Source organism: Arthrobacter sp. FW306-1B-G06A (genome assembly GCF_058781765.1).
Genome location: NZ_JBYSXB010000014.1, coordinates 1 through 57,535, shown reverse-complemented (window position 1 = coordinate 57,535; position 57,535 = coordinate 1). Strand labels below are relative to the sequence as shown.

Here is a 57,535-nt window from a genome sequence, read left to right as displayed (position 1 = left end):
TGCCCATGGTGTCCAACTCACTGAGCGCGGGCAACGCGGCTTCGGTTTGCAGGCCCGCGAGCTCCGAACGGAGTTCCTCGAGCCCGTCGCCGTCGGGGGAGTCCGGGGTACCGGGGGAAGAAGCGTCAGGCTGTTCCGTCACGGTGAATGTACCTTTCCTGGAGGAGCCCGCGGCGGTTCGCTGCGAGGGCGGCCCCGTCCATGCCATCGCCGAGAGCCGCAACCACCTCAATCCCAGCCGAAGCGAGGGCGTTGTGCAAGAGCCCGCCGAAGAACTCCGATTTCACGACGCCGCCAAGGAGCGCCACCTGCTTCGTGTCGCCCGCGGCAAGGGCCACGGTGTTCACGAGAAGCCTGCAGGCTTCGTCCACAATGCCGCGTGCGACGGCGTCCCCCGCCTCCGCTTCTTTCAGCACCGCGGGCGTGAAACGCGCCATCGTCCGTGCCGGGTTGTCGGATTCGGCGAGCCACGCCGGAAGTTGCGCGGGCGAGCCTACAAGCGCGGCAGCCGAGCCGAGCAACGACGTGGCAGGGCCGCCGTCGTGAGCTTGTAGTGCGGCCTGAAGGCCCTGCTGGCCGATCCAGCGGCCGCTTCCGCGATCGCCCAAGAGCGGTCCCCAACCGTCGGCACGGTGGAGGGTTCCGGCGTCGTCGAAGCGGAAGGCAACAGCCCCGGTGCCAACAATCAGCACCGTTCCGGGTGCGCCGTGCAGGGCGCCGAGCTGGGCCGCGGTGGCGTCCGAGAGAACCGCGGCCGGGACCTTGAAGCGCTCGGAAAGGAGGACGGCGAGTTCGTGGGAGTTCGCCGCTGAGGCCTCGACCCCGGCCACAGCGGCGCCGATTCCAAGCAACGAACCTTCCGGGAATGCTGCCGGAAGCCCCCGCGGCAGCATGGCCGCGGTGTCCACTAGCAGCTCGAAAGCGAGCCGGGCGCCGTTGTCTATGCCGAGGCCGGGGAAGCCCTGCTGGTCCGCCGAGCCCACCACCTCATCGCCTTGCCTGAGTTCAACCCGGCATCGGCTCTTGCCGACGTCGGCAACCAAAATCACATCCTCGGAATCCATGGCCCAACCATATGTTGCGGACGCGGCCACGTCTCGAAAAACGAAGAGGAGCCACAACACGATAAACTCGTCCATATCCCCAGCAACCGCGGAATCCCGCGATATAAGACGGAGACTTTTGTGAGCTTGACGCAGCTTGACCGTGTTCCCATCCGCCGTGCACTGATCTCGGTTTACGACAAGACGGGGCTGGAGGAGCTCGCGAAGGGCCTGCATGCAGCAGGAGTCGCCATCGTCTCCACCGGTTCCACCGCGAAGAAGATCGCCGCAGCCGGTATTCCGGTCAAGGAAGTCGAAGAAGTCACCGGTTCCCCGGAGATGCTCGACGGCCGGGTCAAGACCCTGCACCCGCGCGTGCACGGTGGTATCCTGGCCGACCGCCGCGTTCCTGCCCACATGGAAACGCTGGCCAAGATGGAGATCGAGCCTTTCGACCTCGTTGTGGTCAACCTCTACCCCTTCGTGGAGACCGTCCGCTCCGGCGCTGCGCAGGACGACGTCGTCGAGCAGATCGACATCGGAGGCCCCGCCATGGTGCGTTCGGCCGCCAAGAACCATGCCGCCGTCGCGATCGTTGTTGACCCGAACTTCTACGGCGCCGTCGTGGAAGCCGCCGCCGCGGGTGGCTTCGACCTGAAGACGCGCCGCCGCCTCGCCGCGAAGGCATTCGCCCACACCGCAACGTACGACACCGCCGTTGCCACCTGGACCGCCAGCCAGTTCCTCGACGAAGACGGTGACGGCGTCATCGATTGGCCCGCCTACGCCGGCCTCGCCCTTGAGCGCTCCGAGGTGCTGCGCTACGGCGAAAACCCGCACCAGCAGGCCGCGCTGTACGTGGACAAGGCGGCCCCCGCCGGCATCGCCCAGGCAGACCAGTTGCACGGCAAGGCCATGAGCTACAACAACTTCGTCGACGCCGACGCCGCCCTCCGCGCCGCGTTCGACTTCTCCGAGCCGGCCGTCGCCATCATCAAGCACGCCAACCCGTGCGGTGTGGCCGTGGGTTCGGACGATGCCGCCGACCCCATCGCCGACGCCCACGCCAAGGCCCACGCTTGCGATCCGGTATCCGCTTTCGGAGGCGTCATCGCGGCCAACAGCATTGTCACGGCCGGTATGGCCAAGACCGTGGCCGGGATCTTCACCGAGGTTGTCATCGCCCCGGGCTTCGAGCCGGAAGCCGTTGACATCCTGTCCAAGAAGAAGAACATCCGCCTTCTGGCGCTGCCGGACGGTTACGGCCGCTACCCGACGGAACTCCGCCAGGTCTCGGGCGGCGTCCTCGTCCAGCAGGCCGACAAGGTGGACGCCGACGGCGACAACCCCGCCAACTGGACCCTCGCCGCAGGCGTTGCCGCCGACGACGCCACGCTGGCCGACCTCGCGTTCGCGTGGACTGCTTGCCGCGCCGCCAAATCCAACGCGATCCTCCTCGCCAACAACGGGGCGGCAGTCGGCATCGGCATGGGCCAAGTCAACCGCCTCGACTCGTGCAAACTGGCCGTTGAGCGCGCCAACACCCTGGGCGTCCAGGTGGAGTCCGACGTCGACGGTGCCGGCGGTGCCTCCAACGCCGTCGCGACTGGCGCACCCGAGCGCGCCCGCGGTGCCGTGGCCGCTTCCGACGCGTTCTTCCCGTTCGCCGATGGCCTCCAGATCCTGATCGACGCTGGTGTCCGCGCCGTCGTCCAGCCTGGCGGTTCGGTGCGCGACGAGGAAGTCATTGCTGCGGCCAACGCCGCCGGCATCACGATGTACTTCACCGGCGCAAGGCACTTCTTCCACTAGGTCCTTTCCCTAGGTCCGGGCGCTCGCACCGGGTCCACTCGCGGCACCAAAAAATGGACATGTCCTCCCGGGAGGACATGTCCATTTTTGGTGGTCGGCGCTGGGCATATTCGCAATGTGTCCAACCCTGGGAGCGAACAGGGGGCATGTCCCTGCTGCGCCGGGGAGGTTACGGGGCTGTGGACGCTGTCTGGTACGTGCCTTGGATGACCGTGCCCCAGTACGGGCCGTACATCGTGGTGGAGTTGCTTCCGTAGCCGTAGCTGTTCACCGAGTTCTGGTATCCGCTGGCGCTGCTTCCAAGGAACCACGGGCCACCGGAGGAGCCACCCGTCATGTTGCAGGGGATCCCCTGGGTTTTGAACTGGGGGTTGTTGGGATCGTTTGTGGCAGTGCCTGAGCAGCTCTTGAGCGATTCCCCGGTGAAGGGCGATGCCGCGGGGTAGCCGAACGACTTGTACGCCAGTCCTCGGGCAGCGTTGAACTGGACGCCTGAGGCGCCCACCACGGCTGAGAGCTTTTGGCCATTGAGGGTGTTCATGACGGCAAATCCGGTGTCGTACTGGATGTTTCCACTTGAGGACCACTGGCTGGTTGTGTAGAGCGCCTTGGCCGTCCACTTTCCGTAGGGCGCGGCGCCGTCCTGGTAGGCGGGAACGAACGTGAAGTTGCCCGCGAACGCCCCGGGGCCTTCGTTGAGGCAGTGGCCGGCGGTGGACACGGTGCTCTGGTTGGCGGAGGTGACGGAGTTGCCGGAGCAGACATAGTTCACCCCGCCGAGTGTGAAGAACACTTTTCCGATGTGTGAAACGGGAGACTCACCTGCGTTGGCTTTACGATCCACGGCGGGGGACGGCGCTGCAGTGCTGGTGGCATTCTGGCCTTCGATTGTCAGTGCGCGGCCAAGCCCGGGAAAAACCCGATCGGGAGAAGTTGGTATGTCCGAAAGGCCAACCGCGGCCTGTGTCCGGGTCAGCGCCTTGGTGACCAGAAGGTCACCGGAGACGGCGTTCTTCATCCGTTCAGGAGTCCAATAGTCAGCGGTGTTCGCGTCCGACGCCGAATTGCTGCTCACGGTCGACGCATCGGTGCCATCGCTTATGGACGGGGCCGCGGTGGCCCCGCTGCCGGCGCCCAGCGCGAGTAAGGCGGCGGCAGTGAGGCCGAGCAGGCTTGTGGCCAAGGTCTTGGTTCTCGTCACAGTTGTCCTAGATATCGAGCGGACGGCGGCCGGTTTGTGGAGGCCGCCGACTGACGGAACCGAAACTACCGAAGCCGTGACAAGCATGTAAAGAAATTGTTCAAGTTTTGTGAGATTTGACTTTCGTTTGACAAGATGCGAATTCTGCCTAGTTTCCAACTGGCCGAAAGACCTAGGATGTGGACGCCGTATCGTAGGCATCCCGGATGACGGAGCCCCAATAAGGCCCGTAGATCACAGCCGGGCCACCAGGGTAGCCGTAGCTCGTAATGGAGTTTTGGTAGGAATCCCGGCCCGAGTCGACCATCCAGGGTCCGCCCGATGACCCACCGGTCATATCGCAGGGAATGCCCTGCGCCTTGAACTGTGGATTGATGGGGTCCTTGGTGGCGTCACCCGAACAGCTCTTCAGCGATTGTCCGTCGAACGGCGGGGCGGCAGGGTAGCCAAAGGCTTGGTAGCTCAGTCCCCGGTCCTGGTTGAATTCCACGCCGGACGCGCCAACGACGTCGGCCAAGTGCTTGCCTTTCACTGTGGCAGTAACTGCGAAACCGGTGTCATAGCGGATGTCGCCGGCGGTGCGCCACTGGGGCGTGGTGTAGAGGGCCTTGGCGGGCCAGATGCCGTAAGGAGCATTGCCGTTGAGATAGGCCGGAACGAACACGAAGTTCTGGACAAAGGCTCCGGGACCCTCGTTGACGCAGTGGCCCGCGGTCGCCACTGTGCTGTCGTTGTCCGACACGACGACGTTGCCGGAGCAGACGTAAGCGAAGGCGCCCATGGTGAAGAAGACCTTGCCGACGTGGTCAATAGGGTCTTCGTCTTGGTGCAGGCTCGAGCTGCTGCCCTTGGCGCTGGCGATTTTCACTGGCGGGCCGGTTTCGACCGTGCCGCTGGCGGTGGCGCCACCTCGTGCGAGGGCTTTGCGGGCGAGGACATCGCCCGGGATGGCTGCTCGCATCCGTTCGGGAGTCCAGTACCCCGTGGGGTCGGTGTTTGTTGTCGCCAGGCTGACGAGCTGCTGCGTCCCAGGCGCTGCGAAGCTCGAAACCGCAGTAGGCGTTGCGGCTGCCGCCCCTCCAGCGGCACAGAGGGTCAAAACGGCGGAGGTAATGAGGCTCAGGAGACCAGTGATGGGGAGTGATTTCTTTGTCATGATTGTCCTGCCAATCGTTTGGCGGCCACGTGTTGTCGGCCACAGTTTGACCCAATGAACCTACTCCGATTTGGCGCGGAGGTACATAAGGTTCGGCGCGGTATGACGTTGCACAGCTCGCTTGAGGCCGTCCCGGTACGCGCCAATCCGGCCCCCTCAGGTAAGTTAGAGATGTTGAAATCTGCAGACTTTCAGGGAGATGCCCCGCCAATGGCAAAGATTATCTATACCCACACTGACGAAGCGCCGATGCTGGCGACGTACTCGTTCCTGCCGATTGTGGAAGCTTTCGCCTCAACGGCCGGCGTGGAGGTCGAGACCCGCGACATTTCGCTGGCCGGACGAATCATCGCCGTCTTCGGTGACTACCTGACTGAAGAGCAGCGGATCAGTGACGCACTGGCTGAACTGGGCGAACTGGCAAAGAAGCCCGAAGCGAACATCATCAAGCTTCCCAACATCAGCGCGTCCGTCCCTCAGCTGAAGGCAGCCATTGCCGAACTGCAGGGTCAGGGCTACGCGCTTCCGGACTACCCGGACAACCCCTCCTCCGACGAAGAGACGGACATCCGCTCGCGTTACGACAAGATCAAGGGCTCGGCCGTGAACCCGGTCCTGCGTGAAGGCAACTCGGACCGCCGCGCGCCCCTGTCGGTGAAGAACTACGCCCGCCAGAATCCGCACTCCATGGGTGCCTGGAGCGCCGACTCCAAGACCAACGTTGCGCACATGACGGAGAACGACTTCCGCTCCAACGAGAAGTCCGTGGTCATCCCGGCCGACGACACCATCAAGATCCAGATCGTCCGCGAAGACGGCACCGTCAAGGTCCTCAGGCCGGCCTTCCCCGTCCTCGCCGGTGAAGTAGTGGACGGCACCGTGCTGCGCGCCGCTGCCCTGGACGAGTTCCTGGCTGCCCAGGTGGTCCGCGCCAAGGAAGAAGGCGTGCTGTTCTCGGCACACCTGAAGGCCACCATGATGAAGATCTCCGATCCGATCATCTTCGGCCACGTTGTCAAGGCGTATTTCTCTGAGCTTTTCGACACCTACGGCAAGCAGATCGCTGCTGCCGGCCTGAGCGCCAACAACGGCCTCGCCTCCATCCTGAACGGCCTCGATGAACTCCCGGAAGACGTCCGCGAAGGCATCAAGGCGGCCATCAAGAAGGGCCTGGAAGACGGACCGGCGCTGGCCATGGTCGATTCGGACAAGGGCATCACCAACCTCCACGTTCCCAGTGACATCATTGTTGACGCTTCGATGCCGGCGATGATCCGCAGCTCCGGCCACATGTGGGGACCGGACGGCAAGGAAGCCGACACTCTCGCGGTCATCCCGGACAGCTGCTATGCAGATGTCTACCAGGTGGTCATCGATGACTGCCGTGCCCACGGCGCCTTCGATCCCACCACCATGGGTACGGTTCCGAACGTCGGCCTGATGGCACAAGCGGCTGAGGAATACGGCAGCCACAACAAGACCTTCGAAGTTGAGTACGCCGGAACCATGCAGGTTGTGGATTCTTCCGGAACCGTGTTGATCGAACACCAGGTCTCCCCGGGCGACATCTGGCGCGCCTGCCAGACCAAGGACGTGCCGATCCGCGACTGGGTCAAGCTGGCCGTCACCCGTGCCCGCGCCTCCAAGATGCCGGCTGTCTTCTGGCTCGACGAAACCCGCGCCCACGACGCCCAGCTGATCGCCAAGGTCAAGGAATACCTGAAGGACCACGACACCGAAGGCCTGCAGATCGAGATCATGTCCCCGGAGAAGGCCACCGCGTTCACGCTGGAGCGGATCCGCAAGGGCGAAGACACCATCTCGGTGACCGGCAACGTGTTGCGTGACTACCTCACCGACCTGTTCCCGATCCTCGAGCTTGGCACCAGCGCCAAGATGCTCTCCGTGGTCCCGCTGATCAACGGCGGCGGCCTTTTCGAGACCGGTGCCGGCGGCTCGGCTCCGAAGCACGTCCAGCAGCTCCTGCAGGAAAACCACCTGCGCTGGGACAGCCTGGGCGAATTCCTTGCCCTGGCCGTCAGTTTCGAGCACCTCGCCACCACCACCGGCAACGCCCGGGCACAGGTCCTCGCGGACACGCTCGACCGCGCCACCGGCACGTTCCTGCTCGACAACAAGTCCCCGAAGCGCAGGGTGGGCGAACTCGACAACCGAGGCAGCCACTACTACCTCGCGAAGTACTGGGCACAGGAACTGGCCCAGCAGAGCGACGATACGGAGCTCGCCGCCGCGTTCTCCGCCGTCGCCGAGGCCCTGACGGCCAACGAGGACACCATCATTGCCGAGATGCTCGGAGTCCAGGGTTCGCCTGCCGACATCGGCGGCTACTACCGCCCCGACGCCGCCAAGGCGGAGGCCGTGATGCGACCTTCAGCAAAGCTCAACGAGGTTGTCGCCACCCTGAACTAGGCGCCCCGCCCACCCAACTAACTCGCAGTTGTTGTCGTTTTGAGCGCTCAGAACGACAACAACTGCGAGCTAGTTGCATTTAAGCGCGGCGGAAGCGGCGCGGCGCGTCAATCCCGTCGACAAGATCGGCAAGTACGCGGCCAATAGCCGGGGTGAACTTGAATCCGTGGCCTGAGAACCCCGCGCCGACCACCAGCGGTCCAAAACGGTCGAGCAGGAAATCTTCGTTGGCCGTGCTCGTGTAAGTGCAGCTGATGGGAACCGCCGATTCGGCGTCGACCCCGGGCAGCCATTCACGAGCGTAGCGGCGGAGGGCCTCCAGCTGAACCGGCTCGGGTTCGAATGTGCGGGCATCCGGATCGGTGACAGGCCCTACGCCATGCCACCCCGCCTTGACCCCCTCGCCTGGAGTGAGCATCCCATAGACGGGGCTGTACCAATAGTCGTCACGGGGATCTCCCGGGTCCGGCGCGTGGTTGAAGCTCGGCCAGGACTGGGAATCATCGATGGGCGTGAAATGGGCAGGTTGCTCTTGGGTGACCACCAGACGGGGGAGTGGGACTTGCGTCCCGACAAGCTTGCCGGTCCAGGCGCCCGCCGCGATGACAATCCGGCGCGCCGTGATTTCCAGCGAATCGGTCACGACGACGGCGCGATCCTCGCCGAGCACGCGGATCTCGCGAACAGGGGTCGAATACTCGAAGCGGGCACCGTGTGCCTCGGCCGATGTGCGCAGCGCCTTGAGGGCCTCGGCCGCCCGGACCCGGCCCGATTCCGGCACGAAGAGGACATCGCTTCGGAACACCATGCCCCGCCAACGCTCTGACGCCTCCTTGGCGGAGATGAACTGGCTTGCGATGCCCCGCTCAGCGTGCGCGGTCCGAACTTCCCGGAGCCGGGCAACATTTCCGTGGTTGGCCAGACCCACAAGATCCAACAACTGCGTTTCGGTTTCCTCCGCGAGCCTGTCCCAGAGGTTCCTCGCTTCGCTGACCAAGGCGAGGTAGTCACCCTCTGCGTAGGCCGTGTTGAAGTTGCGCGTCGCACCATGGGAAGCCCCTACATGGTGCCCCTCCTCAAACTGCTCAAGGAGAACCACCGATCGCCCCTTGAGTGCGAGCTGCCAGGCCGCAGCTGATCCCATCGCGCCTCCGCCGACTACGACGACGTCAACATCCATCCCGGCTTCATCCATCCTGTCCTGCGGCCCTCCCACCGAGGTCCGCTGCGGTTTCCATTCTGCCGTGGACGGAGCGGCTGTTTTGAGCTGTGCCCTCCGCATGGAAGATTGGATCGGGTGAAATTCCTCCTTCCTTCGCAGACCTCGTCTTCGCGCGGCATCGCGTTTCTAAGGATCGTGTTCGGCGGCCTTTTGCTGGTGCACGGAGTCCAGAAGCTGCTCGCGGGGCAGCCTGCGTTTGAGGCAACCATCGCCGCGATGGGTGTTCAAAAAGCGGAGCTGATGTCCTGGCTGGTCATCTGGGGTGAAACCGGGCTGGGCGCACTTTTGGTGCTCGGCGCCCTGACGCGGGTGGCTGGCTTCCTGGCGGCCCTCATGTACGCAGGGATCTGGTTTGTCACCGAATCGGGCAAACCGTTGTTGAGCGATAGCCCCGGAATCAACGCCGAACTGCTCATCCTGTATATCGCGTTGGCGTTGGCGTTCGCCTTCATCGGTTCCGGGGCGGTTTCGCTGGACCGGAGACTGTTTGCCGGGAAGCCAGCCCGGAAATCGCGGCGCTAGGTTTCCTAGCGCCGACCCGCCTGGAGACCCGCGCGGGCCATGGCGTCCGCGTAGGAGCGGCCCATTTCGATCAGCCATTCGGTCTGGCGTTCCTTGGAACCGGCGAAGGCGCGCCCGTGCAGCGAACGGGCCTTGTAGACCTTCAGGCCGCGGCGCCAGATCAGCTGGTTGTCAGTCTTGAGGAGCATCTGCGCCAGGCGGTTGGCTTCCGTTCCGTGCGCGACGATCGCCGATGCGCGCGGGACGAGTTTGAGGAACGCGATGAGCGGCTTGAGCCCGGCACTGACCTGCTCGGGGGTCAGTTTTCCGTTCGCCTCGCCCGGAGTAAACCACGGGTGGGTGTTCCACGGCATCATCCATTCCGGGCGCAGGCCGAGCTGGAACTGCAGACCCAATAGCCGGGTGGCGGCGGCGTCGTCTCCGGCCCACACAACGCCCCGCGGGGAGGCCTCGCTGGTGTTGGAGAACAGGCTGACAATCCGGCAATCCTCCACCGAGTGCATCGGATCTACGTAGGGGACTTCGAAGCCAGGGCGGAGCTTGCGGAGGAACTCCACATGCTGGTTGACCGGGGCGATGTGCGGGGCGAAGAAAGGGCTGTCCGGAACCGCGGGAGTCACCGATTCTTCCGCGGGAGCCGCTTCGGAGCTTGCGGGTTCGACGACGGCGGGTTCGACGACGGCGGCGACCGGTTCGACGACGGTGGCGACCGGTTCGGCGGCGGGTTCGACGACGGGAGCGGCCGCAGGGACCACCCTGCGGGTAATGACCGGGCTGGCCTTGGGCACCGAATTTGTGGGCGCCTTCTTCGGCGTGGCCGTCTTTGCGGCAGCAGCCTTCGGAGCGTCCTTCTTGGCCGGAACCTTCTTTTCGGCCTTGGCCGGGGCGTCCAGGTCATCATCCTCGTCGTCAAACAGACCATCGAAGAGCTTGTCGAGTTCGTCGTAGCCGGTGCCGTAGTCGTCGTCGAGCTCGGGGCCGCGCCCGAAACCTTCCTCGTACCGCGAGTCCAGTTCGGTGCGGTAATCCTCGTCGTGGACCTCGAAATAGTCCGGTTCGGCCAATGCGGTCATGAGAGCAGGGGTCTCCTGGGGTCGGGCAGGGGCCAGTATCGGGCGCGAAGGGGCGCGTCCGTTTCCGGGCCAGTTGATGGGGGCTCTCCGGGGGACCGGTTGAGCCTTTAGATCTTAGCAAGCCATAGATGGTCTGGAGTCCTTCAGCCGTTCATCTGACTCGGTATGTCGCGCGGCTCCGGGGATCAAGGAACCGCGATGCGTCGAACATCACCCTTGGGCGCCGCCGAGGGCGGGCGGAGACACGAGAGGGCGGTGGAATGGACGAAAGAGTCCATTCCACCGCCCTTGTTCGGCGTCAGTCGTCCGGCGTCAGCCCTCAGATGTGGATGACGAATTGTGCAAGTGCCGCGGCCGCTATGAAACTTGCGGAGAACGTGATGGTCGCCACAATGACCGTGCGCCAGTTGAGTGTCTTCAGCGCGTTGATGTCGCGTCCAACGTTCATGCCGAGCAGGGCGATCGAGCCAAGGCCCACGTAGAGCGGGTCAAGGTTGTGGGTGAAGGAGACGATCAAGCCGCTGAAAGGCAGAATCGGAGCTGTTGCCAACGTGGCGAGCGCAAGGACCCATACGCTCGACGGCACGGCGGGAACGTACTTGGCCAGTACGAATGCCAGCGCGGTAAGGAGGCCAAGGATCACCACGCCAATGACGTCGTTGATACTGGTGGACTTGGTGCCCAAGGCGTTGAGGACCACGCCCGCGGCGATGCTTGCACCGAAAGCGATAATCCACGTTGAGGGCTTCGTGCGCACTTCGGGGTCCTGGAGCACGGCTGAAACGTCCACTTTGGATCGGTCCTGTGGCCGGCGCAGCTTCGCGGCAACGGGGTTCCCGTTGCGGTCAAGGCGCTTGCCTTCGTCATCGCGGCGGAAGAGGCGCGACCAGAACTTGTAGAGCCGCAAAGACATCGGCAACGAAAGGAAGGCTCCGGCGTAGAAGCCCACAAGGTTCGTCACCAGGTTCGACAGGGCTGCAAGCGCCATGATCTCCGGTGCTTGCCCGGGATACAGGATGGACAGGGCCGCGACGCCGCCAAGCATCATGGATCCCGAGCCGAGGCCCAGGCCCAACGCGAGTGCAAGCGGGTCGAAGATGCCCATTCCGCCGAGCAAGCCGGCCAAGAGGGAGATGAAGACGGCGCCGAATACACTGCCCAGCAGCCACACGGAGAACACGCCGCGGTAGACCGGGGACTTCACACCGAAACGCTGCAGTGCGTAGGCCAAATAGGATTCCCGGTCAATTGCCCAGGTGGCCCCGATGGCCGTGCGGCCCATGCCCAGCGCGACGCCGACCGGCAGGGCAATGATGACGGTTCCGAAGATGTGGCCGACTTCCTGGAGCAGGATGGCCGGACCGAGGGAAGTCAGTTTGGCGAAGGAGGGTCCCACCTGGGTGCCGAGGGCTCCGAGGAACATGACGATGCTGACGTTGAGCAATACCGAGGCCACGGCACGGCTCTGGCCGGACATGGGGCGCACCTTCTGGACGCCGATGACGGCGCCCATCAGCACGGCCCACAAGACGGGCATGAGTACGATAGCGGCGTTGCCGAGGGGAATCTTGTGTGTTCCGGCCAGGATGGCGACGGCGCAGACGGCTGTGGACAGCAGGATCATCGATCCCCATTGCCGTGCGGTCGGGGTGAAGAGGCGGGCCCGTCCGTGATCGACGTTGACTACGGGCGTATCCACCTCCGGAGTGGTTGTGGATTGGTTCTTCATTGTTGTGCACCCTTCGTGTGCTGCAGTGGCGAGGGACGGATACATCCATGCCATTTGGTATACCAAAGATGGTAAGGTGGATCACATCGCAATGCAAGACATGTCACAAAAGCTGCTCGGATTCCCCAAACCTAGGGCATTCGCGCGATCGTCCGATGCCGGACTCGGTCTGCAGCTTTTTGACCTTGGGATACCAAATTTGGAGGGTTTATGATCACTCAGCTTTCTGCCCGGTACGTCCTTGGCTATGACGGGACCGGGCACGTCATGCACACGGATGGGCACGTGGTGATGAGGGATGACGAGATCATCTACGTGGGTACCGACTACGCCGGTCCCGTTGACGAACGCCGGGACTTTGGACAGAGCCTCATCTCCCCTGGCCTCATCGATCTCGACGCCTTGACGGACATTGATCACATGATCTTCGACTCCTGGCCCACCGAGGAAATCGCTCCGGGCTTGCAATGGTCCGAAGACTACTTCCATAACCGCCGCCGCGATGTCTTCACCGCGGCGCAGCGCCAGAGCGTACGCAAGTTTGCGCTGGCGCAGCTGGCCTTGCACGGCGTGACCACCTACATGCCGATTGCCTCGGAGATCCACAGCTCCTGGGCGGAAACCTTCGAGGAACTCAAAGGGATGGCGCAGTCCAGCATCGAGCTCGGCCTGCGCGGCTTCCTGGGCTCCGCGTACCGTTCGGGGATCAACGTCACTGACCACGACGGCCAGCGCGTGATCCTTTTCGACGAGGAGGAGGGACGCACAGGGTTCGCCGACGCCGCACGGTTCCTCGACTACGCCGACGAGCTAGGACACCCGTTGCTTACCGGTGTCCTGCTGCCATGCCGGATCGAGACACTCTCGGACGAACTGATGCGCCGGACTGCCGAACTGGCCACCGAACGCAACGCGCTGGTCCGCCTCCATTGCCTCCAGGGGACCAATGAAGACGGTTTCCTCGTCAAGCTCACGGGGCGTACAGTCCTTGAGCAGCTTGCGGATTCAGGCCTGCTGGACACGCGGCTCCTCATCCCGCACGGGGTTGTCATCGACGGCACCGACCCGTCCTCCAGCGCAGAAGGCGGGCCGTTGGATGTGCTGGCCCGGCATGACGTCAGCATCATTCACTGCCCCCTGACGTCGTTCCACTACTCAGGCATGCTCAAATCCTTTGACGCCTTCGCAGCCGCCGGGGTCAACATGTGCCTGGGAACGGATTCATTCCCACCGGACCTGATCAAGGGCATCGACGTCGGCACGCACCTGGCCCGCATCGCAGAGGGCCGCCGGGACGCTGGTACGGTCTCGGCGTTCTTCGACGCTGCCACCCTGGGTGGTGCCAGGGCACTGGGTCGCGACGACCTGGGGCGCCTGTGTCCGGGCGCCCAAGCCGACATTATGGTCGCCTCACTGGAGGACTTCCGTGACGGAGTCGTGGAAGATCCATTGCGCACGCTCATCCTCAACGGTTCGGCACGCAATGTCACCGACACGTACGTTGCGGGCCGCCCCGTGGTTGTTGACGGCTCGCTCCCAGGCATCGACCTGGATGGACTGCGCGCTGAGGGTCAGCAGCTCTTTGGACAGATGGTGGACGCCTACGGCGAACGCGACTACCTGCGGCGCGATGCCTCCGAGCTGTTTCCACCGGTCTATGCCCCGGCAGCAGCTCTGACACATGACGCGACGGCGTACGCACCTTAAGGGTTAAGGGTCAGAAGTCCCTATGTTCACGCGTGAGCTCCTCCGCGGGGCTGTTTGCCCTGCGGAGGAGCTGCAAGCGGGCTACATCCGATGCGGTGGAGAAGCCCGAGCCGGTGACTATGCGGGAATTGTTGCCCGGATCTTCCGGCTGCCCACCATCACGATGAGGCCAAGCAACAGCAGCGCTGCCGCGAACAACAACCACAGGCCATTGAAGCCGGTGCTTGCGAGAACAGCCGTTCCGGTCCCAACAGCACCCGCTGCAGTTACAGAGGCCGCATTGGCTTGTGCTGCAGTTCCGGATGCAAGGGCCGCCGGTGTCTCAACCGAAGGAGCGGCTGCAGCCGGATCGACGAAGCCCTGAGATCCGACCGGCCCGTTCACGACGGGCAGGTTCACGACCGGCAGGGTGACGGCGGGCAGGGTGACAACGGGTTGGCTGATAGAGGGCAATCCCAAACCCACCGATGCGGTGCCGACAGTGTTCGGCAGACCCAAGGGTGCCGTCAGTCCTGCACTCAAGAGCGATCCGACGCCTCCATTGGTGCCCGTCGACGCGGTGCCGAGTAGGCTCGCCGAGGTGTCACCCAAGGAGGCCAGTCCGTTCACCGACCCAGCGACGCCAGTGCCTCCGCTGGTGCCTGTCGGTGTCGTGCTGAGGACGTTGACCGAGGTGTCGCCGACGGTGGCCAGTCCGTTCACCGGGGCCGTGACGCCGGTTCCGCCGGTGCCTCCGGTGGTGCCGGTCGGCGTCGTGCTGAGGACGTTGACCGAGGTGTCGCCCACGGTGACTGGAGCGGTGACAGGCGCGCTGACGCCGGTGCCTCCGCTGGTGCCCGTCGGTGTCGTGCTGAGGACGTTGACCGAGGTGTCACCGACGGCGGCCAGTCCGTTCACCGGTGCCGTGACGCCGGTGCCTCCGCTGGTGCCTGTCGGTGTCGTGCTGAGGACGTTGACCGAGGTGTCACCCACGGTGACTGGAGCGGTGACCGGTGCGCTGACGGGAGCCGTCGCCTGGGTGCCAGAGGCTGTTCCAGGGGCGGAGTTGCTCAGAACTGCCAGTGAGGTGGCTCCGATATTAACAGGGACCGATATCGGAGCCACCACCTGGGTTCCGGACGGGACGGCTGCTCCCCCGGAATTGGTCGCCGGGGCCGGAACCGGGGCGAGTGCAGGGGCGGTGGTCGCGGCGCCCGAAAGGATTGAGAGCGACGTCGACCCGACGTTCACCGGAATGGACACCGGTGCAACGACTTGGGTGCCTGAGGCATTGCCCAGCGCACTTGTAGTGGTGTCTGCCGCGTTCGCGGCAGTTGCGCCGAGGGCTATCAACCCACCGGCAAAGAGGGTGCCAAGCAGCCCCTTGCGAATCATGCTGTGCATTATGTTGTTCTCCTGAACGAGTAGTTCCGAAAGGCGCATTGGAGCGCCTGGATTGGCCATTTGCCGCGGTCCGGAATTGGCTTCCGGGAAAGCGGCGGGGCGCGGAACTAGTCAGGGGATGAACCCGGGTCAAACGACACCGGAGCCGGAACTCTGCCGGCCGCAGCTGTTGACACGATGGTCCCAGCCAAGGGGTAAAACAGCTTGGTGCCTTGGAGCCAAGCGGCAGAAGCACCCGAGGGATTGCTGGAAAGGACCGCAGAGCCGCTTACGGTGTCGCTGCCGCCTGGCGCACCGGGCGGGAATGTCCCGTCGGAGGGCGCTGAAGGTTCGTTTGAACCGCTAGCCCGGACAGTCGACTTCGAAGGCGTTGCCATCAGGCCCGGAAGGCCACTGGAGCCAGCGAGGCTGAGCAACGGGGTCGCGACGTCCTGAGCCGACGTCAAGGGGACACTGCCAGCGGGCCCTGCAACAGCGGATCCCGCTTCAAGGGCTTCGCCGATTCCGGCGGCATCGGGGATGTGGATTGAAGGGACGGTTACGTCCGGGACAGTGACCGGAAGGCTGCCAACCAAGGAACCAACGCCTGACCCGACCCCGTCAACCGCGCGCGCTGCCGGCGATACGAGGCTTGCAGTCGCGGCACTAACTGCGCCATCAGGGAGGACTGTGCTCACCATGGGCGTGTTGGCCAGAAGTTGATCGACGCTCGCAGTCAGCTGCGGAAGCTCGTTGACCACCACAGGGGGCACCTGTACCGCGGGTAGCCGGACCTCGGGGACTGGAACGGATGCCACGGCCGGGGCCGGCACGGACGCGACACTTGCCGCAACCGCGTTGCTGACAGTTCCGGAAAGCCCCTTTGGCGTATTGTGCACCACGTTGGACACCGTAGAGCTCGCGCCGCCCAGAAGGGTGTGGTTGTTGGTGTTTCCGGAATCAGCGCTGGCTGCCGTGGAAGAGAGGGCGATCCAAACAACGGCCCCCGCGCCGGCAAGCATGACGGAGCGGAGAACATGAAGAACGCGCGACTTACTTTGCTCAGCTTCCATCTCGACACCCCCCAGCGTCAGCTTGGATCGACGATCGCTCCCATCCTAGGCCTCACTAGTTAACTAGTCCAGACGTTGGAGGGCGGATTCGCCCATTCAGTTCAGCGGACGTCGTTGGCGTATCGGACTCCGAGCTGGGATCGCACCCCGTCGAAGAGGCGCATTGTGTTCAGCGAATCGTCCAAGGGCATCACGGGACTTTCGGTCAGTCCTTGCTGGACACAGCGGGTAACCTCACGCAGTTCGTAGGTGTAGCCGATCCCGACCGCGTCAAAACGTTCGGTCCGGGGTTCATCCCAGCCCGTTCGAATCAGCAGCTCGCGCGGATTGTTAATGGACCCCTGCGTCTGGAGGAAGCCCTTGGAGCCTGCAACGGATGCCGAGCGCGGCCCATGGGCCAGCAACGAGGATGTCAGCTGGGCGATAGCACCGCCGTCGTAACCCAGCGTGAGCGCATTCTGGGAGTCGACGCCGTCGTCCGTCAAAGTGCCGATTGCGCTGACAGACTGCGGGAAACCGAGGGTGCCCAAGGGCCACAGCAGGGCGTACACCGTGAGGTCCAAAAGGGCTCCGCCGCCGTCCGCCGGGGCCCAAATGCGGGCGGTGGGATCGTAAGGGGCAGGGAATCCAAGGTCGGCGCTGACCCACTTGATGTCGCCCAGCTCGCCCGACGCGGCAATGGCGAATGCCCTCTGCATGCTGGGCAGGAATCGACTCCACACGGCTTCCATGAGGAACAGTTTCCGTTCCCGGGCCAGAGCGACGAGCTCCGCCGCTTCACGGCCGTTGATGGTCAAAGATTTCTCGCACAGGACGTGTTTCCCGGCGTTGAGGGCATCCCTGACGATCTCGAAGTGCTGGGCATGCGGGGTGGCCACGTAGACGACATCGACGGCGTCATCGGCTAGCAGCCGCTGGTAGCCGGGTACACCGCCGTCGTCGCCATAGGACTTCGTGACCCCCTGCGCGGCGGCAAAGGCATCCGCGGATTCCTGGCGCCGTGAACTCACTGCATGGAGGTTTGCGTCCTCGAGCTGGGCGAGGTCGCCGCTCACGGTCTTGGCGATTCCTCCCGTGGCGATGATGCCCCAGTTCAAGGCCTTGCCAGTGGCCGCGCGGGGATCCTGGTTCGGCTGGCTGAACAACCACGGTTTGGCGATATGCAGACTCATGCGGCCAATCCTCTCATTGCACAAGCCGCGTTTACAGGACGCATTCGGGCCAACGGGCCGGGAACCTTGCGATTCCCGGCCCTCCGTCTGTAGCACTGAAGAGGCGATCAGGCCCCGGCGGCGACCCGCGGACGAACGGCTTCCTCGCTCAGTTTGCCCTGCTGCAACCTGAAGCGGCGCTCGGTCTTCTGAGCCAGGCTCCGGTCGTGCGTCACCACCAGAATGGTGGTGTTATGGTCCCGGCTCAAGGAACTGAGCAGTTCGATGATGTGCTCACCGGTCTGCTCATCCAGGTTGCCGGTGGGCTCGTCGGCCAGGATGAGCTTGGGCTCGTTGGCCAGCGCCCGGGCAATGGCAACGCGCTGCTGCTCGCCGCCCGAGAGCTTGTTGATGCGGCGGGACTGTTTCTCCGGATCCAGCTGCACCTGCTCCAGGAGGGACCTGGCCCGCTCCAAGCGGGCAGCCTTCCGCATTCCGGCGAACTCCATGGGCAGCATCACGTTATCCACTGCCGAAAGGTTGGGGATGAGGTTGAACTGCTGGAAAACGAACCCGATGTCCCGGCGCCGGTATTCGGTGAGTTTGCCGGCGGGGAGCCCGGCCAGGCTGACTCCGTCCACGACGACGTCCCCGCTGGTGGGCTTGTCGAGGGCACCGAGCAGGGAGAGCAGGGTGCTCTTGCCGCTTCCGCTCTTTCCCACGATCGAGGCGAGGGTGCCCTTTTCGAGCTCGAAGCTCACGCCGTTGACGGGCTTGATGGTGCGGTCGCCGGACTTGAACTGGCGGACCAGGTCTTTGACTTCAATCATGGCTATTCTCCTCGGAGGACTTCGATGGGGCGGATGCGGGCGGTGAGCAGCGCTGGTACCAAGGCGCCCACGACGGCGACGCCGAAGACCGCGGCAACGCCTGCAGCAATGACGCCGGGGGAGGCGCTCGCCGTGACCGAGGTCAGCAACTGGGAGGCTCCGCCGAAGGGGTTTCCACCTGGACCACCAAACCCTCCGCCGCCGGGACCGCGCTGGCTCGTGGCCGTCGTCGAGCTGTTGGAACTGATCAGCGCCGACGCGATGCCGCCGCTGGCGAAGGAGGCGATGGCAGCGCCAACGACGCTGCCAAGCGCCACGAGGACGAGGGCTTCGAGCACGAACTGCAAGCCGATGGTCCGGTTGCGGGCGCCGATGGCCTTGAGGACTCCGATCTCACGGCGGCGCTCGCGGACCAACATGACCATGATGAGCAGGATGATCAAGCCGGCGGTGCCGAGTGCCGCGAAGAAGGCCACGAGTGAAATGTTCTTGACGCTGTCCAGCGAACTGACCGCGGTTTCGAGGTTCCGCTGGCCCTGTGTGACGTCGGCCTTGCCGGAGCCGAGGGCGGCTTGAAGCGCCGTCTTGGCGGCGTCCACATTCGCCATGCTGTTGACGGTGACCACCATGCTGGAGAGCTCGCCCGGAGTCGCCGCGAGGGCCTGGGCCTCGGCGAGTGTCGTGTACACGGCGTTGTTGCCGAAAGTGGTGCCGGCGTCGAAGATGCCTGCCACCGTGAACGTCTTGCCGGCGATGGTGAACGTCGAGCCGGCCTTGAGGTTGTTCTTCGTCGCGAGAGTCGTTCCGACGAGGGCCTTGGTGCTGGCGACGGTGTAGTCGCCCAGGCCTGTGCCGCTCGTGATGTTCAGGGCCTTGCCGGCGGTGTCCACCTCGGCCCCGATACCCGTAGCAGTGATGGGCAGCGAGAACGTGGGCGCCGTTCCGGTGCTACCCGAGCCCGTGCTGCCGCTTGTGTTGTTGCGGTTGCCGAGCGTGCCGGCGTCGATGGCTGCCTGAAGGTTCGTGGTGACGCTCGTGCCGCCGCCGGGACCGCCACCGGGTCCGGCTTGCTGCCCGGTGGTGCCGGTGGTCGAGGTGGAGGCCGTCGTCGCGGTCTCCAGCCGCAGCGCCTTGGTGCCCACCACGGAAACGACGTTCGGTACCGCTGCCGCCGTCGCGGTCTGGGCCGCGGTGAGCGGCTCGCCGCCGCCGTCGAATCCCTGCGCGCCGGCCGGATTCACGGTCAGGACCGTGCCCACGGAGGCGTTCAGCTCCTGGACCTTGCCGCCAACGGCTTGGTTGGCCACGAGCATGGCAAGCGCCAGCCCGATCGCGACGGCCAGGACTGCCACTACAGCCGCGGTTCTTATCTTGTTGCGGAAGGCATTGCCTACACTCCGGGCGAGGACGCTCACGATTCTCCTTCTGGACCTGGCCCGCCCCAGCGGCGCGCCTGCTCACCTAACAGTGCTCACGGCGGCTGTGCGGCTGTGCTGCTGAAGCTATGCGGGGCCTGTGAAGAGTTGCGCGACGGCGGATGGAGCCGGACACACCGACGGCGGCCACCCCCTGGAGTGGGGATGGCCGCCGTCGGTGGTGCCTAGAGGAGTGCTACTACTTGGTGATCGGGCCGAGGACCGGATCGTCCACGTAGGCCGTCTTCACGTTGGCGAGGGTCACGATGACCGGAGGCAGCAGGTACGCCGGCACGGTCTTGACGCCGTTGTTGTAGGACTTGGTGTCGTTGATTTCCGGGGTCTTGCCGGACTGGATGTCGTTGACCATGGTGATGGAGTGCTCAACGAGCTTGCGGGTGTCCTTGTTGATGGTGGAGTACTGCTCGCCCGCAAGGATGGACTTGACCGACTCAACCTCGGAGTCCTGGCCGGTCACGACCGGAAGCGGCTTGCCTGCCGCCTTGACCGAGGTCAGGATGGCGCGGGCCAGGGTGTCGTTCGGGGACAGCACGCCGTCCAGCGAAGCGCTCGTGTAGGTACCTGCGAGCAGGGTGTCCATGCGCTTCTGGGCGTTCTCTGCCTTCCAACCCTGGGTGACGGCCTGCTCGAAGGACTTCTGGCCGGAAACCACCTTGAGGGTTCCGTCATCGATCTTCGGCTGCAGGATGCTCATGGCGCCGTCGAAGAAGACCTTCGCGTTGGCGTCATCGGGGGAACCTGCAAACAGCTCGATGTTGTACGGGCCGCTCGGCTTCTTGGCCTTGAGTCCGTCCAGCAGGGCCTGGCCCTGCAGCACACCGACCTTGAAGTTGTCGTAGGCCACGTAGTAGTCCACGTTGGAGGTGTTCAGGAGCAGGCGGTCGTAGGCAATGACCGTAGCGCCGGCGTCCTTGGCCTGCTTGAGCTGCGTGCCCAGCTGGGCGCCGTCGATGGCACCGACGATGATGAGCTTGTCGCCCTTGGTGATCATCGCGCTGATCTGGTTCTGCTGCTCCGAAACGCCACCGTTTGCGAACTGCACATCCGGCTTGAAGCCTGCGCTTGTGAGCCCGTCGTTGAAGAGCTTCTCTGCCAGGACCCAGTTCTCACTGGTCTTCTGCGGGAGCGCGACGCCGATCGAGGAACCCTTGGGGAATGCCTCGCTGCCGCTTGACGAGCCACCGGAGCTGCCGCTGTCCGTACGGCCGCAGGCCGTCAGCGCCAGTGCCGCGATCGCAGCTACTGCTGCTGCCTTTCCTGCTTTACCAAACATTCGCATATCTTGGTTCGCTTTCTTTGTTGTGGATGGAACAAGCCGTCTTGAAGCCGATCAGGCTTCCTTGGAGATGACTTCCTTGGTTGAGGTCGTCTCGTCCGGGGCACTTTCGCTGCTCCGGCCGAAGTTCTTCATCATCAATCCGATGATCGATTTCTTGCCCTGCGTCTTGTTGTAGACGTCGAAGGCAACTGCCGCCAGCAGCACGAGGCCCTTGATGATCTGGGTGAGGTCCGCGCCGACGCCGAGCAGTTGGAGGCCGTTGTTGAGGACAGCCATGACCAGGCCACCAACGATGGAGCCGATCACCGTGCCCACGCCGCCGGTGACCGCTGCGCCACCGATGAATACGGCCGCGATCGCATCCAGTTCCCAGCCGACGCCGTCGAACGGACCCGAAGCCGTGGAGCGGCCCACGAAGATCATGCCGGCGAGGCCGGCAAGGATGGACATGTTCATCATGACCATGAAATTGACCTTCTTGGACTGGACTCCGGAGAGTTCGGCCGCGTGGCGGTTGCCGCCGACTGCGTAGATGTGGCGGCCAATGACCGTCTTGGCGGAAATGAAACCGTAGATCAGGACCAGCACGGCCAGAATAAGGCCCGGGATGGGGAATGAGGTGCCGGGGCGGCCAGTCGCGAACAGGTACGTGGCGTAGAGGATGGCTGCATTGACGAGCACGAGCTTGGTGACCATCACCCAGCCTTCTTGCACTTCGGCGCCCAGTGCCTGGGCGGTGCGGCGGGAACGGATCGCACTGACAATCACGAATGCGACGGCGATAAGGCCCAGCAGGATTGTCAGGTTGTTATACCCCGTCTTCGGCCCTATCTCGGGCAGGTACCCGGAGCCCAGGTACTGGAAGTCTTCGGGGACCGGAACGGTGTTGGACTTGCCCACGAACTGGTTGAAACCGCGGAACAGCAGCATGCCGGCAAGGGTCACGATGAAGGCCGGGATACCGACGTATGCCGTCCAGAATCCTTGCCAGGCTCCGATCAGGGCGCCGAGCAGGAGCCCGAACAGGACGGCTACGTACCAGGGCAGGTGCCAGTCCCTGATGGCCAGGGCCACCGAGATGCCGACGAAGGCCGCTACCGAACCTACGGAGAGGTCGATGTGGCCGGCGATGATGACCAGGACCATGCCGATGGCCAGGATCAGGATGTAGGAGTTGCCGTTGAAGAGGTTGATGACGTTGCCCGGGGTGAGCGTGCGGCCCGAGGTGAAGATCTGGAAGAAGATGACGAGTGCAACCAGGGCGAAGATCATGCCGAATTGGCGGGTGTTGCCACCGAATAGCTTCTTGAGCGCGTTCATTGTTTTGGGTCCTTGTGTCCGTGTGGTTCTGGAGGTGACCGGGGTCAGGCAGCTTTGCGGCTGGATGTCATGAGCTTCATGAGGCTTTCCTGGCTGGCTTCGTCCTTGTTGAGTACGCCAGTGATGGAGCCCTCGAAGATGGTGTAGATACGGTCGGAGAGGCCCAGCAGCTCGGGAAGTTCGGAGGAGATCACAATCACGCCCTTCCCTTGGTTTGCCAGCTGCTGGATGATTCCGTAGATCTCGTACTTGGCCCCGACGTCGATTCCGCGGGTGGGTTCATCCAGGATGAGAAGGTCCGGATCAGTGAACATCCATTTGGCGAGAACAACCTTTTGTTGGTTTCCGCCGGAAAGCTTCGATACGCCTTCCTCCACCGACGGCGTTTTGGTGCGCAGCGACTTCCGGTATTGCTCGGCCACCATGAATTCCTTGTTGGTGTCCACAACGATTCCCCGGCTGATCTTCTTCAAGTTGGCAGACACCGTGGTGGTCTTGATGTCGTCCAGGAGGTTCAGTCCCAGGCTCTTGCGGTCCTCCGTGACGTAGCCGAGACCGGCGTCGATCGCTTGGCGGACGCTGCGCATGGTGATCGGTTTGCCGTCCTTGTACACCTGCCCCGAGATGAACCGGCCGTAGGAGTGGCCGAAGACGGAGCGGGCAAGCTCAGTGCGCCCGGCGCCCATCAGGCCGGCAAAGCCGACGATTTCACCCCGGCGCACATGGAAGCTGGAGTTCTTGCAGACCAGGCGGTCCTGGATCTGGGGATGCCCAACGTTCCAGTCTTTGACCTCGAAGAACACCTCGCCGATCTTCGGCGTGTGGTCCGGGAAGCGGGACTCGAGCGTCCGCCCGACCATGCCCTTGATGATCCGGTCCTCGTCGACGCCGTCTTCCACGACGTTGAGCGTCTCGATGGACTTGCCATCGCGGATGATGGTGATCTCGTCCGCGATCTGCTCGATCTCGTTGAGCTTGTGGGAAATGATGATGGACGTGATGCCCCGGCCCTTGAGGCCAAGGATCAGGTCCAGCAAGTGCTGGGAGTCCGATTCGTTCAGGGCCGCAGTGGGCTCGTCGAGAATGAGCAGCTTGACGGACTTGTTCAGCGCCTTGGCGATTTCCACCAGTTGCTGCTTGCCGACGCCGATTTCCTTGATGGGGGTATCCGGGTCTTCGCGCAAGCCGACCCGTGCGAGGAGTTCGATTGACCGCTTGCGGGCCTCGGCCCAGTCGATGATGCCTCGACGGACGGGTTCGTTGCCGAGGAAGATGTTTTCCATGATGGACAGCTCGGGGATCAGTGCCAGTTCCTGGTGGATGATCACGATTCCCGCATGTTCGCTGGCCCGGATGTCCTTGAACTGCTGGACTTCCGCCTGGTACACGATGTCGCCGTCGTAGCTGCCGTAGGGGTAAACCCCGGAGAGCACCTTCATCAACGTGGACTTTCCTGCACCGTTTTCGCCGCAGATCGCATGGATTTCGCCCACCTTGACCCGGAGGCTCACGTCCGAGAGCGCCTTCACGCCGGGGAATTCCTTGGTGATGGACCGCATCTCGAGGAGAACCGGATCCTGGTGCGTTATGGGGGTCGACATACCCTCGCGCCTCCAATGTTTGACGTCGTTGTCGGCTCGGGGATGGCGAGCCTATCTGATGAGAAAGTAAACTGGATCACACCGCTTGTCGTCAAGACTTTAACGCAAGACGGCGATAACAGCGTGGTAACGAAATGTTTAGGACTGCTTAATTCCGGCGTGCTGGAACACCAAAGCGGCCGCCCCCAGGGCCTCCGCCCGGGCGCCGAGCGAAGACATCGCGAGGTGCGTTGTCTCGCCGATTACGGGCACTGCATGGCGGACGAGGCCCCGTCGGATCGGGTCCAGGAGGATGTCGCCGAGGCCGGCCAGAGGGCCGCCCACCACGATGACTTCCGGGTTTATGAGATTCGCCACATTGCCCAGCGCGCGCCCCACCGCGAGTCCGGCGTCGTCCACTACGCGAAGGGTCGCCGGATCCCTCGCCAGGGCGTTGCGGACAATGTCCTCGGGTTCGAGATGGAGCCCTGAGCCCTTCCCGAGCAGCTCGATCATGGTGGTGGTGGAAGCCATAGTTTCCAGGCAGCCCCGGTTGCCGCAGCGGCAGATCGCGCCGTATTCGTGGATGGTCGCATGGCCGATTTCTCCTGTGATTCCCACTGCCCCGTAGTAGGGCGCACCGTTGATGATGAGGCCCGCTCCGATGCCGGAACCGATCTTGAGGAACATGAGGTTGCTGATCCCGCTATGGGGCCCCCAGGTGACCTCGGAGAGGGCGCCCAGATTGGCGTCGTTGTCAACGTATACGGGAAGATCTAGGGCTTCCTCCAGCCGTTCGAGAATCTGGATCCCCACCCATTCGGGCAGGATGGCGCCCTGCGCCACGGTGCCGGAACGGCGGTCGATGGGGCCCGCTATGCCGGCCCCCGCGCCAACCACCGCGCTTCGGTCCACGCCGCTCTCGAGCAGGAGCTTGTTGAGGAGTGCGACGGCGGCGCTGATGCCCTGTTCGGCGTGGTGGCCAAGGGGGAGCGTGACCGTTTCCTCGACGATGATGTGATAGCCCAGCGAGGCCAGGACCACCCGCAGGTGGCGCCGGCCAAAATCGATCCCGACGGCCACCGCGCCGTTGCTGTTGAGCCTGACGTTCAGTGCCCGTCGTCCGGAGCTTGTGATCGGTTCGGTGGAGACGAGCCCCGCGTCCTGCATGATCTTGACGATGTTGGACACCGTTGCCGTGGAAAGGCCGGTCTGCCGGGCGAGTTCGGCCTGGGTGGAGGGGCCGCTCAGCAGGCATTCGATGAGCCGCTGCTGGTTCAGGTGGCGCAGCGCTGATTGCGAGCCGGGGTTCTTGCGGTGGCTCTTCGTCGAGCTGGATGTTGCGGGCATGACATGAAGCGTGCCTCAAATCACAGTTGCAGTCAAGAAGTTAACGCAATGGAGTGAACTTGCATCGTCATCATGAACTATGACCCGGTTTTGTACGAACCATCCCCGGCGGGTTGCCCGCAGGTCCTTTTGTCCCGGGTGGCGAGCCTTCTGCTGGCTAGGCTGGAAGGACGAGTGATCCCGGGCGTGTCTCCCATGAACGCCTGACGGGGATGCAAGGTGCTATTGAGGTGGTAATGATGCTGCTGTCCGTTCTGCAGGCCAACGCTGTTGTCCTGGACATCGACGCCAATCTGAAGACGGTCGATGCGGCGGCACAACGCGCTGCCGCGGCCGGGGCCGCCTTGTTGCTGACCCCCGAGCTCTTCCCGGTGGGGTACGCGCCGCTAAGGCTCCACGCGGAGCTTGATTTCACAACGCTTCCAAGCATCCGGGAACGACTTGCGGACATCGCCCGCACGCACGGAATCGGACTGGTCTACAGCCTTCCCGCACCAGCTGCTGATGGCGGCTGGCATATCTCCGCCACTCTTCTGGACGAGCACGGAACCGTGCTCCTGGACTATGGCAAAGTGCACCTCTTCGGCGCGGAGGAGCGAAAGGCGTTCTCCGCCGCCCAGGCGGCTCCCGGCGTCGTGGACTTCAAGGGCATCAAGACGTCGCTGCTGATTTGCTACGACGTCGAGTTCCCCGAAACGGTCCGCGCCTCGGCCACGCGAGGCGCCGAACTCCTGCTGGTTCCCACCGCCTTGTCCGCTGGCTTCGAAACGGTACCGCAGGTCCTGATCCGGGCCCGGGCACTGGAGAGCCAGCTCAACGTTGCCTACGCGAACCACAGCGGCCACGAGGACGGCTGCGACTTCCTCGGCGGGAGCGTGGTCGCCGGTCCGGACGGTTCATTGCTCGCTGCCGCCGGGGATGGTGCCGAATTGCTCTTCGCCGAGATCTCCACGGAAAGCGTCAGGGCGGCACGGGAACAGGTGCCCTACCTGCGCGAACGCCGCCCGGAGCTGTACCGGGAGTGGGAAGGTTCTGCTCCGAAAGGTTGAGGCCGCGAATGCATGGGGTGGATGAGTAGCTCAGCGGTTGACTACGGGCGCGCGTAAGCCAACCGGCCGAGCCCAAGCACGGATTCCGAGAATGAGGCTGCGTCCGTCGCCAAAGAATGGCAGAAAAAAGACTGCATGCAACAGGAACCAGTACTGCAGGAATGAACCGGGTGCCAGTAGTGCAACCAGCGCCCCCACCAAGCATGATCCACCCGGACCGAGTATCGCCACGAATGCGATCTGCCACCCGTAGAGATGCCCGACGGGAATGACGGAGAAGCGAAGGATGCCGGAAGAAACTACGACGTCGGAAATCCCGTGAAACAGCCTCATGCCCGCAACGTGAGACCACTCATGCACCAGAAATCCGCACAGCAGGCACAGCACATGCACAAGAAGCCACAGGCCAGCCCGGAAAAGTATCGGGTCAGTGGTCATGGCGGCCAGGAAGGTGCACGCCGTGAAGCCGAGAGCCGCTGCGGCAAAAGGCAAGCTACATGACCATATGAGTTGCTTGGCTATCAGCCCGGCAGTGACATCCCGGAGGGCGAACTTTCGAACAGTCAATCCTGGTTCGCTTGTAGGAGTCGCTTCTTGTGGAGCTTTAGCCGTTCCAGGACTGATGCAACGGCAACATAAAAGACCAGCGATGCCGCGAAGACAAAAGCGATGGGCGCGCCGTTCGACACCCCGATTTCCAACGCGGTCGCCCCGTCGGGCTTTGCATGGGGCTCGAAGAAGAGCGCGCCGAACAGGCCAGATTTCCTGACTCCTATTTCTGACGCCGAGAACATCGTGGTGATGAAACTTGCGACAACGACGATCATGGTGACAACAAAAGAGACTGTCATCCCGACGATGGATCTAAGCAACCACTTCATGGCGTGCAATCCTTTCCATTCTTCGCATACCCAGGATGCTGTAAAAGACGACGAGCATGTTAAGCGCGGTGAAAATTCCCGCACTGATCATTGGATCAAAGTTAAAGACGTTCAAGCCGAGCGCCACAATCATGACGACTATCACCGTGAGCAGGACCCCCATGATGACAGTGAATGGGTTTCCCTTCTCAGGAGGGAAAGCGATGCCAACTAGGGTTGATATGAGAATGTTGCTCAAACACAATCCAAGCACCGGCAGGCACGCTTCGAAGGTAATTCCTTGCGACAAGGAAATCGTGATGACTGGAATGCCCACAACCATCAAGAGGACGCCTTGCGAGCCGACGAGGCGTAAGTAGTTCGCAACGGTGCGGCCCGGATAAGTGACCATGCGCCGCAGGGGCTCCGAGTTTGAAAATGCATAGACTCCCTGAAATGTTATGAGAGCGAGGACGTAGGGTGGGAACACCAAATGCTCGAGCCAGGCGAAGACTGAATAAATGATGATAAAAGAGATAGCCACCATCGTTTCGAAACTTCGAAACAAGACCAGAATGTAAACGCCGAACGTGCGATCTGCCAAGCGTGAAGGCAGAAAGACGAAGAAGCGACGCATCGGGACGTAGTTCCTGGGTGCGGTGGCGACGATTGCCGGAATTACTGCCGCCGATGTCGCAAGGAGGATTAAAATGGATAACCAGAGCCCAACGGCTTCCTGCAGTTTCGCGTAGAGCAATGCAGGTGCAAAGTAGTCGCGCCCCAATACGTAGCTTTCGGCGATCTGGCTGCTCTGCTCGTTGGTTTGAGGAAACGCCACCGCCAGCCCGAAAGCCAGCACCATCGGGACTATCAGACCGCGAAGTCGGGCGATACGGAGGGCCTGCAGAGCACGCTCAAGCAGGTAGTAGCCGAGGCTCAGAAGCAAGTAGGTTGAAATAGCGGGGAACCAGATGGATGCCAGAACCCTCGGAATGTAATCAGGACCCTCGATCAACACGGTTGAAATGGAGAAAGCACCGAAAACGAACACGGTCATAAGGAGAACGAGGGATGACTCAAAGAGCGCAAACGCCATCGTCCTTTCCTTATTGGTCACGGGCAGATTGAAGGAGAGCTTCAGAAGCTCATCTGCCTTCATGAACAGCACCCGGATCAGTGTGTATGCAATAAGTACCCAAAATCCGACCGATGCGTTGGCCACTTGAAGAACCGGCTCAAGCAGGCCGGTTCCACCGAGATACTGACGGATGACCACATAGCTCAACACGTTGAATCCCGCGAACGCGAGAACGAGCAGGAATATGGTAGAAAGCCGAGCAGCCGGGCTGGCCAACAGGCCTCGTCCCAAGACGCGCCTCACGATGAAGAGCCAGAACAATCGAGACAGGAGAACTACGCTTTTGAAGCGCATTTAAGATGGCTCCATTGCCTGGATGAATTCGTTGGCAAGGTCAGCTATCGTTCCGTGATCTTCGATAATTTTCCGGACGGGGGCCTGAACCACTAGGGCCCCTTGGATGAGAAGCGCAAGCTCGTCAGCGACGTGCTCCAACATGGTGAAGTCATGACTGCACAGCAGAACCGATCGGCCTTCTGTGGCAAGTTGTCGGATATCTCGCTCGAAGAGGTTGATGGCGTCGATGTCGACGCCATTGAGGGTCTCATCGATGACGGTAAACCTTCGCCGGAGCATGAACGCCGCGATAAGTTGCAGCTTCTTCCTCATGCCGTGTGAGTAGTCCTCGATCAAGTCGCGGTGCCTGTCGCGCATGGAGTACCTGGCGAATTGCGTCCTCAGTGCCGCGTGATCCATGGATTCTCCATAGAGCCCGTGCATGAAACGCACGTATTCCTCCCCCGTGAGGAACTCAGGGAGGTAATCATTGCTCGACAAGTAGATCGAAGACATCTTGGCGCTGCGGCTCTGACTGCTGTCAGGTCCGATGCGGACGCGGCCGCTTTGAAGTTGGAGCAGATCCAGGATGACCTTTATCAGGGTGGACTTCCCAGATCCGTTGGGACCGATGAGGCCCATGATCTGGTCCTCGGCGATCGTGAACGAGACATCATGAAGCACTTGGGTTCTGGAGTTATAGGCGTAGTTGACGTTGGCAACACTGAGAGTCATGAGGCGTGATTCCGATGCTCTGGTCGTGGTGGCACGTTGTCAGTGCCACCACGACGGCTGGCTTGCTGGGAGTTACTTGCATTCAACCCACACAGAGACGCCCCATTGGCTCCAACTCCAATTGCCAGTAAAGCGGCCTCGTCCTTGCGTCAAACACCAGACGGCCATCGCTGCGAGCATTGCAAAAGCAAGCACCATCAGGACGGCGAGAACCACCAGAAACCAACCATCGTAGCGAACAATCATTTCGTCAATCTTGGTTCGTGCCGTTGCCATGGTGCTGCTTGCATTCAAGGCGGTCGTAGTGAGCATTTCGTTCCTCCACTTCGATTTGAGCTACCGGCGGATCCCGTGTAGCCGGCACTCGAATGCTAGGCCGCGAAAACCGCGTCTCAGTGGTCAAACGGCGAAATTAAGTGGTGAAACCCGGCAAAATACGTGCAAAATCGACGTTTCTCCGTGTGCCGGCGGCTCCGTCTACGTGTTTTAAGCAGCACGCACGTAGACAGGGCGACAGCCAAGAAGGGCTCGGGACTAAGCGTCCCCTCCGCCCACCAACCCGTCCGCGTACTGGAGCGCGATCCAAAGTTCCGCGCGCACTTGGGCCTGATTCAGATCCGTATCGAGCAGTTCGGCGAGCAGCCCGATCTGGCGGCGCACGCTGTTGCGGTGCAACCCCAGCAGCTTGGCAGAGGCGTCCCAGCTGCCGTTTTCGCTTAGCCAGCCCCGGAGCACTGCCAAGAGGGGATCGCGCTTGTCGGCTTCCAAGGCAAGCACCGGTTCAAGAAGCCTCGCGGCCAGCATCGACCCGGCCTCGCGGCCGAGGAGCCCGGTGACCGACCACGTCACCTCGTCGACGCGGGCGCTCCGTCCGCTGGACTGGACCCGTGAACGTAGCGAGGTCACCCGCTGGTGCGCTGCGGCGAGGCCTGTCAGTTCGGTCGGGTCTCCGATGACGAGCCGCCAGCCGAGCTTTTCTACGTCCGCCAGGAGCGCGTCGTCCACCTTCAAACGGGTGATCGCTGCGAATCCGTAATCGGTGATTTCCACCAGTTTGGTGTCGAAGAGGCGCCGCCATTGCAATAGCTCTCGCACCGGGCTGTCGCCGGCGGGCCATTCGGGAGAGTCAACCTTGATGCCTTGGACTACGCGCAGGGGAGCGGATCGCGTGGAGGACAGGCTCTGCGCGAGGAGGTCCTTGAGCCCGTTGACGTGCCGGGTCCCGCCGCTGGCGAGGCTTTCGGGGTGCAGCAGCAACGCCGTCGCCAATTGGCTCGGGGCGAGCGAGCCGCTGGTCCGTTGGCGGACCAGCAACTCCAGCAACCCCACCACCGACTGCACCACGCTGTTCTGGGCGGGAGTCAGCGCAGCGTCCGAGCCCAGGATCAGGGCGCCGAGGTTGGCGTCCTTGGTGCTCCGCAGCGGGTGGCCAAAGACCCTCTCCGATCCCGGCTGCTCAAAGCCGTCCATCTCGACTCGCGGCCCGCTGCCCGAAAGGAGCCGTTCCAGCATGGGCTCCAGCAGTGAATGCTCGACGCCGGTGCTGCCGCCGGCAGCGTGGGCGCGCGCACGTACCCGCCCGTCCGCTCCGACCAGAAGTGCCCAGACGGGCACCTTCTGGACCAAAGCGGCGAGCAGCTCGTGTTCAGGCCGAGGGGAGAGGACCGCCCGCATGAGTTGCCGGTTGGTGTCCGCGAGCTGGCGGAAGACCTTCGCATTGTCCGATTCCAGGAGCTGGGAGAACTCTAAGCCGATCGCTGCGAACGGGATGGACTCGGGAATCTCGATCAAGGTGAGCTTGTGCCGGCGGCACGCTTTCAGCAGCTCGGACGGGACGGCGTCGAAATACGGCCTGATCCCGAAGCCCAGCGCCGCCACTTTGGCCCCCACCAGCCGCTTCACGTAAGCATCGACGTTCTCGCTGGACCCGCCTTCTCCCAGGAAAGGGAGCCCCGCGGTCAGCAGGAACTCCCCTTCCGGCAGGTAGGGCGTGGGGTCGTCCAGTTCGCTGGGTTCAACCCAGCGCAGCAGTTCCCCGCCGCTGCCCCCGTCGTGGAGTATCTCCAACTCGGGCGGCAGCTGCTTCAGAAACTGCTCAAGCGTGACGAAACTTAGGCGGCTGGGGGTCGGCTCAGGCGACATCGCTCGCTGCCTCCTGGTAATCGGGGCACTCGTAGGCACCGGACTCATATACACGGGGGAGTCGCGGTGCGATCCGGTTGATGATCTCGTCACCATGGCTTCCGATGGCGGCACCCCAGTCATCGGCGCTCGCAGCCCCTCCAGCGGGATCGCCGAACAAGACCGCTATGTCTCCGACCTCGATTCCGGACGCGTCCGGGCCGAGGTCCACCATGAACTGGTCCATGCACACCTTGCCGATCACCGGGACCCTCCGGCCGGCGATATGGACCAGGCTCCGGCCGCTGATGCCCTTGGGGATACCATCGGCGTAGCCGAGGGGGATGAGTCCGAGGTAGCGCGGCTCATGCGTGATGGCCTGGTGTTCGTAGCTGACGCCAGTCCCCGCCGGGACTTTCTTGACCATGACGAGCGGCGCGGTGACGCTCAAAGCGGGGCGGAGTCCGAAGTCGGCGGGATCCAGATGGTCCGCTGGGGCCAAGCCGTAAATCGCCAGTCCGGCGCGGACCATGTCGAAGTGGAATTCGGGCCGGTCCAGGATGTTGGCCGAGCTCGACACGTGCCGCAGCTGCGGGTCCAGTCCGGCAGCGCGGGCTTCGCCAACTGCGTCTTCGAACTCCGCGACGGCCGCGGCGTTGCCGGGGTGGGCGGGAACGTCGGCCCAGGCCAAGTGGGTCCAGATGCCGCGGACAAGCACCGTGCCGTCCTGCTCCGCCTTGCGTGCCCGGGCCACGAGTTCGGGCCAGTCTTCCTTCCGCGCGCCGCCGCGGCTGAGGCCGCTGTCCAGCTCCAGGTGCACGACGGCGGGGCGGCCCAATTGCTCCGCGATCCCGGCCAGCACCTCAAGTTGACCGACGCTCCCAAGCGAAACGTCGACGTCGTACTCGAGTGCCTCGCGGATGGTCGCGCTGGTCTGGGATGCCAGATATAGCCACGACAGGACCGGCACGGTGATGCCCGCCTGGCGAAGTGCAATGGCTTCGCTCAACTGGGCCGTTCCGAGCCAATCAGCCCCTGCCGCCACCGCCGTGCGGGCCACATCGACGAGGCCGTGACCGTAGCCGTTCCCCTTGACGACGGCCATGAAATGCGGCGCGGCGGTGCGCCTTTTGAGGGCCTTGATGTTGTCTGAAATCGCAGACAGATCAACGCTGACATGCCCGGAAAGCGCCGCTCCGGGCGTCGTTTCTGATTGTGCAATACGTCTCATGGTTGATTACTATAGGTCATTTTGCACCGCCGTGAGAGCTGGCTCACAGGCTTACGGTTGTCAGGGGAAACCGCCAACTACTCTGAAGGGACGTCAACGGTGACTGTGCCTACCTCCACCCAGACCAAGCCAACGCACGCCACGAATGCGGATGCAGGCAATGCCGCCCGCCGCCCGGGGCTCGGTTCGCAGCTCCTGCGCCGCAAGCCGATCGGGCAAATGGTCAGCGAAGCCGGAAGCAGCGAAAGCGGTACGCCGCTGGTCCGCAGTTTCGGCGTCCTCCAGCTGACGATGATCAGCGTCGGCGCGACCCTGGGTACCGGCATCCTGGTGATCCTGGGTGAATCCGTGCCGCTGGCCGGACCCGCGGTCTGGATTTCCTTCGTGGTCGCTGGGCTGGCCGCCCTGTTCTCGGCCGTGTCCTACGCCGAAATGGCAGGCCTCGTGCCCGTCGCCGGGTCCAGCTATTCCTACTCCTATGCCACGATGGGCGAGGGCATGGCCTGGATCTGTGGTTGGTGCCTCGTCCTCGAATACGCGGTCTCCGTGGCTGCCGTGGCCGTCGGCGCAGGGCAATACGTGAACGAAACACTTTCCGCGTTCGGGCAGTTCCTGCCGGACGCGATGTCCCAGCCACCGGGCAGCGGCGGCGTGGTCAACGTGCCGGCCATGCTGATCGTGGTCCTTGCCATGGTCCTGCTGGTGCGCGGCGCCAAGGAAAGCGCCTGGATCAACACTGCGATCGTGACCATCAAGATTGTCATCCTGCTGTTCTTCTGCGCCGTTGCGTTCACCGCGTTCAACGCCGGCAACTTCGAACCTCTCATGCCGATGGGTGCCGCAGGCGTTTCGGCCGCAGCATCCCGGGTGTTCTTCTCCTACATCGGTTTCGACGCCGCTTCCACCGCTGGCGAAGAAGCCCGCAACCCCAAGCGAGACCTGCCCCGGGCCATCCTGCTCTCCATGGTGATCGTGACCAGCATTTACGTCCTGGTTGCCGTGGCCGCAATCGGTGCCCGGCCCTGGGAATGGTTCGGCGGCACAGAGGCAGCCCTCGTCCAGATCCTCGAGGAAACCACCCACCAACCCTGGATCGCGCTCGTCTTCTCCATCGGTGCCGTGCTCGCCATCGCCAGCATCGTCCTGACCGTGCTCTACGGCCAGACCCGCATCCTGCTCTCCATGTCCCGCGACGGACTGGTCCCTGAAGTCTTCGGCCGGATCTCCCCGCGCACCGGCACTCCGGTGGCCGGAACGCTCATCGTGGGCACCGCCGTCGCACTCACCGCTGGGCTTGTCCCGCTCGGCGCGCTGGCCGACGCCACCAGCATCGGCACCCTCTTCGCGTTCGCGCTGGTCAACGTCGCCGTCATCTACCTGCGGCGCAACCGCCCGGAGCTCAAGCGCAGCTTCCGCGTACCGCTCTACCCGATCACCCCCGTCCTCGGCACCCTCATGTGTGCCTACCTCATGGCCAACCTGGGTGCCGACACCTGGGTGGTGTTCGGTGGCTGGATGCTCGTGGGGATCGCCCTCTACTTCGGCTATGGACGCCGGAACTCCAAGGTAGCGGCCCTGACCGAACAGGAATACCGTGAACTATCCGCCAGGGTCGCCGACCCGGAAACTGTGAAGGCAGAACTTTCATGACCATCGCCACCGAATTGCCCACGGAACCCACACCCCGCGCGGGGGACGCCGGAATTTCCCAAGCAACGCCGGCCGACGCTCCCATCACCATGCTGAACCCGGACTTCCCGTTCAGCTACGACCACTACCTGGCCCACCCCGACGGGCTGGCGGTCATTCCGCCGGAACTGTACGGCACAGAGGTCGCGGTGATCGGTGCGGGCCTTTCGGGACTCGTGACGGCCTACGAGCTCATGAAGCTCGGGCTGCGCCCCGTTGTCTACGAGGCCGACCAAATCGGCGGGCGGTTGCGCACCGCGAGCTTCCCGTCCGCTCCCGGAGTGGTGGCAGACCTCGGTGGCATGCGCTTCCCGGTGTCCGGAAAGGCGTTCTACCACTACGTGGAACTCCTCGGCTTGGACACCCAGGAATTCCCCAACCCGCTTGCCCCGGCAACATCGAGCACCGTGATCGAGTTGGCCGGACAGAAGCACTACGCCGCCACGTCGGCTGAGCTGCCGGAGTTCTTCCACGAGGTTGCCGCAGCCTGGAAGGCCGCAGTGAATGACGGCGCCGCGTTCCAGGAAATGCAGGAGGCGATCCGGGTCCGCGACACCAAGCGCATCAAGGAGCTATGGAACGGGCTGCTCCCGCTGCTCGACGAACAGACCTTCTACGGATTCATCGCCGCAAGCACGTCCTTCAAGGACGCCGGATTCGCGCACCGCGAGGCCTTCGGCCAAGTAGGTTTCGGCACGGGTGGCTGGGACACCGACTTCCCCAACTCCATCCTCGAAATCCTGCGCGTCGTCTACACCGACGCCGATGACCAGCACCGCCTCATCACCGGGGGAGCGCAACGGCTCCCCGAGGCACTCTGGCACCACGCGCCGTCGGGCATGGCCCACTGGCCCGAGGGCACCTCGCTCGCATCGTTGCATTCCGGTTCCCCGCGCGGAGCCGTGGACCGCATCGAGCGCGGAGCGGACGGCGACCTCATGGTGCGCGAGCGTTGGGGCCGCGAAACCGGGTACTCCGCCGTCGTGACCACCTGCCAGTCCTGGCTGCTGTCCACGCGCATCCACACCCAGGAATCGTTGTTCCCCTCGGAACTGTGGACCGCGATCGAACGCTCGCACTACATGCAGTCGTCCAAGACCTTCGTCATGGTGGACCGACCGTTCTGGAAGGACATCGACCCCGAAACGGGCCGCGAAGTGTTGTCCATGACGCTGACCGACCGGCTCAACCGGGCGACGTACCTGCTCGACGACGGCCCGGACAAGCCTGCCGTCATCCTGCTCTCCTATACGTGGAACGACGACGCCCTGAAGTGGCTCTCGCTCAGCGCCGAGGAACGCGTCAAGCTCATGCTGCACTCGCTCGAGCAGATCTATCCGGGTGTGGACATCGCGAGCCACATCGTGGGCCAGCCCATCACCGTTTCCTGGGAGGCCGACCCCAACTTCATGGGTGCCTTCAAGGCCAACCTGCCAGGGCACTACCGCTACCAGCAGCGCCTGTTCACGCACTTCAAGCAGGACAAGCTGCCGGAGAGCCAGCGAGGCATCTTCCTTGCGGGCGACGACGTCTCGTTCACCGCAGGCTGGGCCGAAGGCGCCGTCACCACAGGGCTGAACGCTGTGTGGGGCGTGGTGAACCACCTCGGTGGTTCGTCCGCGGCAGGCAACCCCGGTCCCGGTGACCTGTTGGACGAGCTGGGGCCGATCAGCCTGGACTAACCCTGCGCGTGCATCCCGCGGTGCGCCGCCGCTAGCTCCCGGTAGTGCGCTGCGTTGCGCTTCACGCCGTCGAGCTCTTCTTCGCTCAGTTCGCGTCGCACCTTGGCAGGCACGCCCGCAACCAAGGAACGCGGCGGGATGACAGTTCCCTCAAGCACGACGGCGCCCGCGGCCACCAGCGAACCCGTACCGATCACGGCTCCGTTCAGGATGGTGGCGCTCATGCCAATGAGGCAGTCGTCCTCAACGGTGCATCCGTGGACGACGGCGCTGTGGCCGACACTGACGCGCTCGCCGACGGTGCAGGGGAAGCCGGGGTCGGCGTGCAGGACCACATTGTCCTGGAGGTTCGAGCCGGCACCGACGCTGATGGCGGCGGTGTCGGCACGGACTGACACACCATAGAAGGCGCTCGAGTCCTGGCCGAGGGTTGCCTTGCCGATGATGGAAGCCGTGGGTGCCACGAAGGCGGTGTCATGGATGGCCGGGGTATCCCCGGCGAACGTGTAAATGGGAGCCATGGGGCAAGCCTAGATGACGGCGCCTGCCTAACCTCGCTTCGCTCGGCCAGGGAACCCTGGCGGCGTGGGCCCAAGCGAAGGAGTCCGGAGGACCAGGAACTGGTAATGCTGCGTCCAGTTCCCGGCGCCGGGTCCCGACTCGACTCCTGTGCCCTCGGGCCAGGTCTCAAAGCGCTCGACGTCGCCGTGCGCGCCAAAGATGCGGTGCAGGGTGTCATCGCTCCGCCGGCTGAAGAACCGCCGCGGCTCGTCTTCGTCCTCGGGGTTGAGGACTTCCTCATCGTCACCGGACCAGAGTCCGACGGCGATTGGCGCGCCAGCCGCGCTGACCCGCACGAGTTCACTGACGACGTCGTGGATTACCGCGTTGGGCACGTGCAGCAGGGTGCTCATAGTCCACACGGCCGGGAAAGTAGCATCGGCGAACGGCAGGGACCGGCCGCTGGCAACGCTGGCGTCGAGCCCTTTGGCACGGGCAACGTGGATGCTCTCCTCGGACAGGTCGACGCCGGTGTAGTGCAATCCGGCCCGCACGAATTCCAAGCCTTCGACGCCTGTGCCGCAGCCTAGTTCGAACAGCGAGTGCCTGTGTTCTTCCTTGAGCAGGCGGATAAACCAGTCGCGGCATTCCGTCCGACGCGGGGTCATGGCGCGGGTGTTCTGGATGCCGGCCTGCCGGTCGTAGTAAACGGCCAGGTTCGCCTCGTGATAGTCGGCTTCGTCGCTGAAGGCCCTTCGGGTCCCGTCCATGGACCCAGCGTAGAACACCCAACTAACTAGCAGTAGGTGTCGTTATGAGGCCTCTAAACGACAACAACTGCGAGTTAGTTGGGTGGGGAGCTGGTTGGGTGGGGCGCCTAGTTGAACACCACTGTGCGGGTGCCGTCGAGCAGGACGCGGTGCTCTGCGTGCCACTGCACAGCCTGTGCCAGCGTGCGGCCCTCGACGTCGCGGCCCATCTGCACGAATTGCTCGGCCGTGCGTGCGTGGTCCACCCGGATGACTTCCTGCTCGATGATCGGACCCTCGTCGAGGTCCGCCGTGACGTAGTGCGCAGTGGCCCCGATGATCTTCACGCCCCGGGCATGCGCCTGGTGGTAGGGCTTGGCGCCCTTGAAGGACGGCAGGAAGGAGTGATGGATGTTGATGGCCTTGCCGTTGAGCTCGGAGCAGAGCTCGTTGGAGAGTACTTGCATGTAGCGCGCCAGGACGGTCAGCTCGATGCCGTGCTCATGGATGAGTGCGAGCAGCTTCGCCTCGGCCTGCGGCTTGGTGTCCGGGGTGACCGGGATGTGGTGGAAGGGGATCCCATAGAACTCCGCCAGGCCTTCGAGGTCCCGGTGGTTGGAGACGATGGCCGGCACCTCGATGGGGAGGGTTCCTGAGCGTTGCTGGAAGAGCAGGTCGTTGAGGCAGTGTGCGTCCTTTGAACCCAGGATCAGGGTACGGACCTTCTGGCCCACCGGGTTGATTTGCCACTTCATGCCGAATTCTTCGGCCACCGGGGACAGCGCCGAACTCAGTTCAGCCTGGCTCGAAGAAGTTGTGGCTTCCACCCGCATGAAGAAGTTTCCCGTGCTGGGGCTGCCGTATTGCTGGGAATCTGCGATGTTGCAGCCGGCCTCCAACAAAGCCCCTGCAACGGCGTGCACAATTCCGGGCCGGTCCGGGCAGGACAGGGTTACAACAAAAGACGTAGGCAGGGTGGAGTCAGTCACAGCTAAAGCCTACCGTTGCGCACCTGTTGTACTGTTTAAGTCGTCGCGACTGGCGTTGGGTGGTGCACCACCAGGGAGCGGCATTTTGAAGACCACGGATCGTACGCCTGGGCCGAGGGTCACGTTTTACTGTCGCTGTGCCATGCCCCGTAATCAAAGGCATGGAAAAAACCCAGCCGGTAGCCTGACCTGTAGAAATACCCGTTGCCTATCCAGGAGATCTTCGTGACCACCACCACCATCACCTCCGCGACCATCAGCAACCAGCCGCTTGCCGAGCTCGACCCCGAGATCGCAGCAGTTCTGGAACAGGAACTCGGCCGCCAGCGCGGCACCCTGGAAATGATCGCTTCCGAGAACTTTGCGCCCCGCGCCGTCATGGAAGCCCAGGGCTCGGTCCTGACCAACAAGTACGCCGAAGGCTACCCGGGCCGCCGCTACTACGGTGGTTGCGAATACGTGGACGTCGCCGAGCAACTGGCCATCGACCGCGTGAAGGCGCTCTTCGGCGCCGAGTACGCCAACGTCCAGCCGCACTCCGGTGCGCAGGCCAACGCCGCAGCCCTGTCCGCCATGATCACTCCAGGTGACAAGATCCTCGGCCTTTCCCTTGCCCACGGCGGCCACCTGACCCACGGCATGAAGCTCAACTTCTCCGGGAAGCTCTACAACGTGGCTGCCTACCAGGTTGAAGAAGACACCTTCCGCGTGGACATGGACAAGCTCCGCGAACAAGCCATTGCCGAGAAGCCCCAGGTCATCATCGCCGGCTGGTCCGCTTACCCGCGCCACCTCGATTTCGCAGCCTTCCGTTCCATCGCCGACGAGGTTGGCGCGCTCCTCTGGACGGACATGGCCCACTTCGCGGGCCTCGTCGCAGCCGGCCTGCACCCGAGCCCGGTGCCGCATTCCGACGTCGTGACCTCCACGGTGCACAAGACGCTGGCCGGCCCCCGTTCCGGCGTGATCCTCGCTAAGCAGGAATGGGCCAAGAAGCTCAACTCCAACGTGTTCCCGGGCCAGCAGGGCGGCCCGCTCATGCACGTGATCGCCGCCAAGGCCGTTGCCTTCAAGATCGCCGCCGGCGAGGAGTTCAAGGAGCGGCAGGAGCGCGTCCTCGAAGGCGCCAAGATCATCGCCGATCGCCTCAACCAGGCCGACGTCGCTGAAGCTGGTGTTTCCGTTCTGACCGGCGGCACCGACGTGCACCTGGTCCTCGTGGACCTGCGCAACTCGCAGCTGGACGGCCAGCAGGCCGAAGACCTCCTTCACTCCGTGGGCATCACCGTCAACCGCAACGCCGTTCCGTTCGACCCCCGCCCGCCGATGGTCACCTCGGGCCTGCGCATCGGTACCCCGGCCCTGGCTACCCGCGGCTTCGGAGCCACCGAGTTCGCCGAGGTTGCCGAGATCATCGCTTCGGCGTTGAAGGCCGGTTCCGCTACCGACGTCGAAGCATTGCAGGCCCGCGTCGACAAGCTCGCCGCTGACTTCCCGCTGTACCCGCAGCACGAGCAGTGGTGAACCCGTCCATGGCGCAGACCGCGAAGATCCTTGACGGCAAGGCCGCCGCTGCCGCCATCAAGTCTGAGCTGACTGAGCGTGTAGCTGCCCTGAGGGCCCGCGGCGTAACTCCGGGCATTGCCACTGTGCTCGTCGGTGCGGACCCTGCTTCGCAGCTTTACGTGTCCATGAAGCACAAGCAGTCCGTGGAGATCGGGATGAACTCGATCCAGCGTGAGCTTCCGGCGGACGCCACCCAGGCGCAGGTCGAGGACCTCATCGACGAACTCAACGCGGACCCCGCCTGCCACGGTTACATCGTGCAGCTGCCACTGCCCAAGCACCTGGACACCGACGCCATCCTCGAGCGGATCGACCCCGCCAAGGATGCCGACGGCCTGCACCCGACCAACCTGGGCCGGCTGGTGCTCAACGTCAACGGAGAGATCACCTCGCCGCTGCCATGCACGCCGCGCGGCGTCATCGAGCTCCTGCAGCGCAACGGCTACAGCCTCGCCGGCAAGCACGTCGTGGTGGTCGGCCGCGGGGTCACCATCGGCCGCTCGATCGGACTGCTGCTCACGCGGCGGGCCGTGAACGCCACCGTGACGCTCACGCACACCGGCACCAAGAACCTCTCGGAGCTGCTGCGGCAGGCGGACGTGATTGTCGGCGCGGCGGGTGCCAAGCACATCGTCAAGCCTGCGGACGTGAAGCCGGGCGCGGCCGTGCTCGACGTCGGTGTCACCCGTGAAACCGACCCCGAGACGGGCAAGAGCAAGGTCCACGGGGACATCGATCCCGCCGTTGCCGAGGTAGCCGGCTGGATTTCGCCGAACCCCGGCGGCGTGGGCCCCATGACCGTGGCGCTGCTCATGACCAACGTGGTCGAAGCCGCCGAACGCCAAGTGGCAGCGCGAAGCGCCTCCGGCGTCGCCTGATTGTGCTCCCCACCGCCGTGTAGGGCGCCTACTCCCGCGGGAGTAGGCGCCCTACACCGTTAACCCGACGACGTCGGCGCCCTCCGCGGCTAGGCTCGAAGCATGCAGCGGCGTTTCCAGGGTCCTCCCACGAGTTTCATCGTGATCGCGGTGGCGCTGATCCAGGTCTTGGGGACCGTCTTTTCAGCGAGCCACCAGGCCACCCTGCGCCCCTTGGACCCGCTCGCCTTCATCTTGCTGTTGGCGGGACCGGTGGCCTTGGCTTTCCGGACCCGCAGGCCGGCCGTCATGCTCCCGATCACCCTCCCGGCCGCGTCCGTCTATCTGCTCCTCGGTTACGCCTGGGGTCCGATAGTGCTGTCCCTGGCTCTCTCGATCATCCTCACTGCTGCCGCGGGGCTGCGCTGGCAGGCCTGGCTCGGGGCCGGGATTTCCGCCGCGGCCGTCGTTCTGATGACTGTCCTCGCCGGAGATGAGACGGGGCTGGTCCGGGCCTCTGCCGGTGTCGCCTGGGCCGCGATCCTTGTCCTGATCGGTGAAGGCTTCCGACGCCGGGGCGAACGGATGGCCGAATACCGGCGACGGCGGGAGGCCGCGAAACAGGCCGAACGGGACGAGTACCGCCTCACGCTCGCCCGCGATATCCACGATGTGGTGGCGCACTCCCTGTCGATGATCAACGTCCAAGCCTCTGTGGCGCTCCATCTGGGAACGAACGATCCCGAGAAGCTCCGCCCGGCGCTGGAGGCCATCAAGGCCGCGAGCAAGGAGTCCTTGGCCGAAGTCCGCCAGCTCCTCGGTGTGCTGCGCGACGACGCCCCGCTGAGTCCCTCGGCTCCGCCAAGCCTGGGGCGGATCCCGGAACTCGTCGACGACGCGCGGCGAGGCGGCCTAGAGGTGCGGTTCGAAAACTCCGTAGACCCGGAACGCGTGGGCCCAGGCCAGCAGGAAGCGGCCTACCGGACCGTCCAGGAAGGGCTGAGCAACGTCCGCAGGCACTCAGGTGCGGCGTCCGCCGTCGTACTTCTCGAATGGTCCGGGAACGCGCTGAGGGTGCGGATCGACGACGACGGCGGAGGCCTCCGCGGAGCGCCCGCCGGGAACGGGCTGAGGGGCATGCGGGAGCGCGTCGAGGCGCTGGGCGGCACGCTTGGCCTGACGCCGCTGGAGCCCGGGCTGCGCGTGGAAGCGAACCTTCCACTGAACCCCCACGAGGGAGGACACCAACGATGATCCGCTTGCTGCTCGCCGACGACCAGAACCTTATCCGGGCGGGATTCCGGGCCCTCCTGGACGCCGAACCGGACATGGAGGTGGTGGCCGAAGCCGGTACCGGCCGGGACGCCGTCAGGCTGGCCGAGCGTGAGGCACCCGACGTCGTGCTCATGGACATCCGCATGCCGGATGGCGACGGGCTGGCCGCAACCCGGCAAATCCTGGCCAACCCACAACTCGCGCACACGCGCATTATCATCCTCACGACCTTCGAGCTGGACGAATACATCGCCGAAGCCGTGCGCGCGGGCGCCGCGGGCTTCCTCGTCAAGGACACCGAACCGGAGGAACTGATCCGGGCCGTGCGGGTAGTGCACGACGGCGACGCCCTCCTTTCGCCGTCGGTGACACGCCGCATCATGGCCCAGCTTGCCCTGCACAGCAAGGCGGCGTCGAAGACAGTGCCGCTGGAGCAAATTACCGAGCGCGAACGGGAAGTTCTGGCGTTGGTTGGCGAGGGCCTGAACAACGCAGAGATCGCCGAGCGGCTGTTCATCACCCCGCTCACGGCAAAGACGCACGTTTCACGGATCATGACCAAACTGCTGGTGCGTGACCGTGCGCAATTGGTGGTGCTCGCGTACGAGTCCGGCCTGGTGCGGCCGGGTTGGAGCAGCTAGCCCTGGCCTGCAGTCTCCCGGGGGAGTAGGCAGCTGGCCGCAAGTGACTCCCGGTGGCCGACGCGTTTCGACGGGCCAAAAACAAGACTGGAAACAGAGCCGAGATACGGCCTGTTGAGAGTTTGGACTGGACATGTTGACATCACTGAGCACCACCATCGGCGCCGCGGCCGCGCAGCTGCCCGCCGACGTCGTCGTCCACGGACCGGGGGACGGATTCGTCTTCTGGCCGTTTTTCCTCCTGATCCCGCTGTTTTGGTTCCTCGTGATCGGATTCTTCATCTTTTTCGGCCGCCGGATGTGGCGCCGGAACCACTACTGGGCAGCAACACAGGGCGCCGAAAGCGTGCTGAGGGAGCGCTACGCACGGGGCGAAATCGACGAGACCGAGTACCGCCAACGCCTGGAAGTGCTGCGGGCACATCCCACGAAGTGATGAACCGACGGATTCTGCTGGATCACTCCGCTGGATAAACCCTCAGGCCCTGGAACCACGCGGTTCCAGGGCCTGAGGTGCGGAATGATCCAGCAGAATGTCGCGAAGGGTCCAGCAGGTTAGTCCAGAAAATTGCGGAATACCTCTTTCACGTATTCCTTGGCTCTACTAGTCTGCTGGGGTGCACAATGAAGCCACCCGATCTTCCTCCACGTCAGCCAGCTTCCAGATGAACCCACCCGCAGTCATCACCGCCGAAAACCTCACCAAGAGCTACGGCGAGCTCATCGCCGTCGACGGAATCTCGTTCGAGGTCCCGGCAGGGGAGTCCTTCGGCCTGCTTGGCCCCAACGGTGCCGGCAAATCGACCACCATGAAAATGATCGGCGGAGTCTCCCAGCGCACGTCCGGGAAGCTCAGCATCATGGGCCTGGACCCGGAAACCCACGGGCCGGAAGTCCGCGCGCACCTCGGAGTGGTACCGCAACAGGACAACCTGGACGAGGAACTGAAGGTCCGCGAAAACCTGATTGTCTATGGCCGCTACTTCGGCTTGCCCTTGAGCTACTTGCGCCCCAAGGCTGATGAACTGCTCGAGTTCGCCCAGCTGACGGACAAGGCCAAGTCGAGGGTCGATGCCCTGTCGGGCGGCATGAAACGGCGCCTCACGATTGCCCGCTCGCTGATCAACGAGCCGAAGATCCTGCTCCTGGACGAGCCCACTACGGGACTGGACCCGCAGGCGCGCCACATCCTTTGGGACCGGCTGTTCAGGCTCAAGGAGCAAGGTGTCACGCTGATCCTCACTACGCACTACATGGACGAGGCCGAACAGCTTTGCGACCGGCTGATCGTGGTGGACAAGGGCCGGATCATGGCCGAAGGTTCGCCTGCCAGCCTGATCCGCGAATATTCCACGCGCGAGGTGCTGGAACTGCGCTTCGGTTCGGAACGCAACGCCACTATCGGCGCCGAACTCGCGGGCATCGGCGAACGCGTCGAGACGCTCCCGGACCGGGTGCTCATCTACGCGAACGACGGCGAATCGGCCCTGGAGCAAGTCTCCGCACGCCGGCTCCGTCCCCTGACGTCGCTGGTGCGGCGTTCTTCGCTGGAGGACGTCTTCCTCCGGCTGACCGGACGGAGCCTCGTTGACTAGCGCCCACTCGCCTGCCGTCTCAGCCAGCCGGGCGAAGCGCTGGGGATCTTTCTTCTACGCCGAGCAGGTCCTCCGAGTGATGCGTGGCTACGGCTGGTCCGTGTTCCTGTACAGCGTGGGGCAGCCGGTGGCCTACCTGTTCGCCATGGGAGTCGGGCTGGCGAGCCTCGTGGATGCGAACAGCGCAGCGGTGTTCGGTGGAGTGAACTATTTGACCTTCATCGCGCCGGCATTGTTGGTCTCATCCGCGGTCATGACGGCGTCGGGAGACTTTTCCTACCCGATCATGGACGGCTTCAAGTGGCGCCGCGTGTTCTTTGGCCCGCACGCCTCCCCGCTGGTACCGCAGCAGATCGCCGCGGGCCACATCATGGCGAGTGCCTTGAAGTTCCTGGTGCAATCGGTGGTGTACTTCGCCATCGTGGCCATGTTCGGTGCCTCGCCGAGTCCGTGGGGTTGGGTGTCGGCGATAGTTGCCACGGTGGCCGGACTGTCCTTCGGGCTGCCGCTCATGGCCTATGCCTCGACCATCACCAAAGACTCCGGCCAGTTCGCGCTGGTGCAGCGCTTCATCGTGGTGCCGCTGTTCCTGTTTTCGGGCACCTTCTTCCCGCTGGATTCGCTGCCGCTTGGAGTGCGCTGGATCGGTTGGATCTCCCCGGTCTGGCACGGCACTCAGCTTGGCCGCGTCTTCACCTACGGACTCGAGGAGAATCCCTTGTTGACCCTGGCCCACGTCCTGTTCCTTGTGGGCGCCGCCGCCGCAGGCTGGACGCTGACGCGGCGCCAGTTCGTCAGGAGGATGGGAGCATGAGCGTTCTTACCGGAGGCCACAGCGCCACCGACGCCGCCCGTGAACGTACCTTCGGCCCGCTGTACTCCCGCAACGCGCTTGCTGTTGTGTCCCGGGGCCTCATGGCAGCGAAAAGCAGCACGTGGTTGATCCTGGTATCCGGATTCTTCGAGCCGGTGCTCTACCTGATTTCGATGGGCGTGGGACTCGGCCCGATTGTGGGTACCGTGGCGGGACCGGGCGGCCAGGAAATCAGCTATGCGGCGTACATCGCGCCCGCGCTCCTGGCCGTGTCCGCCATGAACGGCGCCGTCTACGACTCCACCTGGAACGTCTTTTTCAAGATGAACTTCGCCAAGCTGTACCAAGGAATGCTCTACACCTCCCTCGGGCCGTTGGACGTAGCCATCGGGGAGATCTTCCTGGCCCTGCTGCGCGGACTCCTGTATGCCACGGGGTTCACGGCCGTCATGGCCGTCATGGGAATCATCACCACGCCATGGGCCATCCTCGTCATCCCCGCCTCAGTACTGATCGCTTTCGGCTTTGCGAGTTTCGGCATGGGCATCACCAGCTTCATGAAGACGTTCCAGCAGATGGACTGGATCAACTTCTTCATGCTGCCCATGTTCCTTTTCAGCGCTACCTTCTACCCGCTGAGCGTCTATCCGCAGTACATCCAGTGGCTCATCCAAGCAATGCCCCTCTGGCATGGGGTGGAACTCCTGCGGCAGATCAGCATCGGCTCCTTCAGCCCGGCCACGGCAGTCCATATCGCCTACTACCTCGTGATGATCGGACTCGGCATCACGCTCACTACCGGAAGGTTGCGCAAGCTCTTCCTGAAATAGCGGCGCGGGCTGTTCGCCGGGGGTGGAAGCGGGCGGTTCGCCGCGCGGAGTTTGCGACAATGGGTGCATGCGATCCCTCGGCGACTCCCCGTCATCTGTTCCCTCGTCCGCTTCCGCCAGGAGCCCTTTCAAAGGCTTCCGCATCGGTGGACTGGGCATGACCGTGGTGCTCATCGCTTTCCTGGTGGCCGTGATCTTCGCCGCCAACCACAACGACGTCGTCGGTTGGATCGTTGCGGTTGTCTCCTTCGGCTGGCTCGCGCTCGCCGCTTTCGTGGTCTTCAGCATCCAGAAGGCCGCCAGGCGGGCCGGTGAAAAACTCACCGAGGCCCAGAACGCCTTCAACGCGGCAACCGGCCGGGCGCCGTCGTCGTCGAGCGCCGACCACGGTGGCACACGGGTGGTCTCGGAACGGAGCGAAGCTGACGAAATGCGGGACCTCAAACTGGACCACTCTTTCAAGATTGTCCAGGTGCAGGTCCGCGTGGTGGAGGACGAACGCGCCAAGGGCGACGCCGCCGATCAGGACACGATCAACCGCGCCTTGGAAACCATCGCCATCACGTCAAGCAATGCCCGGGACATGATCAAGTCATCCGGCGGCGGCGACGAGCCCGTCTCGGGCACCATCATCGACTAGAGTGGACGGGGTGAGCTCGGCATTGAAGAAGGACTTCCTTCGCATCGCAACGGTCAACGTCAACGGCATTCGCGCCGCCTACAAGAAGGGCATGGCGGAGTGGCTGGAACCGCGCGACGTCGACATCCTGTGTCTGCAGGAAGTCCGCGCGCCCGATGAGGTGGTCCACCAGCTCATCGGCGAAGGCTGGTACATCCTGCACGCCGAAGCCGAGGCAAAGGGCCGCGCCGGCGTTGCGATTGCCTCCCGGCAGGAACCCGTCGCCACCCGCGTGGGTATCGGCGACGACTACTTCGCCACGACTGGGCGCTGGGTCGAGGCGGACTACGTCGTTCGGGACGGCGGCGGCAAGGACACTACCCTGACGGTCGTCAGCGCCTATGTGCACTCCGGCGAAGTGGACACACCCAAGCAGGTGGACAAGTACCGCTTCCTGGACATTATGACCACGAGGCTTCCGGAACTTGCCAAGCACAGCGAGCATGCCTTGGTGGTCGGCGACCTGAACGTGGGCCATACGGAGCTGGACATCAAGAATTGGAAGGGCAACACCAAGCGTGCCGGTTTCCTTCCTGAGGAGCGCGCGTACTTCGACCGCTTCTTCGGCGACGAGATCGGATGGAGGGATGTCCACAGGGGCCTGGCAGGAAATGTCGATGGCCCCTACACCTGGTGGTCTCAGCGCGGTAAGGCCTTTGACACTGACACAGGCTGGCGCATCGACTACCACATGGCCACTCCCGGACTCGCGGCAGCCGCACTTTCGGCCGTCGTCGACCGGGCGCCGTCATGGGACACCCGTTTCTCCGACCACGCACCGCTGGTAGTCGACTACCAGCTCTAGGCTTTCGAAAGTTTCCTCATGACCAGTTCCACCACGACTGAACCCGCTGCAGCCGCAGCCAAGGCAACATCAACCAAACTGGCCGCCGGGGCGAAGCACCGCGTGCTGTCCGGCATGCAGCCCTCTGCTGACTCCCTCCACCTGGGCAACTACCTCGGTGCCCTGGTCAACTGGGTCCGCATGCAGGACGAGTACGACGCCATCTTCTTCATCCCGGACCTGCATGCCATTACGGTGCCGCAGGATCCCGCCGAGCTGGCTCGCCGTACGCGCGTCACCGCTGCGCAGTACATCGCCGGCGGTGTAGACGTCAACAAGTGCACCCTGTTCGTCCAGTCCCAGGTGCCTGAACATGCCCAGCTGGCGTGGGTCCTGGGCTGTATCACGGGCTTCGGCGAAGCATCGCGCATGATCCAGTTCAAGGACAAGTCGCTGCAACACGGCTCGGACCACGCGAGCGTCGGGCTCTTCACCTACCCGATCCTGCAGGCGGCCGACATCCTGCTGTACCAGCCACACGGGGTGCCCGTAGGCGAAGACCAGCGGCAACACATTGAGCTCAGCCGCGACCTCGCCCAGCGTTTCAACAGCCGCTACGGCGAGACATTCCAGGTGCCGCAGGCCTTTATCCAGAAGGAAACGGCCAAGATCTACGATCTCCAGAACCCCACGGCCAAGATGTCCAAATCCGCGGAGTCGCCGGCCGGCCTGATCAACCTGCTCGATGACCCGAAGGTCACGGCCAAACGCATCAAGTCGGCAGTCACGGATAACGGCACGGAAATCCGCTTCGATCGCGAAGCGAAGCCCGGAGTGTCCAACCTGCTGAGCATCTACTCGTCCATCAGCGGCCAGACGGTGGAGAAAATCGTCGCGGACTATGAAGGCAAGATGTACGGCCACCTGAAGGTCGACCTCGCTGAACTCGTTGCGGCCCACCTCGGGCCGATCCGGGACCGCGCCAACGAGTTGCTCGCCGATCCGGCAGAACTCGACCGGCTCCTGGCTCACGGAGCGGACAAAGCCCGCGAGATCGCCTCGGCCACGCTCGCCGACGTCTACGCCAAGGTGGGCTTCCTGCCGTACGGCGGAGCACAAGGAATCCGCTAAAGCCATGTGCGCGGCTGGCAAGCTCAGCGTCCAGGTCGGCTCCCGTTCAAGGGGAGCCGGCCGGGACACTGATGCCCGCCCGGGCACGGGCGCACACCAGTCTGCAAGCGCGTGCGGGGACAACCTGTGCGTAGGGGTCATTCTGGGTTTCCCCCGGGAAGTCGCCCAGGAACTGCAGCAATGGCGTGCATCCTTTGGCGATCCGATGGCGGAAGTGATCCCGGCCCACATCACCCTCGTGACCACTACCCCTGCCCAGGACTGGGAAGCCACCCTTGAGCATGTCCGCGACGTCGCGCGGCGCCAGGCACCATTCAGGATCACGATTTCCGGCACGGGCTCCTTCCGGCCGGTATCCCCGGTGGTGTTCCTGAAGGTCGAAGACGGTTTCGAGGAGTGCGTAGGCCTGCACGAACAACTACAGACCGGCCCCCTGGAACGCGATCTTCCCTTCCCCTACCACCCGCACGTGACGGTAGCGCACGACGTCGCTCCCGAGAGTCTTGACGAGGCCGAAACGGTGCTCAAGAACTACAGCGCCACCTTCCCTGTGGTTAGCATGGGACTTTACGAGCACGACGACAACGGCATTTGGCAGCTACGGGAAGAGCTCGACTTTGGCGGCGACGCAGACCAATCACGGAAAAGCACAGCGCAACGACCGGCAGCAGGCGGAGAAGCCACCGCTGCCGACTGAAGGGGCGCAGCTGAAGCTGCAGCTCATCCATCGTCAGGTCGAATGGGGTAAAGCCCGGCGCTCGGGCAACAGAGGCGCCACCATACCGGCGTTCATCAACCTGGCCCTCGCCCGGCTCAGCAACTTCCGGCCGATGCGCGCCTTCAACCTCTACAACCTGCGCCACGGTCCGTTGTTGAGCGCCGGCATAGGCTTCACCATGTTCTTCTCCATCACAGGCCTGCTGGCCACCGGATTCGCCGTGACCGGCTTGGTCCTCAACGGGCAACCCCAACTAGTTGATTCAATCGTCTCGAGCGTCGCCACAGCGGCCCCGGGACTCCTGAAAACCAGCGGGGGCAACGGCCTGGTGGATCCGCATGATCTCCTGAATCCCACAGGCCTTGGCTGGACGGCCGTCATAGCCGCCGTCGTCACGGTCTTTACTGCTCTCGGCTGGATCGCGGGGATCCGGGAGGGTCTCCGCGGGGTGTGCGGTCTGGAGCCCGTGCAGGAAAACCCTCTGCTGATGAAGGCCCGCGACGCCGGTACCCTCCTGCTGCTCGGCGCAGCCTTGGTGGTCAGCGCCGGTGTTTCGCTCGTGTTCGGGACAGCAGCCGGATGGATCATCGAGCGGCTCGGTTTGGCCGACGCCGTCGCTGGCCCAGTCACCTGGCTCGTTCGCACGGCCGTACCCCTGGTCCTCAACTGGGCGACGGCGGTGATCATGTTCCGCTTCGCAGGCCGCTTGAAGCTTCGCCGGCAAGCCTTCGTGGAAGGAACGGTGCTGGCCGGCATCGGAACCACCATCCTCCAGATCTTCAGCACGGAGTTGCTGGCGAATGCCGGACGGAATCCCATTCTGGCCTCATTTGCCATCATCATCGGGCTTCTCATCTGGTTCAATCTGGTCAGCCAGGTCTACTTGGTCTCCGGGGCGTGGGCGGCCGTCAGGGAAGCGGACACCAGCGCCCACGGGCACCCCAAGCCGGCCCTCGGATCGCGGCACCCTTCGCCCCGCACGTTCCACGCAAAGGACTCCTGAGGGAGCCAGCGCCCCAACTAGCTAGCAGTTGTTGTCGTTTTGAGCCCTCATAACGACAACAATTGCTAGTCAGTTGGGCTGGGGCCCGCGCTAGTCGCCGAGGTACTGCCCGGCCCAGGCGGAGATGATCCCTGCGACCCGGGCAGCTTGTCCTTTGCCCGTCAACAGGTGGTCACTGCCTTCGAGCGAAATGAAGCTCCGAGGGTGCCGTGCAGTCTGGAAGATCTCGCTGGCGTTGTCGATGCCCACGGTGTTGTCCGTGGGGGAGTGCAGCACCATGAGGGGCCTGTGCAGGGTACGGATGCAGTCCCTGAGGTCGGCCTTCTCGACATCCTCGACAAAGTGCCGGCGGACCTCCATGCGCCTGCCGCCCAGGTTGACCTCGGCGCTGCCTTCGCTGAGGATCGTGCTGACTTCGGCGTCGAACATGTGCTCCACGTGCCTGGGCTGGAACGGGGCGCCGACCGTCGCAACGGCACGTACCTCGGGGAGGCTGAGGGCGGCAGCCAACACGGCCGCCCCTCCGAAGGAGTGGCCAACAAGCAGGGAGATTTCCTTGCCTTCGGCGCGCATGAACCCGGCGGCGCGGATGGTGTCCGCCACCTTCACACTGAACGATCCAGCGGACCAATCGCCGGCGGAGTCGCCCAGTCCAAGGTTGTCGAAGCGAAGCATGCCGACGCCGAGATCCGCCAAACCCTTGCAGATGCGCGATGCTGACGGGCTGTCCTTGCCGAGGGTCAAACCATGGGAGAACACACCCCAGCCCCGGACCGGACCCTCAGGAACATCCACGATCCCTGCCAGGAGATCTCCGGTGCTGCCTTCGAAGCTGATCTTCATGGATTTGGACACCTGTCCGCCTTTCGTTTTGCGAGGAAGTCTTAAACAGCGACGACGGCGGACCCCGCCAAGGGGACGCCGTCGTCGTATTCTGAATTTTGGACTAGATCTTGCGTGCCAGGATGGCCTGCTTGACCTCGGCGATGGCCTGGGTCACCTGGATGCCACGCGGGCAAGCTTCCGAACAGTTGAAGGTGGTGCGGCAGCGCCACACGCCTTCCTTGTCGTTGAGGATCTCCAAGCGCATGTCACCGGCATCGTCGCGGGAATCGAAGATGAAGCGGTGTGCGTTCACGATGGCGGCCGGGCCGAAGTACTGGCCGTCCGTCCAGAACACGGGGCAGGACGACGTGCAGGCGGCGCACAGGATGCACTTGGTGGTGTCGTCGAACCGTTCACGGTCCTCGACCGACTGCAAGCGTTCCTTGGTGGGCTCGTGGCCCTTGTTGATCAGGAACGGCATGACTTCGCGGAAGGACTGGAAGAACGGCTCCATGTCCACGATCAGGTCCTTCTCCACCGGGAGGCCCTTGATCGGTTCAACGGTGATGGGCTTGGAGGTGTCCAGGTCCTTCAGCAGGGTCTTGCACGCGAGGCGGTTGCGGCCGTTGATGCGCATGGCGTCGGAACCGCAGACGCCGTGGGCACAGGAACGGCGGAACGACAGCGAGCCGTCGATTTCCCACTTGATCTTGTGCAGGGCGTCCAGCACGCGGTCGGTGCCGTACATCGTCAGCTGGTGGTCTTCCCATGCGGCCTCTTCCGAGACCTCGGGGTTGTAGCGTCGCACTCGCAGCGTGATGTTGAAGGTCGGGATTTCCCCGCCTCCACCAATGTGCGCGGGCAGCTCGATCTTGGATGCTGGCTCAGCAAGTTCAGCAGACATCTTAGTACTTCCTCACCATCGGCTCGTAGCGCGTAAAGACAACAGGCTTGGTGCCGAGGCGGATGCCCGCGATTGCTTCCGCGGATCCGTCCGCCGGAGCGTGCTCATCCTTATACGCCATGGAGTGCTTCATGAATTTCTCGTCGTCGCGCTCCGGGAAGTCCTCCCGGAAGTGGCCTCCACGGGACTCCTCGCGGTGCAGGGCCGCAACTGTCATGACCTTGGCCAGTTCCAGCAGGAAGCCCAGTTCCACCGCTTCGAGCAGGTCAAGGTTGAAGCGCTTTCCCTTGTCCTGGACGCTGATGCGCTGGTACCGCTCTTCGAGGGCCGCGATGTCCTTGAGCACCTGGTTCAGGGTGTCCGCCGTACGGAACACCTGCATGTTGGCGTCCATGGTGTCCTGCAGTTCCTTGCGGATCGCGGCAACCCTCTCGCCGCCGTCGGAAGTGCGGACGTGGTTCAGCAGATCCAGCGTGTATGCCTCCGGGTCTTCCGGGAGCTCCACGAAGTCAGCGGTCTTGGCGTATTCGGCCGCAGCAATGCCCGCACGCTTGCCAAAGACGTTGATGTCCAGCAGGGAGTTGGTACCCAGGCGGTTGGAGCCGTGCACGGAAACACAAGCCACTTCGCCGGCTGCGTACAGGCCCGGAACGATCGTGTCGTTGTCCTGCAGGACCTCGGTGGTGATGTTCGTGGGGATGCCGCCCATGGCGTAGTGCGCCGTCGGGAACACGGGAACCGGTTCAGTGTACGGCTCGACACCGAGGTAGGTGCGGGCGAATTCGGTGATGTCCGGGAGCTTCGCGTCGATGTGGGCCGGCTCGAGGTGGGTCAGGTCCAGGAGGACGTAGTCCTTGTTCGGGCCGCACCCGCGTCCTTCACGCACTTCGTTTGCCATGGAGCGGGCCACGATGTCGCGGGGAGCGAGGTCCTTGATAGTGGGAGCGTAGCGTTCCATGAAACGCTCACCCTCGGAGTTACGCAGGATCGCGCCTTCGCCGCGGGCAGCTTCCGAGAGGAGGATGCCCAAGCCGGCAAGACCGGTCGGGTGGAACTGGAAGAACTCCATGTCCTCCAGCGGGATTCCGCGGCGGAACGCGATTCCCATGCCGTCACCGGTCAGGGTGTGGGCGTTGGAGGTGGTCTTGAAAACCTTGCCCGCGCCGCCCGAGGCGAACACCACGGACTTGGCCTGGAAAACGTGCAACTCACCGGAGGCGAGGTCGTAGGACACGACGCCGGCAACGCGCTTCTGCTTGTACGGCGTCCCGTCTTCGCGGACGGCGTCTTCCTCGACGGTCAGCAGGTCCAGGACGTAGTACTCGTTGTAGAACTCGACGTTGTGCTTGACGCAGTTTTGGTACAGCGTCTGCAGGATCATGTGGCCCGTGCGGTCTGCTGCATAGCAGGCGCGGCGGACCGGAGCCTTGCCGTGGTCACGGGTGTGGCCACCGAAACGGCGCTGGTCAATGCGGCCTTCGGGCGTGCGGTTGAACGGCAAGCCCATCTTCTCCAGGTCCAGCACGGCGTCGATGGCTTCCTTCGCCATGACCTCGGCTGCGTCCTGGTCAACCAGGTAGTCGCCACCCTTGATGGTGTCGAACGTGTGCCACTCCCAGTTGTCCTCTTCGACGTTGGCCAGGGCTGCACACATGCCGCCCTGGGCTGCGCCGGTGTGGGAACGGGTGGGGTAGAGCTTGGTCAGTACTGCGGTGCGTGCGCGCTGACCGGATTCGATCGCGGCGCGCATGCCGGCGCCGCCGGCACCGACAATAACGACGTCGTACTTATGGACCTGCATACCAGATGCTCTTTCTCTCTAAGTCAGATGGTCGGCGGAGCCTGCTCCGCGTGTTGTGCGCCGCCGGACAAGCCGGTGGTGCAGCGGAGCGCTACGGCGCCGGGCAGAACCCGCCGGGCAGCTGAACGCCGTTGACGACGGGGCACGGGTTGAACGTGAAGATCACCAGTGTGCCAAGAACGACGATGACGACCGTGGCCGCGTAAAGGACTACCTTGAGCCAAAGGCGCGTGGCGTCCTTCTCGGCGTAGTCGTTGATGATGGTGCGGACGCCGTTGGTGCCGTGCAGCATGGCGAGCCACAGCATGGCCAAGTCCCAGAACTGCCAGAACGGGTCGGCCCACTTGCCGGCCACGAAGCCGAAGTCGATGCCGTGGATGCCTTCGCCCACCATGAGGTTCACGAAAAGGTGGCCGAAGATCAGAACCACGAGCACGACGCCGGAGAGCCGCATGAACAGCCACGCGAGCATCTCGAAGTTCCCCTTGGAACCGGTGCCGCGACGGTACTGCGGAGCAATCTTCCCGCTGCCGATTTTTCCACTGCGCGGGCTTTGAATGTCAGTACTCATGGCTTAGTGGCCTCCCAGTGCGAGGGACAGGTGGCGGATGGCGAAGGCCCCGAAGGTGACCAGCCACAATACCAGGACGGTCCACAGCATCTGGCGCTGGTATTTCGCGCCCTTCTTCCAGAAGTCAATGGCGATAACGCGCAGGCCATTGAAGGCGTGGAAAACGATCGCTGCGACGAGGCCCGTTTCGCCCAGGGCCATGAGGGGGTTCTTGTAGGCGCCGATAACGGCCGTGTAGGCCTCCGGGGACACACGCACCAGTGAGGTGTCCAGCACATGGACCAACAAGAAGAAAAAGATCACAACACCGGTAATGCGGTGTCCAACCCAGGACCACATGCCTTCACGGCCGCGGTACAAGGTGCCAGCTGGTTTTGTCGGCACTGAATAAACCTTCCTGCAACACAGCGGCGCTGGCACGGGATCCATGCGGGGGAAACGCCAGCTGCGAGAGCACTCGTAGCTCAGCCTAAATCTAGGCTTCGCTCACAGCTTATTCAATTTAGGCACCCCTTCTTGTAACGAGAGCGCGGGGTTTCGCCTGAATTCCGGCGTTTTCGCCACGATGGTGAGACGAAGACCACAAAGCGGGACTTGAGCGGGTGTCGGATAAGGTGTTGCGGTGAGTATAGAAAACGCTGCAAGCCTCGAATCGCCATTGCGCCACTTCCATGCGGTTATTCCGGCCGGCGGAGTGGGCACGCGCCTGTGGCCGCTTTCGCGTGCTGCCGCGCCCAAGTTCCTCCACGACCTCACGGGTTCGGGCAGCACCCTCCTGCGGGCTACGTACGACCGTCTCGAACCGTTGGCCGGCAACCGGGTTCTGGTGGTTACGGGTGTGGCGCACCGGGTTGCCGTCTGCCGCCAGCTTCCAGAAGTGGGCGAAAACGAGTTGGTCCTCGAAAGCGAACCGAAGGACTCGGGAGCGGCGATTGGCCTCGCCGCCGCCATCCTGCACCGTCGCGACCCCGACACCATCATGGGTTCCTTCGCCGCCGACCACGTCATCAGCCCGGACCACCTTTTCCAGGAAACTGTGCGCGAGGCTATCCACACTGCGGCTGCCGGAAAAATCGTCACCATCGGCATCAAGCCCACGCACCCCTCGACCGGGTTCGGTTACATCCGCACCGGGGACTTGCTCAATATCGACGACGCGCCGAATGCGCACGCCGTGGTCGAGTTCGTCGAGAAGCCGAGTGAGGACATTGCCAAGAAGTACCTCGAGACTGGCGACTACGTCTGGAATGCCGGCATGTTCGTCGCGCCCGTCGCTCTCATGCTCAAGCACCTGGAGGCAAACCAACCGGTCCTGTTTGCCGGGCTGCAGGAAATTGCCGACGCCTGGGACACGCCGGAACGCGATGAAGTGACCGCCCGGGTGTGGCCCACTCTGCCGAAGATCGCCATTGACTACGCCGTGGCCGAACCAGCCGCGGCGGCGGGGGATGTCGCCGTCGTGCCCGGTACTTTCCGCTGGGACGACGTCGGAGACTTCGCCGCGATCGGCCGCCTCAACAATGCCGGCGACGTCGATGAGGTGACGGTCCTCGGTGAAGGCGCCCGCGTCTTCACGGAGAACGCCAGCGGTGTGGTTGTCTCCGATACGAAGCGTGTGATCGCCCTTATCGGGATCAAGGACGTCGTGATCGTCGATACGCCGGACGCGCTGCTTGTCACCACGAAGGAGCACGCCCAGCGGGTCAAGGGTGCGGTGGACGCGCTCAAGGCAAGTGGAGACACCGACGTTCTATAGCGCCCTCTTGCGGCGCTGTCCGTAACCAAGAGACCCCTTTCGCTATTCGGGGGGTGTGGATGGCTAGAGTTGTGAGGTGCGCAATTTCACTACCGAAACCGAGCCGACCCCTGTGGTGAAGCCATGGCTTGACGATCTCTTGCCGGAACTCCTTGAATTCCGGAGGGACCTGCATGCGCACCCCGAACTTTCCTTCAAGGAATTTCGCACTACGGACAAGCTGGTTGAACGGCTCGAGGCGGCGGGACTTGAACCCCGCCGGCTGGAAGGCTCGGGGCTGACGGTCGACGTCGGCGACGGGCCCATCGCCACGGCCCTGCGCGGAGACATCGACGCCCTCCCCATCATCGAGGAGACCGGGCTTCCGTTCGCGTCGAAGAACCATGGCGTCACCCACGCGTGCGGGCATGACGTCCACACCACGAGCATGCTTGGCATTGCCCTGGTGCTGCACGCCATGCACCAGGAATCCCCCTTGGGCGGAACGGTGCGCATCATCTTCCAGCCGGCAGAAGAAACCATGCCCGGCGGTGCGTTGTCCTGCATCGAGCAGGGCGTGCTCCAAGGCGTTCCGCGTATTCTTGCGCTGCACTGCGATCCGCGTATCAACGTCGGCAAGATCGGCACGCGTATCGGCGCCATCACCTCGGCGTCGGACACCATCAAAATCGAATTGACCGGACGTGGCGGCCATACTTCCCGTCCGCATTTGACCGAAGACCTGGTCTTCGCGCTGGCCCAAATCGCCGTCAACGTGCCGGCCGTCCTGTCCCGCCGGGTCGATGTGCGCAGCGGCGTTTCGGTGGTGTGGGGCCAGATCGCGGCAGGTTCGGCACCCAACGCCATCCCCGCCAACGGCTACATGGCCGGCACCATGCGTTGCCTCGACAGGGACGCCTGGCACAGCGCAGGGGAGTTGCTCGACGACGTCGTCCAGCAGGTTGCCGCGCCGTACGGGGTGGACGTGCACCTTGAGCACACCCGCGGCGTCCCTCCCGTGGTCAACTCGGAACACGAAACTGCCATCATCGAGGCCGCTGCCCGTGCGGAACTCGGCGAGCACGCCGTCGTCCTGACACCGCAGTCCATGGGTGGCGAGGACTTCGCCTGGTTCCTGGCCGACCTGCCGGGTGCCATGATGCGGCTCGGAACCCACACGCCCGGCGGCGAGGAATACGATCTCCACCGCGGTGACTTCATTGTGGACGAGCGTGCCCTCGGCTTCGCAATCCAAGTCCTTGCCGCCGCCGCGCTGCGAACCATCCGGGATCTCTGAACCTCGACGCTCGCTCACTTATGCCGGGTTTTGGCCGGACGCTCGCTCACTTATGCCGGGTTTTGGCCGGACGCTCGCTCACTCTTGGTTTAAAGGCCGGGGATCCTCCTGCGGATTATCTGCAGGAGGATCCTTTCGTGTACGCCCGGCATGGGCATTTGCTTGGAGGTGTAAGTCCTCTGGAGGAGAAGGTGGTTTAACTCCTAGCCGATG

The 57,535-nt window shown here is 63.7% G+C and carries 53 protein-coding genes and 1 riboswitch (1 of these 54 cut by a window edge); of the genes, 22 read left to right on the top strand and 31 right to left on the bottom strand.

From position 1 onward, the window contains the following. A protein-coding gene (murQ, locus tag AC3WJM_RS09520; RefSeq protein ID WP_492271731.1) for an N-acetylmuramic acid 6-phosphate etherase crosses the window boundary here: on the bottom strand, positions 1-142 show its start. It extends 833 nt beyond the left edge of the window; the window shows 142 of its 975 coding nt (coding positions 1-142); its start codon is at positions 140-142; its stop codon lies beyond the left edge, outside the window. Continuing rightward, a complete protein-coding gene (locus tag AC3WJM_RS09515; protein WP_492271730.1) occupies positions 126-1,064 on the bottom strand; it encodes an N-acetylglucosamine kinase in 939 nt (312 codons plus the stop codon). The genes murQ and AC3WJM_RS09515 overlap by 17 nt, the downstream gene beginning before the upstream one ends. A gap of 120 nt (positions 1,065-1,184) precedes the next feature. Here AC3WJM_RS09515 and purH point away from each other — a divergent pair, with 120 nt between their 5' ends. After that, positions 1,185-2,855 (top strand): bifunctional phosphoribosylaminoimidazolecarboxamide formyltransferase/IMP cyclohydrolase, encoded by a 1,671-nt coding sequence (gene purH, locus AC3WJM_RS09510; RefSeq protein ID WP_441433636.1) that lies wholly within the window; start codon positions 1,185-1,187, stop codon positions 2,853-2,855. A gap of 169 nt (positions 2,856-3,024) precedes the next feature. On the opposite strand, the gene AC3WJM_RS09505 is transcribed toward purH, so the two are convergent. Further along, complete coding sequence (locus AC3WJM_RS09505) at positions 3,025-4,056, bottom strand: trypsin-like serine peptidase (RefSeq protein WP_492271729.1); 1,032 nt, start codon at positions 4,054-4,056, stop codon at positions 3,025-3,027. A 172-nt stretch (positions 4,057-4,228) separates the two neighbouring features. After that, the gene (locus AC3WJM_RS09500) at positions 4,229-5,212 is read right to left on the bottom strand and encodes a trypsin-like serine peptidase (RefSeq protein WP_476910250.1); all 984 of its coding nucleotides are present in this window, start codon (positions 5,210-5,212) and stop codon (positions 4,229-4,231) included. A 210-nt stretch (positions 5,213-5,422) separates the two neighbouring features. On the opposite strand from AC3WJM_RS09500, the gene AC3WJM_RS09495 reads away from it, so the two are divergent. Continuing rightward, on the top strand, positions 5,423-7,642 hold the full coding sequence (locus tag AC3WJM_RS09495; RefSeq protein ID WP_476910251.1) for an NADP-dependent isocitrate dehydrogenase: 2,220 nt from the start codon (positions 5,423-5,425) through the stop codon (positions 7,640-7,642). 79 nt (positions 7,643-7,721) lie between these two features. Here AC3WJM_RS09495 and AC3WJM_RS09490 read toward each other — a convergent pair whose 3' ends face one another. After that, a complete protein-coding gene (locus AC3WJM_RS09490) occupies positions 7,722-8,822 on the bottom strand; it encodes an FAD-dependent oxidoreductase (protein ID WP_492271728.1) in 1,101 nt (366 codons plus the stop codon). A 117-nt stretch (positions 8,823-8,939) separates the two neighbouring features. On the opposite strand from AC3WJM_RS09490, the gene AC3WJM_RS09485 reads away from it, so the two are divergent. Continuing rightward, positions 8,940-9,386 carry a DoxX family protein gene (locus AC3WJM_RS09485; protein WP_306964029.1) on the top strand — a complete coding sequence of 149 codons (447 nt, stop codon included), beginning with the start codon at positions 8,940-8,942 and terminating at the stop codon, positions 9,384-9,386. A 5-nt stretch (positions 9,387-9,391) separates the two neighbouring features. On the opposite strand, the gene AC3WJM_RS09480 is transcribed toward AC3WJM_RS09485, so the two are convergent. After that, complete coding sequence (locus AC3WJM_RS09480) at positions 9,392-10,006, bottom strand: uracil-DNA glycosylase family protein (RefSeq protein WP_441433686.1); 615 nt, start codon at positions 10,004-10,006, stop codon at positions 9,392-9,394. Between the two features lie 772 nt (positions 10,007-10,778). After that, positions 10,779-12,188, bottom strand: a complete 1,410-nt coding sequence (locus AC3WJM_RS09475; RefSeq protein WP_253257187.1) for a DUF3100 domain-containing protein — start codon at positions 12,186-12,188, stop codon at positions 10,779-10,781. A gap of 210 nt (positions 12,189-12,398) precedes the next feature. Here AC3WJM_RS09475 and AC3WJM_RS09470 point away from each other — a divergent pair, with 210 nt between their 5' ends. Then, positions 12,399-13,895, top strand: coding sequence for a chlorohydrolase family protein (locus AC3WJM_RS09470; RefSeq protein ID WP_492271727.1), 1,497 nt, complete (start codon positions 12,399-12,401; stop codon positions 13,893-13,895). Between the two features lie 117 nt (positions 13,896-14,012). Here AC3WJM_RS09470 and AC3WJM_RS09465 read toward each other — a convergent pair whose 3' ends face one another. The 9 genes from AC3WJM_RS09465 to AC3WJM_RS09425 all read right to left on the bottom strand — a co-directional run bounded on the left by AC3WJM_RS09465 (position 14,013) and on the right by AC3WJM_RS09425 (position 25,276). Continuing rightward, positions 14,013-15,278: a DUF320 domain-containing protein gene (locus tag AC3WJM_RS09465; RefSeq protein WP_492271726.1), complete on the bottom strand. Its 1,266-nt coding sequence runs from the start codon at positions 15,276-15,278 to the stop codon at positions 14,013-14,015. Positions 15,279-15,385: 107 nt separating this feature from the next. Continuing rightward, positions 15,386-16,330, bottom strand: a complete 945-nt coding sequence (locus tag AC3WJM_RS09460; protein WP_306964035.1) for a hypothetical protein — start codon at positions 16,328-16,330, stop codon at positions 15,386-15,388. A 101-nt stretch (positions 16,331-16,431) separates the two neighbouring features. Next, positions 16,432-17,502, bottom strand: coding sequence for a Gfo/Idh/MocA family protein (locus AC3WJM_RS09455; RefSeq protein ID WP_492271725.1), 1,071 nt, complete (start codon positions 17,500-17,502; stop codon positions 16,432-16,434). 107 nt (positions 17,503-17,609) lie between these two features. Continuing rightward, complete coding sequence (locus AC3WJM_RS09450; protein ID WP_059388016.1) at positions 17,610-18,311, bottom strand: ABC transporter ATP-binding protein; 702 nt, start codon at positions 18,309-18,311, stop codon at positions 17,610-17,612. A 2-nt stretch (positions 18,312-18,313) separates the two neighbouring features. Next, the gene (locus AC3WJM_RS09445) at positions 18,314-19,726 is read right to left on the bottom strand and encodes an ABC transporter permease (protein WP_332601558.1); all 1,413 of its coding nucleotides are present in this window, start codon (positions 19,724-19,726) and stop codon (positions 18,314-18,316) included. A 199-nt stretch (positions 19,727-19,925) separates the two neighbouring features. Beyond that, entirely contained in the window at positions 19,926-21,026 is a 1,101-nt protein-coding gene (locus tag AC3WJM_RS09440) for a substrate-binding domain-containing protein (protein WP_059388015.1), read from the bottom strand. Positions 21,027-21,077: 51 nt separating this feature from the next. Further along, positions 21,078-22,346: a multiple monosaccharide ABC transporter permease gene (gene mmsB, locus AC3WJM_RS09435; RefSeq protein WP_059388014.1), complete on the bottom strand. Its 1,269-nt coding sequence runs from the start codon at positions 22,344-22,346 to the stop codon at positions 21,078-21,080. Between the two features lie 44 nt (positions 22,347-22,390). Further along, a complete protein-coding gene (gene mmsA / locus AC3WJM_RS09430) occupies positions 22,391-23,947 on the bottom strand; it encodes a multiple monosaccharide ABC transporter ATP-binding protein (RefSeq protein WP_441413964.1) in 1,557 nt (518 codons plus the stop codon). Between the two features lie 138 nt (positions 23,948-24,085). After that, the gene (locus tag AC3WJM_RS09425; protein WP_284992024.1) at positions 24,086-25,276 is read right to left on the bottom strand and encodes an ROK family transcriptional regulator; all 1,191 of its coding nucleotides are present in this window, start codon (positions 25,274-25,276) and stop codon (positions 24,086-24,088) included. 239 nt (positions 25,277-25,515) lie between these two features. Here AC3WJM_RS09425 and AC3WJM_RS09420 point away from each other — a divergent pair, with 239 nt between their 5' ends. Then, the gene (locus AC3WJM_RS09420; RefSeq protein WP_492271724.1) at positions 25,516-26,325 is read left to right on the top strand and encodes a carbon-nitrogen hydrolase family protein; all 810 of its coding nucleotides are present in this window, start codon (positions 25,516-25,518) and stop codon (positions 26,323-26,325) included. Between the two features lie 30 nt (positions 26,326-26,355). Here AC3WJM_RS09420 and AC3WJM_RS09415 read toward each other — a convergent pair whose 3' ends face one another. From AC3WJM_RS09415 to alr, 7 genes are all read right to left on the bottom strand, one after another. Continuing rightward, on the bottom strand, positions 26,356-26,817 hold the full coding sequence (locus tag AC3WJM_RS09415) for a hypothetical protein (RefSeq protein WP_492271723.1): 462 nt from the start codon (positions 26,815-26,817) through the stop codon (positions 26,356-26,358). Positions 26,818-26,888: 71 nt separating this feature from the next. Continuing rightward, complete coding sequence (locus AC3WJM_RS09410; protein WP_307053064.1) at positions 26,889-27,206, bottom strand: hypothetical protein; 318 nt, start codon at positions 27,204-27,206, stop codon at positions 26,889-26,891. Continuing rightward, positions 27,190-28,617 (bottom strand): hypothetical protein, encoded by a 1,428-nt coding sequence (locus AC3WJM_RS09405; protein WP_492271722.1) that lies wholly within the window; start codon positions 28,615-28,617, stop codon positions 27,190-27,192. The genes AC3WJM_RS09410 and AC3WJM_RS09405 overlap by 17 nt, the downstream gene beginning before the upstream one ends. After that, entirely contained in the window at positions 28,618-29,334 is a 717-nt protein-coding gene (locus AC3WJM_RS09400) for an ATP-binding cassette domain-containing protein (protein WP_307053066.1), read from the bottom strand. 72 nt (positions 29,335-29,406) lie between these two features. Next, the gene (locus AC3WJM_RS09395; RefSeq protein ID WP_415986811.1) at positions 29,407-29,646 is read right to left on the bottom strand and encodes a hypothetical protein; all 240 of its coding nucleotides are present in this window, start codon (positions 29,644-29,646) and stop codon (positions 29,407-29,409) included. A 222-nt stretch (positions 29,647-29,868) separates the two neighbouring features. Next, positions 29,869-31,476 carry a PucR family transcriptional regulator gene (locus AC3WJM_RS09390; RefSeq protein WP_492271721.1) on the bottom strand — a complete coding sequence of 536 codons (1,608 nt, stop codon included), beginning with the start codon at positions 31,474-31,476 and terminating at the stop codon, positions 29,869-29,871. Continuing rightward, positions 31,466-32,686 carry an alanine racemase gene (gene alr / locus AC3WJM_RS09385; RefSeq protein ID WP_492271720.1) on the bottom strand — a complete coding sequence of 407 codons (1,221 nt, stop codon included), beginning with the start codon at positions 32,684-32,686 and terminating at the stop codon, positions 31,466-31,468. The genes AC3WJM_RS09390 and alr overlap by 11 nt, the downstream gene beginning before the upstream one ends. A gap of 219 nt (positions 32,687-32,905) precedes the next feature. On the opposite strand from alr, the gene AC3WJM_RS09380 reads away from it, so the two are divergent. Together AC3WJM_RS09380 and AC3WJM_RS09375 are read left to right on the top strand one after the other, a co-directional pair. Beyond that, positions 32,906-34,336 (top strand): amino acid permease, encoded by a 1,431-nt coding sequence (locus tag AC3WJM_RS09380; protein ID WP_492271754.1) that lies wholly within the window; start codon positions 32,906-32,908, stop codon positions 34,334-34,336. Then, entirely contained in the window at positions 34,333-36,057 is a 1,725-nt protein-coding gene (locus tag AC3WJM_RS09375; protein ID WP_441433652.1) for a flavin monoamine oxidase family protein, read from the top strand. The genes AC3WJM_RS09380 and AC3WJM_RS09375 overlap by 4 nt, the downstream gene beginning before the upstream one ends. On the opposite strand, the gene AC3WJM_RS09370 is transcribed toward AC3WJM_RS09375, so the two are convergent. The 3 genes from AC3WJM_RS09370 to purU form a co-directional block, all read right to left on the bottom strand. Further along, complete coding sequence (locus AC3WJM_RS09370) at positions 36,054-36,578, bottom strand: gamma carbonic anhydrase family protein (RefSeq protein ID WP_306964061.1); 525 nt, start codon at positions 36,576-36,578, stop codon at positions 36,054-36,056. The genes AC3WJM_RS09375 and AC3WJM_RS09370 overlap by 4 nt on opposite strands. A gap of 27 nt (positions 36,579-36,605) precedes the next feature. Further along, a complete protein-coding gene (locus AC3WJM_RS09365; protein WP_492271719.1) occupies positions 36,606-37,328 on the bottom strand; it encodes a class I SAM-dependent methyltransferase in 723 nt (240 codons plus the stop codon). Between the two features lie 107 nt (positions 37,329-37,435). After that, entirely contained in the window at positions 37,436-38,296 is an 861-nt protein-coding gene (purU, locus tag AC3WJM_RS09360; protein ID WP_492271718.1) for a formyltetrahydrofolate deformylase, read from the bottom strand. Positions 38,297-38,331: 35 nt separating this feature from the next. After that, a riboswitch (ZMP/ZTP riboswitch) is annotated at positions 38,332-38,416 on the top strand. 105 nt (positions 38,417-38,521) lie between these two features. Between purU and glyA the strand changes: the two genes are divergently transcribed. From glyA to AC3WJM_RS09295, 13 genes are all read left to right on the top strand, one after another. Continuing rightward, positions 38,522-39,820 (top strand): serine hydroxymethyltransferase, encoded by a 1,299-nt coding sequence (gene glyA, locus AC3WJM_RS09355; RefSeq protein WP_307053159.1) that lies wholly within the window; start codon positions 38,522-38,524, stop codon positions 39,818-39,820. Between the two features lie 8 nt (positions 39,821-39,828). Beyond that, the gene (locus AC3WJM_RS09350; protein WP_492271717.1) at positions 39,829-40,740 is read left to right on the top strand and encodes a bifunctional methylenetetrahydrofolate dehydrogenase/methenyltetrahydrofolate cyclohydrolase; all 912 of its coding nucleotides are present in this window, start codon (positions 39,829-39,831) and stop codon (positions 40,738-40,740) included. 102 nt (positions 40,741-40,842) lie between these two features. Beyond that, positions 40,843-41,973, top strand: a complete 1,131-nt coding sequence (locus AC3WJM_RS09345) for a histidine kinase (protein ID WP_492271716.1) — start codon at positions 40,843-40,845, stop codon at positions 41,971-41,973. Then, entirely contained in the window at positions 41,970-42,635 is a 666-nt protein-coding gene (locus tag AC3WJM_RS09340) for a response regulator transcription factor (protein ID WP_284992010.1), read from the top strand. The genes AC3WJM_RS09345 and AC3WJM_RS09340 overlap by 4 nt, the downstream gene beginning before the upstream one ends. A gap of 133 nt (positions 42,636-42,768) precedes the next feature. Beyond that, entirely contained in the window at positions 42,769-43,071 is a 303-nt protein-coding gene (locus AC3WJM_RS09335) for an SHOCT domain-containing protein (protein ID WP_332601548.1), read from the top strand. A 229-nt stretch (positions 43,072-43,300) separates the two neighbouring features. Then, on the top strand, positions 43,301-44,230 hold the full coding sequence (locus AC3WJM_RS09330) for an ABC transporter ATP-binding protein (protein WP_059388000.1): 930 nt from the start codon (positions 43,301-43,303) through the stop codon (positions 44,228-44,230). Beyond that, positions 44,223-45,044, top strand: coding sequence for an ABC transporter permease (locus AC3WJM_RS09325; RefSeq protein ID WP_492271715.1), 822 nt, complete (start codon positions 44,223-44,225; stop codon positions 45,042-45,044). Before AC3WJM_RS09330 ends, AC3WJM_RS09325 begins: the two co-directional genes overlap by 8 nt. Further along, on the top strand, positions 45,041-45,874 hold the full coding sequence (locus tag AC3WJM_RS09320; RefSeq protein WP_492271714.1) for an ABC transporter permease: 834 nt from the start codon (positions 45,041-45,043) through the stop codon (positions 45,872-45,874). Before AC3WJM_RS09325 ends, AC3WJM_RS09320 begins: the two co-directional genes overlap by 4 nt. A 67-nt stretch (positions 45,875-45,941) precedes the next feature. After that, positions 45,942-46,514, top strand: coding sequence for a hypothetical protein (locus tag AC3WJM_RS09315; RefSeq protein ID WP_307052678.1), 573 nt, complete (start codon positions 45,942-45,944; stop codon positions 46,512-46,514). 10 nt (positions 46,515-46,524) lie between these two features. Next, complete coding sequence (locus AC3WJM_RS09310) at positions 46,525-47,358, top strand: exodeoxyribonuclease III (protein ID WP_059388003.1); 834 nt, start codon at positions 46,525-46,527, stop codon at positions 47,356-47,358. 18 nt (positions 47,359-47,376) lie between these two features. Beyond that, on the top strand, positions 47,377-48,468 hold the full coding sequence (gene trpS / locus AC3WJM_RS09305; protein WP_306964660.1) for a tryptophan--tRNA ligase: 1,092 nt from the start codon (positions 47,377-47,379) through the stop codon (positions 48,466-48,468). A gap of 4 nt (positions 48,469-48,472) precedes the next feature. Continuing rightward, positions 48,473-49,165 carry a 2'-5' RNA ligase family protein gene (locus tag AC3WJM_RS09300; protein ID WP_492259527.1) on the top strand — a complete coding sequence of 231 codons (693 nt, stop codon included), beginning with the start codon at positions 48,473-48,475 and terminating at the stop codon, positions 49,163-49,165. Further along, on the top strand, positions 49,086-50,189 hold the full coding sequence (locus tag AC3WJM_RS09295) for a YihY/virulence factor BrkB family protein (RefSeq protein ID WP_441433657.1): 1,104 nt from the start codon (positions 49,086-49,088) through the stop codon (positions 50,187-50,189). Before AC3WJM_RS09300 ends, AC3WJM_RS09295 begins: the two co-directional genes overlap by 80 nt. A 90-nt stretch (positions 50,190-50,279) precedes the next feature. On the opposite strand, the gene AC3WJM_RS09290 is transcribed toward AC3WJM_RS09295, so the two are convergent. From AC3WJM_RS09290 to sdhC, 5 genes are all read right to left on the bottom strand, one after another. Further along, positions 50,280-51,044, bottom strand: a complete 765-nt coding sequence (locus tag AC3WJM_RS09290; RefSeq protein WP_284992006.1) for an alpha/beta hydrolase family protein — start codon at positions 51,042-51,044, stop codon at positions 50,280-50,282. 91 nt (positions 51,045-51,135) lie between these two features. After that, on the bottom strand, positions 51,136-51,918 hold the full coding sequence (locus tag AC3WJM_RS09285; protein WP_059387992.1) for a succinate dehydrogenase iron-sulfur subunit: 783 nt from the start codon (positions 51,916-51,918) through the stop codon (positions 51,136-51,138). Position 51,919: 1 nt separating this feature from the next. Next, positions 51,920-53,719, bottom strand: coding sequence for a succinate dehydrogenase flavoprotein subunit (sdhA, locus tag AC3WJM_RS09280; protein ID WP_306964665.1), 1,800 nt, complete (start codon positions 53,717-53,719; stop codon positions 51,920-51,922). Between the two features lie 91 nt (positions 53,720-53,810). Then, the gene (locus AC3WJM_RS09275) at positions 53,811-54,290 is read right to left on the bottom strand and encodes a succinate dehydrogenase hydrophobic membrane anchor subunit (RefSeq protein WP_059387990.1); all 480 of its coding nucleotides are present in this window, start codon (positions 54,288-54,290) and stop codon (positions 53,811-53,813) included. A 3-nt stretch (positions 54,291-54,293) separates the two neighbouring features. Continuing rightward, positions 54,294-54,674, bottom strand: a complete 381-nt coding sequence (sdhC, locus tag AC3WJM_RS09270; RefSeq protein ID WP_084784381.1) for a succinate dehydrogenase, cytochrome b556 subunit — start codon at positions 54,672-54,674, stop codon at positions 54,294-54,296. A 238-nt stretch (positions 54,675-54,912) separates the two neighbouring features. Here sdhC and AC3WJM_RS09265 point away from each other — a divergent pair, with 238 nt between their 5' ends. After that, complete coding sequence (locus AC3WJM_RS09265) at positions 54,913-56,046, top strand: mannose-1-phosphate guanylyltransferase (protein WP_059387989.1); 1,134 nt, start codon at positions 54,913-54,915, stop codon at positions 56,044-56,046. Between the two features lie 76 nt (positions 56,047-56,122). Beyond that, complete coding sequence (locus AC3WJM_RS09260) at positions 56,123-57,322, top strand: amidohydrolase (protein ID WP_059387988.1); 1,200 nt, start codon at positions 56,123-56,125, stop codon at positions 57,320-57,322. The last annotated feature ends 213 nt before the right edge of the window (positions 57,323-57,535 follow it).

Bases quoted from the DNA above. Each gene is read 5' to 3' on its own strand.
- AC3WJM_RS09515 (WP_492271730.1), bottom strand. From the start codon at position 1,064: ATGGATTCCGAGGATGTGATTTTGGTTGCCGACGTCGGCAAGAGCCGA.
- AC3WJM_RS09500 (WP_476910250.1), bottom strand. From the start codon at position 5,212: ATGACAAAGAAATCACTCCCCATCACTGGTCTCCTGAGCCTCATTACC.
- AC3WJM_RS09495 (WP_476910251.1), top strand. From the start codon at position 5,423: ATGGCAAAGATTATCTATACCCACACTGACGAAGCGCCGATGCTGGCG.
- AC3WJM_RS09490 (WP_492271728.1), bottom strand. From the start codon at position 8,822: ATGGATGTTGACGTCGTCGTAGTCGGCGGAGGCGCGATGGGATCAGCT.
- AC3WJM_RS09475 (WP_253257187.1), bottom strand. From the start codon at position 12,188: ATGAAGAACCAATCCACAACCACTCCGGAGGTGGATACGCCCGTAGTC.
- AC3WJM_RS09470 (WP_492271727.1), top strand. From the start codon at position 12,399: ATGATCACTCAGCTTTCTGCCCGGTACGTCCTTGGCTATGACGGGACC.
- AC3WJM_RS09465 (WP_492271726.1), bottom strand. From the start codon at position 15,278: ATGCACAGCATGATTCGCAAGGGGCTGCTTGGCACCCTCTTTGCCGGT.
- AC3WJM_RS09460 (WP_306964035.1), bottom strand. From the start codon at position 16,330: ATGGAAGCTGAGCAAAGTAAGTCGCGCGTTCTTCATGTTCTCCGCTCC.
- AC3WJM_RS09455 (WP_492271725.1), bottom strand. From the start codon at position 17,502: ATGAGTCTGCATATCGCCAAACCGTGGTTGTTCAGCCAGCCGAACCAG.
- AC3WJM_RS09450 (WP_059388016.1), bottom strand. From the start codon at position 18,311: ATGATTGAAGTCAAAGACCTGGTCCGCCAGTTCAAGTCCGGCGACCGC.
- AC3WJM_RS09440 (WP_059388015.1), bottom strand. From the start codon at position 21,026: ATGCGAATGTTTGGTAAAGCAGGAAAGGCAGCAGCAGTAGCTGCGATC.
- mmsB (WP_059388014.1), bottom strand. From the start codon at position 22,346: ATGAACGCGCTCAAGAAGCTATTCGGTGGCAACACCCGCCAATTCGGC.
- mmsA (WP_441413964.1), bottom strand. From the start codon at position 23,947: ATGTCGACCCCCATAACGCACCAGGATCCGGTTCTCCTCGAGATGCGG.
- AC3WJM_RS09425 (WP_284992024.1), bottom strand. From the start codon at position 25,276: ATGCCCGCAACATCCAGCTCGACGAAGAGCCACCGCAAGAACCCCGGC.
- AC3WJM_RS09420 (WP_492271724.1), top strand. From the start codon at position 25,516: ATGCTGCTGTCCGTTCTGCAGGCCAACGCTGTTGTCCTGGACATCGAC.
- AC3WJM_RS09410 (WP_307053064.1), bottom strand. From the start codon at position 27,206: ATGAAGTGGTTGCTTAGATCCATCGTCGGGATGACAGTCTCTTTTGTT.
- AC3WJM_RS09405 (WP_492271722.1), bottom strand. From the start codon at position 28,617: ATGCGCTTCAAAAGCGTAGTTCTCCTGTCTCGATTGTTCTGGCTCTTC.
- AC3WJM_RS09400 (WP_307053066.1), bottom strand. From the start codon at position 29,334: ATGACTCTCAGTGTTGCCAACGTCAACTACGCCTATAACTCCAGAACC.
- AC3WJM_RS09395 (WP_415986811.1), bottom strand. From the start codon at position 29,646: ATGCTCACTACGACCGCCTTGAATGCAAGCAGCACCATGGCAACGGCA.
- AC3WJM_RS09390 (WP_492271721.1), bottom strand. From the start codon at position 31,476: ATGTCGCCTGAGCCGACCCCCAGCCGCCTAAGTTTCGTCACGCTTGAG.
- alr (WP_492271720.1), bottom strand. From the start codon at position 32,686: ATGAGACGTATTGCACAATCAGAAACGACGCCCGGAGCGGCGCTTTCC.
- AC3WJM_RS09380 (WP_492271754.1), top strand. From the start codon at position 32,906: ATGGTCAGCGAAGCCGGAAGCAGCGAAAGCGGTACGCCGCTGGTCCGC.
- AC3WJM_RS09375 (WP_441433652.1), top strand. From the start codon at position 34,333: ATGACCATCGCCACCGAATTGCCCACGGAACCCACACCCCGCGCGGGG.
- AC3WJM_RS09370 (WP_306964061.1), bottom strand. From the start codon at position 36,578: ATGGCTCCCATTTACACGTTCGCCGGGGATACCCCGGCCATCCATGAC.
- AC3WJM_RS09365 (WP_492271719.1), bottom strand. From the start codon at position 37,328: ATGGACGGGACCCGAAGGGCCTTCAGCGACGAAGCCGACTATCACGAG.
- AC3WJM_RS09350 (WP_492271717.1), top strand. From the start codon at position 39,829: ATGGCGCAGACCGCGAAGATCCTTGACGGCAAGGCCGCCGCTGCCGCC.
- AC3WJM_RS09345 (WP_492271716.1), top strand. From the start codon at position 40,843: ATGCAGCGGCGTTTCCAGGGTCCTCCCACGAGTTTCATCGTGATCGCG.
- AC3WJM_RS09340 (WP_284992010.1), top strand. From the start codon at position 41,970: ATGATCCGCTTGCTGCTCGCCGACGACCAGAACCTTATCCGGGCGGGA.
- AC3WJM_RS09335 (WP_332601548.1), top strand. From the start codon at position 42,769: ATGTTGACATCACTGAGCACCACCATCGGCGCCGCGGCCGCGCAGCTG.
- AC3WJM_RS09330 (WP_059388000.1), top strand. From the start codon at position 43,301: ATGAACCCACCCGCAGTCATCACCGCCGAAAACCTCACCAAGAGCTAC.
- AC3WJM_RS09320 (WP_492271714.1), top strand. From the start codon at position 45,041: ATGAGCGTTCTTACCGGAGGCCACAGCGCCACCGACGCCGCCCGTGAA.
- AC3WJM_RS09315 (WP_307052678.1), top strand. From the start codon at position 45,942: ATGCGATCCCTCGGCGACTCCCCGTCATCTGTTCCCTCGTCCGCTTCC.
- trpS (WP_306964660.1), top strand. From the start codon at position 47,377: ATGACCAGTTCCACCACGACTGAACCCGCTGCAGCCGCAGCCAAGGCA.
- AC3WJM_RS09300 (WP_492259527.1), top strand. From the start codon at position 48,473: ATGTGCGCGGCTGGCAAGCTCAGCGTCCAGGTCGGCTCCCGTTCAAGG.
- AC3WJM_RS09285 (WP_059387992.1), bottom strand. From the start codon at position 51,918: ATGTCTGCTGAACTTGCTGAGCCAGCATCCAAGATCGAGCTGCCCGCG.
- sdhA (WP_306964665.1), bottom strand. From the start codon at position 53,719: ATGCAGGTCCATAAGTACGACGTCGTTATTGTCGGTGCCGGCGGCGCC.
- AC3WJM_RS09275 (WP_059387990.1), bottom strand. From the start codon at position 54,290: ATGAGTACTGACATTCAAAGCCCGCGCAGTGGAAAAATCGGCAGCGGG.